The following is a 43,660-nucleotide window of genomic DNA, read 5'->3' on the forward strand; positions in this document are numbered from 1 at the left end:
TCTACAATCTTCCATTGCACGTCCGTCAAATCCGTAGGATAATGCGTGTCCATCGCTATGGCTCCGTCCTTGAAGTGAGATTCCAAGAGACGGAGTCATAGCGATTCTGCTCATTTCAGGCAATTGAAGACAGGCTCTAAATGCCGCACCAAGAAACATAAGCACCTTATTCATCTTTTTTAATTGTATAATATCATTTTCGGTGTACGAGACTTTGTGATTATCGGGATTCACGTAGATATTTAAATGAGCCCACTCTTTGACCTCATCATTGATGTAACTAGAATTGGACTTTCCACTGTATTTCATGCTACCAATTTCGTAATTATAGAGTAATGTATATTCCTTGTAATCATATTTATTGCATACGATATTGCAAATGCGTGCAGCAACAATTAAATATTTGGAAGGAATTTCATGATAACGACGATCCATGAATGCGATTGCGAATACAACCGCACCAAAGACAACAAAGCATCCAGATAGTGAAGTAACCCAATCAAATTGAATAGGCATATAGCTTCCGTGGGTCGGCTCATGATCCGACAATACATGCGGTACATAACGACCGAGGCTGAAACCCCGCGTGGTGATGGCGGAACTCGTTCCGCCCTACGCTACTTAATTCACGGCGACTAAAATTCGCCGCTACTGGTCCTACAGTATAAACCGGCTCAAATCCTCGTTCTGACTGATCTTTTCCAGCCGCTCGGTCACGTACGCCGCGTCGATGGTGATGCTGTCCCCCGACTTTTCCGGCGCGCTAAAGCTTAGTTCCTCTAGCAGCCGTTCCATGATCGTCGCCAGTCGCCGCGCGCCGATGTTCTGCGTCGTCTGGTTGACCCGATGGGCGTATTCGGCCAGGGCGTCGATCGCGTCGGGCGTAAAATCCAGCGTCACGTTCTCAGAGCCCAGAAGCGCGGTGTACTGCCAGGTGAGGGAGTTTTTTGGCTCGGTCAAAATGCGGATAAAGTCCCCCTTGGTCAGGTCGCTCAGTTCCACGCGAATGGGAAACCGTCCCTGCAGTTCCGGCATCAGGTCGCTGGGCTTGACCTTGTGAAAAGCCCCCGCCGCGACAAACAGCACATGGTCGGTTTTGATCGGGCCGTATTTAGTCTGGACGGTCGTCCCCTCGACAATCGGTAGCAAATCTCGTTGGACTCCCTGGCGCGAGACATCCGCCCCGCGACTGTCGCTTGCCACAATTTTGTCTAGCTCATCGACAAAAATCATGCCCAGGTTTTCGGCCAGGTCGATCGCGGCGGCGTGGACTTTTTCCTTGTTGACCAGGCTTTCGCATTCTTGTTCAAAGAGGACTTTGCGGGCGTCGGTGACGGTCATTTCGCGGCGGGAGGTGTTTTTGGGCAGAAATTTCTCCAACATCCCGTGCAGATCCATGTCGGTCTGTTCGACGCTGATGCTGCCGATCATCATGGGGGGCATTTTTTGCTCGACGGCAATTTCGACTTTTTGCTTTTCTAGTTCGCCTAAGGCCAGTTTTTTGCGCATTTTTTCGCGGGTGCGCTCGTGGCGTTTGATAGCGGCTTCTTCCTCTTCGGTGGGGGTGGCCTCCTCAGGCTCTGTTTCCGCTTCTGTAAAGAGATTCATCACTTGTTGAAAGTCGATTTCAGTCGGTTCGTCACCTTCCTGGGTTTCGCGGCGTCGGCGACGGCGGCCTTTGCGCCGGGAGGAATCGCTTTCTCCGTCAGCGGGGGAAAAAGGGCGGCCCTGCATTTGGATGGGGGGCGGTGCCAAAAGATCCAGCAAACGTTCCTCGACCCGCTGACTGGCTTCTTTTTCAATTTGCTGGCGTTCTTGTTTGGTTACCAGCGCGATGGCGTTTTCCAGCAGTTCTCGTACCATGCTTTCGACATCGCGGCCGTAATAGCCCACCTCGGTGTATTTGGTCGCCTCAACTTTGATAAACGGCGCGCCGGTCAGCTTGGCCAGGCGGCGGGCGATTTCGGTCTTGCCCACGCCGGTCGGCCCGATCATCAGGATGTTTTTTGGGGCGATTTCCGCCCGTTGTTCCGGGGCCAATTGTTGCCGCCGCCAGCGGTTACGCACGGCGATCGCCACCGCCCGCTTGGCTTCCCCCTGGCCGACGATATGCCGGTCCAGTTCGGCCACGATTTCCTTGGGTGTCAGGTCTTGCATGCCAATTCCTCAACCACAATGTGGGTGTTGGTGTAAATGTCGATCCCGGCGGCAATGGTTAGGGCCTCGCGCACGATTTGGCTGGCATCCAGCGTGGAATGCGCGATGAGCGCGCGGGCGGCGGCGACGGCAAAATTTCCGCCGGAACCGATCCCCAGGACGCCGTCGGTCGGTTGGATGACATCGCCATTGCCGGTGAGTAGCAGAGTATGCGTGGCATCCACCACCGCGACCAGCGCCTCGAGCCGCCGCAACGCCCGGTCGGTGCGCCATTCCTTGGCCAGTTCGATCGCCGCGCGGGGAATATTTGCCGGGTAATCCAATAGTTTGGCTTCAAACCGCTCCAGCAGGGCAAAGGCGTCAGCGCTGGCCCCGGCAAAACCGGTCAGCACCTTGCCATCCAACAGCGGGCGGATCTTCATCGCGTCCGCCTTCATAATGCTGGTACCGAGCGAGACCTGCCCGTCACCTCCCAGCGCGACTTTACCCTTGTGCCGCACGGACAATATCGTGGTCGAATGGGTGGGAGGAAGTCGGCTCATAGGTGGATCATGAATGTGTCTGTTAGCCCGCAACGTATGTCAGCCCGCCGCGAATGTCAGCCCGCAGCGTAAGCAAGGGAGTCATCTAGTCCGCAAGTCTGTTAGCCCGCAAGTCTGTCAGCCCGCAGCGTGAGCAAGGGATTGTTGCAGGTATGATATTTCCCTGGCTGACGCAGCGGGCTGCGGTTCCCTGGCTGACGCTGAATTAAATATGGCCGATTTGCCAGGTGATTCAAAGGGGGCGGGGCGAATGACGGTCGCACCTGCCAAACAGGCTTATTATATATCAGTTGAAATCAACGTGTTTCCAGACTATCCCCGCGCCAGTTCCCGTAATTCGTTGCGGATTGGCCCGGTGAGCTCCCTCTCTAAATCCGCCAGGGCCAAGGAGGCTGGCAGGCCATCCAGTACGCGATGATCGCAAATCAGCGTGACACAAGCGTTGCCTTGTTCATCCAGCGGTCCATAGGTCAGGCTGGTCGTCAACATTGTCGGATGAAAGCGATTTGTGCATCCCTGCGCGGCCAGCGTGGACAAGGTGAAAGTGCCAAACCGTTTGGCCCATTTTTCACCTGAAAAATTGAGCTGCCACCACCACAGCCATTGCCGCAACCAGCGCGGAAACCTGCCCAGCGTGACTTGCTTGCGATACACTTTTTCGACCGGTTCCGTTTGGTAAAGTTCGAGCTGTCGTTGTAATTCCCTTAAGGGCTGCATTTGGGGCTGGCGAAACGCCCCCCAACCGAGCAGTTCTCCGGCGGGCGTGGATCGATTTACAACCAGTTGGGCGGTGACATCCTCGGTTTCCAGTAAATGCGGCCAGGGCCAGCGCTGATAAACTTGCCGTAATTGCGGCGTGCGGGCGCAGACCGCGGCGTAGGCCTTGAGAAAGATCACCGCCCAAGAGATGCGGACGGCGGTGGGAGTGTTTTTTGCGTTGTCGCGGGCGGTGGCGACGCTGGCGAGGGGCATTTGGCGGTCAAGCGGGTAGTAATGCTGCCGCTGGGCCAGGTCCAAGCCATCCAAAACAAGCATGCGGGCGGGGGGAAGTGGACGGCGCATAGCGAGAAGAGAGACGGGAAGTGGAGGAGTAGGTCCCGTCCGCCGGACGGGACTGGAGATGGGAGAAGAGAGGATGGAGGTGGGGGTGTGAAATCGTAGCACGGACGTTGGTCCGTAGTTGGTATGTGTAGTGATTGTCTGGTTCTAGCAAGCCAAGTACTAGGGTTTTTGCCCCCAATTGGCTATCTTGAATCCAGTCAACTTAGATGAAAATCCCATTTTTGTCAGGACATCTTTAACAATGCGAAATCCCGAAGCCCTCGATTACCGGCAAGCCGCGGTGGTCGTGATCGATGCGCAGGCCAAGTTGGTCCCGTTGGTCATGGACAGTGGACCTATACTGGCGAATTTGCAAAAATTGATTCGTGGTGCGGCGATCTTGCAGGTGCCGGTCCTGGCGACGGAGCAATATCCCTCCGGATTGGGGCCCACGGTGCCGGAACTAGCCGCGGCCTTGATCCCCGCGACCTCGCAGTTGACGCCGCCGGGAATACCCAGCAAACTCAGTTTTAGCTGCTGTGGCTGCGAGACCTTTTTGCGGCAGTTGGCCGCCACGGGGCGCACCCAAGTCATTTTAGTCGGTATCGAAACGCATGTCTGCGTATTGCAGACCGCGCTGGACCTGCTGGGGGCGGGTTTGCGGGTGTATGTGGCGGTGGATGCCGTGAGTGCCCGGCACCGCCTGGATCACGAGTTTGCCCTGCGGCGAATGGAAACCAACGGCGTCACCCTTACCACGGTGGAAAGCACGCTGTTTGAATTGTGCGAAACCGCCGATCGGCCCGAGTTTAAACCACTGGCGGCATTAATTAAAAATTAAGAATGAAGAATTAAAAAATTAAGAATTAGTTTACATTATGCCCTGCACCCCCTGCACCTCCGCACCCCTACTCCTACGCTCCCCTGCACCCCAGCTCCCTAACTCCCCTGCTCCCTCCCGCTTCCCGTCTCACCCCTCTCCCCTCATCCCTAAGCATGTCTCCCCACCGCATCCTCATGGGTCCCGGACCCAGCGACACACATCCCCGCGTGTTGGCCGCGCTTGCGCAGCCGACAGTGGGGCATTTGGATCCGTACTACTTGCAACTGATGAATCAAATGCAAGAGCGGCTACGGCAGGTCTTGGAAACGACCAATGAATTGACATTGGCTGTCAGCGGGACGGGTTCCGCGGGAATGGAGGCGGCTGTTGTTAATCTGGTTGAGCCAGGGACCAAAATGCTTGTCTGTGTCAACGGTGTCTTTGGTGCCCGGATGGCCGATGTCGCCCAGCGCGTGGGAGCGACGGTTTTTCAACTAGAAAAGCCGTGGGGGGAAGTTTTTTCCCCAGAGGAAATTGAGGCGGCATTGCGGCAACACCAACCGGACGTGACCGGGATTATCCTGGCCGAAACCTCGACCGGGGCATGGCAACCCGTGGAAGAGATTGCCCGCAGGGTGCATGACCACGGGGGGGTAATCATCGTGGATGCGGTAACCGGGCTGGGGGGCGTGCCGGTCCGGACGGATGCTTGGGAATTGGATTGTGTTTATTCCGGCACTCAAAAGTGCCTGGGGTGCCCGCCGGGATTGGCCCCGATCACGTTTGGTCCCCGGGCGCGGCAGCGGATCGCCGCGCGGCGGACAAAAGTCCAAAGCTGGTACCTGGATATGACCATGATCGCGCAATATTGGGGACAGGACCGCGTGTATCACCATACGGCCCCCATCAACATGACTTATGCGCTCAACGAGTCATTGGCCGTGTTACTGGAAGAGGGACTCTCCGCCGCGCATACCCGCCACCTACGGCAACATCGGGCACTGGCGGCGGGACTAGCCGCGCTAGGCATCGATTATGTCGCCGCGGTGGAGCACCGGCTGCCGATGCTGAACGCGGTTCGTATCCCCCCTGGTGTGGATGACGCCACGGTCCGGCGTGAACTGCTGGCCCGCTTTGGCATTGAAATTGGCGGGGGGCTGGGACCGTTCAAGGGGAAAGTATGGCGCATTGGCCTGATGGGTTACGGAGCAGATAGCAAACATGTCCTGTTATTTCTGGCGGCGTTAGAACAAATTTTATTGGACCAGGGTTTAAAGTTTGCACCGGGCTCTTCCATTGCCGCGGCGAATGACGTGTATCGATTTGAAACTGAATGATTATCCGTGAAAAACGGTGCTGATCCGTGGCTCCGATTTGTATTTAAAACCACGGATTGGGCGAATTTTTAGCCACGGATATTCACCGATGAAACACGGATGAATTTGAGATTCTTAAATCTGAAATCTCAGATTTGAAATTTTGGATTAGAAGATTGAAATCTGAGATTTACATTTTCAAATTGAATAATCATCCGTGCTGATCCGTGGCTAAGATTTCTCCGTGGCTCAAATTTTACATACATCGCACAAATGCCCACCGACCGACTTACCTCCGCGATTGCCGCGATTGACCGCTTGCACGCCCAAGACCCGGCCACGATCCTGCTGGATGGCGTTTCCCAGCCCGCGGAGTTGGTCTATGCGAGGCGGATGACGGACTGGCTTTTGCGGCTGGAGCCAACAGCTAGCGAGGCTCTGCAACTGGCGGTGCGGGCCCAACACCTGCAACGCTGGCAAATTCCACGCGAGTCCTATCCGGCGGATAGGATTGGCTATTTGCAATGGCGCACCGACTTGAAAAATCGGCATGCCGCGCAGTTAGGCGAGGTGCTGGCGGCGGAGGGTTATGACGCGGCGATCGTCCGCCAAGCGCAGAGTGTGGTTAAAAAAGAACAATTAAAGCACAATCCCGACTCGCAATTGCTCGAGGACGCGGCTTGCCTGGTGTTTCTGGAATTTGAGTTCGCGGACTTTGCCGCCCGGCATGACCGGGAAAAAATCATTAATATTTTGCAAAAGACTTGGCAAAAAATGTCCCCCGCGGCGCAGGGGGCCGCGCTAGCGCTGCCATTATCCGATTATTGCCGGGAATTGGTCGGCGCGGCGCTGACCCGTCGCGAACCCCACTAATCCGCGACAAAATTTGCTGTTTAAGACGGCGAGAGTTTGCGGTAATTTAAGGGTGTTGCCTTGAGGACGGGCGTGGTTGGGATTTGTTGCCCCCATGATCGCCTGCGAGTTTTTTCCTCCCCAGATTTCCTGTTTTTTGCGATTTTTTCACGATGGAACTTCCCCGCAATCCCACCCGCGCGGTTAAAATTGGGACGGTCACGATCGGCGCTGGACAGCCGATTGCCGTGCAAAGCATGACCGCGACAGCGACGCAGGACATAACCGCGACAGTCGCCCAGGTGCGGGATTTGCAGTCCGCCGGCGCGGATGTGGTGCGGATCGCCGTGGATAGCCGTAAAGATGCCGACGCCTTGGCGGAGATTCGCCGCCAAACTACGGCTAATCTGGCTGTTGATTTGCAAGAAAACTATCGGTTGGCCGCGGTGGTGGCCCCCTCCGTTGATAAAATTCGCTACAATCCTGGCCACTTGTACCATCACGAGCCGGAAAAGCCGTGGCAGGATAAAGTTAAATATATCGCTGAAATCGCCGCCGCCAACGACTGCGCGATTCGGGTCGGCGTGAACTGCGGCAGCGTTGACCCGGCAAAAAAAGAAAAATACGATCCCCGCGATTCCCTTTCGCCCATGTTGGAAAGCGCGCTGGATCATTGTGAATTGCTGGATAGACTCGGTTTTACCCGCTACAACGTCTCGCTCAAGGATTCCGACCCGCTCCATGTCATCGAGGTCAACAAGCGCTTTGCCGCGGTTCGGCCCGATGTCCCATTGCACTTGGGCGTCACCGAAGCAGGCCTCCCCCCGGATGGGATCATTAAGACCCGGATCGCCTTTGAGCAGCTGATTAGTCGGGGCATTGGCGATACGATTCGCGTCTCATTGACTGTCCCCAACGCCCGCAAAGGGGAGGAAATCGCGGCGGGGCGGCAAATTTTGGCCGATATCGCCGCGGGAAGGGTGCGCAGCGTGGTCGATTTTGGCCGCAATACGCTTAATATCATTAGTTGCCCCAGTTGCTCGCGGGTAGAGAACGAGGCCTTTATCGAACTCGCCCAAGATGTCAAGGAAATGACCCGTTACGCCGCCGAACACGCGATCACGATTGCCGTGATGGGTTGCCGGGTGAATGGCCCGGGCGAGACGGACGACGCCGACCTGGGTTTGTGGTGCGGGCCAAATTTTGTGAACTTAAAAAAGGGGAGCCAGGAATTGGGAGCGTATCCGTACGACCAGATCCTGGGCAAGCTGCGGACGGAATTGGATGCGATTATTGCCGGTCGGAAGGGAAATAGATCATTGAAGAACGGTAGTTAATAAATACATTTGTAAGTCTACTCAGCCCTAGCACCGCCGCACCCCTAGCAACTCGCACCCCTGCTCTGTCACTCCAGTCCCGTCCGGCGGACGGGACCTACTACTCGCTTCCCGTCTCCCATCTACCTATGTGGCACACGATCGCGACCTTAGCCGAGTGTCCCCCTGGCACCAACTGCGAGCGCGTGGTGGCCGAGCGGATCATTGGGCTCTGTAATATCAACGGCGTGTTTTATGCCCTGGATGGCGTCTGCCCGCATCAGGGGGGACCGCTGGGCCAGGGGCGTGTTACCGATTGTTGGGTTACCTGCCCGTGGCATGGCTGGCAGTTTGATGTGCGGGATGGCCAGCACCGGTTGAATGCCAAGTTGCGGCAAACAACGTATCCTACTCGGGTGGTGGGGGAGGAAATTCAGGTGGAGATTGTGGGATAGTAGAGGTGTTTGAGGCATTGCACACGGGGTCGGGAGTCTGACGCGATGAAAGCATATTTCGCAAACAGGCTAGTTCGCGAAAGACTCCCGTCCCCCTGGTGCCTTACCCGCAAGGGGACGGGAGTCCTGGGCGAGTCAGGCTGCTTAGCCAAACGAGCCTACGCCGTCCACGACTCCCGACCCCTGGGGCCAGCAGTGCACGTCATGAATCGGACCGTTGTCCCTTCCCCTTGTATTGCACAATTAATTTAGGGCGACGCTGCGCTTGCCTAGGCTGGGAGAGGTCGGCCCCTTGACCCGCAGAGAATCAAATGCCTTTGGCCCGCAAAGAATTAAACGTCCTTGGCCCACAAATGCTGGGGCAGTGAATAATCTTCGCGCGTTACGAAGATTTGAAAGGTAAGTAGCACGGACTCCACTCCCCTGCGGAAAAACCACTGGTTGCTGGCAAGTCCGTGCCAGTATTTCTTCTAGCTCTCAACTAACACTTGTAAACCCCCAGTATCCACTTTTTGCTAGCACGCCCAGAATATAAATCGCCCTGCCGTAACTGGGCGGTTCAGGCTAAAATTGCCCCTCCTTTGACGATTGTGGATGAGCAATTTTCTGGCTTAAGTAGTGATGCAGTATCATCGCGTTATTTTGAATGCTTGGAGCTTTGGGCAAAAGCGAATTGCTGTGGGCTGGGATAGTTGCTTTCTTATACTTTTGCTAGTTAGCGCTGGTTGTGCCGGTTTGCCCCGCCCCGTGACACCAGGTCTGCCGCAGCATCAAATTCTATTAGATCAATTGGTGGTGCACACCGCGGAACCACTTGCCGCCGATCATCGGCTGCTCGTGGAATTAAAAGACTTGGGACGCGATATGAATTTGCGTTTGGGATTGGCTGCCACTTCCGAACCGATCCATGTTCATTTGTTTCAACATGAATCCGCCTATCAGGATTTTTTGCGGGCGTATTTTCCGGGATTTCCCTACCGGCGGGCCTTTTTTTTAGAGACCGACACCCGCTTGGCCGTGTATGCCTATTGGGGAGACAGGGTGGCGGAGGATTTGCGGCATGAGGTGGCGCATGGCTACCTGCATGCCGCGGTGCCAAATTTGCCATTGTGGCTGGATGAGGGCTTGGCGGAATATTTTGAAGTGGCCCGCAATCAAAGCGGGGTCAACGCGCCCCATGTCCGCGAACTGCGGGAAGCCCTGGTCACGGGCCGCTGGAAGCCGGACCTGGTCCGGATGGAGCAACTCACCAGTGCCAGCGAACTGTCGCAACGCGACTATGCGGAGGCCTGGCTGTGGGTGCACTGGATGTTGCATCATGCCGACAATGTCGCGGGTACCGCCGATCCACGCACTGCCGCAAAACGGACCGCCGACAATCAACCAGACAAGAAAATTCAAGTGCTCCAAAAGTATTTAGCTCGGTTAAAATCATCCACAGAGCCCGTTCCGCCCCTGTCGCAGATTTTGCCAGGTTCTGCAGGGGATTGGAATACGCAGGTTTTAAGGCACTTGCAGGGGATGATGGAGGAGTAAGCTGTTCTATCCCTCCTTGCGAAAGACCGATCCCTCGGCTGTTAGTTCAAATCCGTTTTTCTCATAAAAGCTGATTCCCACCGTGTTGCGTTCCATGGTTTGGGCCTCGAGATACCCAAAACCAGAATCTTGAAGATACTTAAAAATCTCATTCAATAGGTAGCTTCCCAACCCTTGGCGGTGTTGGGTCTCATCCACCCAAAACTCCACCAGCCCCGAGCCGCCGGTGGCGATTCCCGCGCTGGGGGGATCCAGATTGCGCAACGTGGCAATCGCCAGGGTGTTTCCCATTTGATTATCCAAAAGTTGAAACTGCCGGCGTTCAAATTCACCCTGGGTGTTCGCTTCCCACCAGGAACGTAGCGGGGGTTCCTCGACAATGGCCACTTGCGTCCGGCGGCGAACTTGCATCAACTTGCGGTCCATTAGCGGTCGTGCTCCGGCTAGCGCTTTGCGGTAAATCCGCACGTGATCCACCGCCCGGTAATGATGCGCACGGTAAAAATCCTGACACACCACGTGTGCGTCCAAGATCCCGGGCAACTCGCTCCCCCCGTACAATCCCAAATAAAATGGATTCAGCGGCGCCAAACTGCCTCCATACAGCACCTGGGCTCCTTTTTTCCGCAAATAGGACTCGCTACGGGTCAGCAATTCCCCGGCAACCGTTTGCCAGTCTTGTCGGGGATGTACCAACAGTAAGCAGGTCGCCCCCAGGTCGGTATCCAGCGAACTTTCGTCCGACGTCGGGCCAAATCCCGCATGCGCCAGACCCACCAGTCCCTGCTCGTCTTCCGCCAGAATTAGCCCCTGGGGATCAAAATAAGTCTTGTTGATTACATAAGTCTCTAGCAGGCCCGTGGTCATGGGCTGTAGCAGCCCAGGCTGTTGCGTGCATTCGCGCCATAGCTGGGCAATCAGGGGCGGATCGGGATTGCGATAAGAGCGAAATTCCATCTCACGCCATGCATTGACTGTACATGTCCCCCCACGAGCGGGGACCTGGCAGAGAATTTTTCCCGGGGAGGGAAAGATACAACGTACTTTAGCTTTCCTAGCGTACGCTAGATTGGCGCATTTATCCAGGGTTATTCACCAGAGCGGGGCCTGGCTGCGGGTTTTGACGGGCGATTTGCGGTACGAACGGATTTCTTGCGGGAGGGAGTTTTACCGGTGGATGCGCGAGTTACCGTAGCGCTGCGGCGATCTGGAACTGGCTTTGCCGCGGCTTTTTTCCGGCGGGATGTCGAATGACCGCGGGCGGTGGCAAGAATGGATTGGCCGGGTAACAGCGGCGCAAGGCTGTTTTGATAATCCGCCACAAACTGGCGTTTACCCCGCGTGACGATGGTGTGCCCCTCGGCGGCGAGCAACTGGGCTTGGCGTTCCAGCCCACCCGGAAACTTGGGATTTAGCTCGCCATACGTCTTGAGCGTGCGCCAATACGGCGTCACCCGCGTTTTTCCGGCTTCCCTCTCTTCCTGGGCGGCATGGGCTGCAATCCAGCTAAAAATGCCGGTTGTTAGCGGGCAGCCCACATCGGCGGCATGTTGGCGGGCCACGGCCGCGCGCAGCTCTTGGGTGGTGACCAATTGGCCCCGTTTGACGGTTTTCATCAGGGCGTCGATATCCCGCGGGGCGGGGATGGCCATCGTCAGTTGGGTGGCTTTTTTACCCCCCCACTGACGGGCGGCCGCGTCGGTCAGGGTCACAACCTTGGGCAGGTCCTTGGAATTGGCTAGTTTTTCTTGCCATGACTTGGCGGCCATTGGTACATTCCGCTAGCGTGATAACGGGGAAAGGCAGATCGTTTTTGGAAATAAAATGAGGCAAAAGCCGATTCCAGAGGACGATTTTCGCCGTAAATCAGCACTCCTCCGGAAGTGGATGCCTTTTGGAAGCTGATCTAAAGGATTATCATACAAACTTGTTGATCATTGTCACGAAATTTCCGCTGAAAGCTTCCCGTGCCCCTATTTTCCCTGCCAATTGTGACTTCTCCCGGCGATTGTGCCACCGAGGGGGGGTGCGCCGCCGATGGTTCCACCGCGACCAGCGCCCAAATCCGGGCCGCGGCGGCGGAAGATGCCTCCACCGCCAAGGGAACATACTCGTTTATCAGCCTGGGCTGCCCAAAAAATCTGGTCGATAGCGAACGGATGCTGGGCCGGTTGCAACTGGACGGCTATCGCCTGGTCCCCGAGCCCGCGGGTACGGACTTTGTCATTATCAATACATGCGGATTTATCGAGCGGGCGCGGGACGAGTCCTTTGCCACGATTGAGGAAATGTTAGAACTCAAACGCACGGGCCAAACGCGGGGCGTGATCGTCTCGGGCTGCCTGGCCGAGCGGGAAAAGGAACTGTTGCTGGAAAAATGTCCCCAAGTCGACCATTTGGTCGGGGTCTTTGGCCGGGAAGAAGTCACGCGCGTCGCGGATCGGCTGGTGGGGGGATTGCTAGAACAACAGACCGTGTTTCGGCCCGCGCCGGCGGTCGCGCTTTCCGATCGGGCGCGGTTGCGAATCACGCCCCGGCACTTTGCCTTTTTAAAAATCAGCGAGGGGTGCGACCGGCTGTGCACCTTTTGTGCTATTCCCAAAATGCGGGGCAAGCACGCCACCAAGCCAATGGAAGAAATCCTGGCCGAGGCCCGCGAGCTAGTCGAGGATGGCGTTCGCGAGCTTAACATTGTCGCCCAGGATACGACGTACTATGGCATTGACCTGTACGGACGGCCGCGTCTGCCAGAACTGTTGCGGGAACTGAATCAAATTGACGGACTGGATTGGATCCGGGTGATGTATCTGTACCCGATGTACTTTTCAGATGAATTGATCGAGGTGTTGGCCACCAGCGATAAAATTTTACCTTACCTGGATATGCCCCTGCAGCATATTAATGACACCATGCTGCGGCGGATGCAGCGCCGCGTCAATCGCCAGGGGACGGAACAACTGATTGGCAAATTACGGGCCGCCATTCCCGATTTAGTCCTGCGGACCACGTTTATTACGGGTTTTCCCGGCGAAACCGAGGAACAATTTGCCGAGTTGGCGGACTTTGTCCATGAGCAGCGGTTTGAACGTCTGGGCGTGTTCACGTATTCGTATGAAGCCGACACGCCAGCCGCAAAATTGCCGGATCATTTGCCCGACGAGGTCAAGGAAGAACGCCGCGCGCACATCATGGCAATCCAGCAGGAAATTGCGCTGGATTGGAACCAAGCCCAAGTAGGAAAACAAATGGATGTGCTGTTGGATACGCCGGTGCCGGAGGAGAAAAATGTCTGGATTGGCCGGGGATTTGCCGACGCCCCGGATGTGGATGGGGTGGTCATCGTGAATGGCAAAAAGCTGCGGGCGGGGCAGATAGTGCCGTGTGAAATTGTGCAGGTGCACGATTATGACCTGATCGGCGTGGCCGTGGGAAAGGGGAGGTAGGGGGCGGGGGCGAGGGGTCAGGGGAAAGGGGGCAGAGGCTGGCGGGGAACTAGCCTTGGCGAGAACCCCGTGGGTGAAGTAAGAATTAGGAACGAGGAAGGCGGAAGTGCTGGTATTCAATTCGTAATTTTTAATTCGTAATTTGTAATTGATCGCCGCCGTGTGGAATCTGCCTAATCAACTGACGATCGCCCGCCTCATCCTGGCGATTCTTTTATTTTGCTTGATTCCATGGGGGCATTATCTAGCCGCCAATGTGATTTTTTGCCTGGCCGCCGGAACCGATTGGCTCGATGGCTATCTCGCCCGCAAGTGGGGCCAAGTCACGGTGTTTGGCCGCATCCTGGATCCCTTTGTGGATAAAGTCCTGATCTGCGGCGCCTTTATCATGCTCGCCGCGATTGCCGGATCGGGAATCGCCTCTTGGATGGCGGTGCTGGTCACGGGGCGGGAACTGCTAGTCACCACGATTCGCAGTTTTTTAGAGGCTGCCGGCAAGGATTTTTCCGCCAAGTGGTCCGGCAAGATTAAAATGGGCCTGCAATGCGCCGCAGTGATTGCCAGTCTGGTGGCGTTGCAATATGGCGCGCAAACGCTCCCTCCCTGGTTGGCGCTCTCGCTGCCGGTGCTGGTCTGGGGGGCGGTGCTATCGACGGTCTATTCGGGCGTCATCTATATTTTTGCCGCGGGGCGGCTGGTCTAGTCCCCATCCCCACTCCTGTCCGCTCGACGCTGTTTCAGTGCTTTTCCCATGCCCGACATTCCCCAGCAGTATTGGTTCATCGCGGGCTTGGTGGCGTTTACCTGTCTGGTCAGTCTGCCATTGGGGATTGCCCTGTTGTGGAACATGCCAAGGGCCTGGCCTTACCAAGCGGAATATGATTCGCTGCCGCGACAGAGAAATTTGGCGAGTCTCCGCGCGTTGGGTTGGTGCCTCTTGGCCGCGGTCGTATGGCAATTCCTGCTAGACATGCTGACGGTGAGGTATCTTTTGCCGCGCGACATGGGGGCGGATTGGCTAGCGAAAGCCACTGTTGAACAGGCCACCATTTTGATCCGGGGCATGGTTGTGGAAAAGGTGATTTGGCTTGCCGGTGTCGGGGCCATGCTTTTGGTTTGGCTGGTCGCGGCGGAAGACGCTGCTTTCGTGCCGCTTTACCGTTTGGTGGGATTGGGTGTTCCCCGTTTTTACGAAGTAATCTGGGGCATCTTGTTTTGGTTGATTCTTTGTCCGCCGCTATTGCTGTTGCAAAGTTTACTGATTCAATTTTTTCCCCAGTTGCATCCGTTGATGGAATTACTGAAGCGGCTGAAAACAACCGCGGCGCCGGGGGCGTTTTTGGGATTATTCACCTGGATTAGCCTGTCGGTGGTGATCATGGCTCCCTTGACAGAGGAACTGCTGTTTCGCGGCCTACTGCAAAATTGGCTGCGGCGGCGGTTGGCTGTTTGGTCTCCGCCCTCCCCGGCAATCGACCCCAACATGGAACAGACAGAACAGGCCCCCCGGCAATTTTTTGGCTGGGAACGACGACTCAACCAGGCGGCTCCCGCCATTGTGCTCACCAGTTTGGTCTTTGCACTCATGCACCTGGGCCAAGGCCCCGCTCCGATTCCTATCTTTTTTTTGTCGCTGGGCCTGGGTTTATTATTTGAATTAACGGGCCGATTATGGCCGGGCATCGTGGTGCATCTTATGTTAAATTTGACGTCCACGATTCTGCTTTGGCTCGAGCTACAATCACTTAAGTAAGGTTGTTGCGGATTTTCCCCGGCTAATTTATGTTTCAGGCTAAGCTTGTTAATGACCGCCTGATTCAGGGGATCATTAGCAAACAATCCGCGCGGCCTTGATAACACCCAATTCACAGACTTTACATCATTACCCTAGAAAAAATCATGCCCACCGGATTTGGCGTTATTGGTTGCGGGGTCATCGCCCGGTTTCATGCGCGGGCGATTGCGGATACGGCGGGAGCGCGGCTGATTGGCTGTTGGGACCATAAATTTGCCAACGCTCAAAAGTTTGCCGCCGAATCCAATTGCGCCGCCTACGAGGGTTTGGACCAACTTTTGGCCGACCCGCGAATTTCCGTGGTGGTAGTGGGCACGCCCAGCGGGGCCCATGCCGAGCCGGCGGTCGCGGCCGCGCGGACGGGCAAACACGTCTTGGTCGAAAAGCCGCTGGAGATCACGCTCAAACGCTGCGATGCCATCATCCGGGCGTGTGCCGATAACGCCGTAAAGCTGGCCACGATATTTCCCTCGCGTTTTCATGCAGTAGCCCGGGAACTGCGGCGGGCCGTACTGGCCAAGCGTTTTGGCCGGATCACCCTGGCCGATGCCTACGTCAAATGGTTTCGCAGCCAAGAGTATTATGATAGCGGCCGCTGGCGAGGGACGTGGGAGCTGGACGGCGGCGGCGCGCTCATGAACCAGGGGATTCATAGCGTGGATCTGCTCTTGTGGGTGATGGGGGATGTGGCGTCCGTCACCGCGCAGTGGGGGATGCTGGCCCACCAGCGGATTGCTGTCGAAGATACCGTGGTCGCCACACTACGGTTTACCAACGGCTCCTTGGGCGTGATCGAGGCGGGAACCGCCGTTTATCCCGGTTTTGTCAAGCGGATCGACATTTGCGGCAGCCAAGGGACCGCCGTCATGGAAGAGGAATCCCTGCGGGTGTGGGAGTTTGCGAAGGCGCATAAGGAGGACGCCGCAATCCGAGAGAAATTTGCCCTACAGACAAGTGGCGGCGGGGCCAGCGATCCCAAGGCAATTGGCCATCACGCACATGCGTTGCAGTTTGCGGATTTTTTAGCGGCGATCAAGCGTGATCGTCCGCCGAAAGCGGGGGGAGCGGAAGGTCGGCGAGCGGTGGAGGTGATTTTAGCAATTTACCAGGCGGCGGAGTCGGGCAAAGTAGTCAAGCTGCCGTTAACCACTGATCCGCGATTGCGGGCGCGGAGGGGGAGCGTGAAATGATTATTTCCCTTCTCCCCCCGGGAGAAGGTGGCGAGGAACGAGCCGGATGCGGGGCGATTGGGAAAGGCAGAATTATGAATGCAGAATGCAGAATAAAAGGGGTTTTAACTCCACTCCTCCACTCCTCCAAACTCCACTCCTCCAAACTCCACTCCTCCAGCGTCCAGCAGCCCTCACCCCGGCCCTCTCCCAGAATCAGGTTGGAATAGAATAGAAGATCGCTACTGGGAGAGGGAGAAAAATACCCCTTCTCCCCCCGGGAGAAGGTGGCGAGGAACGAGCCGGATGAGGGGATTGGGAAAGGCAGAATTATGAATGCAGAATGCAGAATGAATGGGGTTTTTTCTAGCTCCTCTCCTCAAGCAGCCCTCACCCCGGCCCTCTCCCAGAATCAGGTTGAAATAGAATAGAGGATCGCTACTGGGAGAGGGAGAAAGTCAAAAACCAAATACCACTCCTCCACCCCTCCATTACTCCATTACTCCATTACTCCATTACTCCATTACTCCATTACTCCATTACTCCATTACTCCACTCCTCCAGTCTCCAACCTCCCCCACCCATGCACGCCGAAATTATTTCCATTGGCGATGAACTGACCAGCGGCCAGCGACTTGATACCAACTCCCAATGGCTTGCGTTGCAATTGGGGGATTTGGGCGTGCGGACGCTGTACCATACGACCGTGGCGGACGATATGGACGCCAACGTGCGGGTCTTTCAGACAGCGCTTGCGCGGGCGGAAATTATTGTCGCGACGGGAGGATTAGGCCCCACCGCCGACGACCTGACGCGGCAATCACTGGCCGCCGCCACTGGTCGCGAATTGAAGCTCGATCACGCGGCCTTGGCCGATATCGAGGCTCTTTTTACCAAGCGTGGGCGGGAAATGCCCCAACGCAACCGCGTGCAGGCCGAATTTCCCGCTGGTAGCCGCGTCATCCCCAATCCCCACGGTACCGCTCCCGGGATTGACCTGTTGCACACACGCGCTGATGGCACGCACAGTCGCATCTTTTGCCTGCCAGGGGTACCGGCCGAGATGCGCGAGATGTGGGCCGCGACAGTCGTCCCCTCGATCCGGGAATTTACTGGCGAAAATGGTGTGATTCAGCACCGGGTCATTAGGTGCTTTGGCGTGGGAGAAAGCGACCTTGAGGCGATGCTGCCCGATCTGATTCGCCGGGGACGTGATCCGCAGGTCGGAATCACCGTCAGCAAAGCCACGATCAGCCTCCGGATCACCGCCAAGGGTGCCGACGCGCTGGCGTGCGACCAGCTTATTGCCCCCACGACGCAAATTGTGCGCGACTGCCTGGGAGAGTTGATTTTTGGCCAGGGGGATGAAGAGTTGGAGCACGCCGTGCTCAAACTGTTGGGAACGCACAGCGCTAGCCTGGCAACCGCCGAATGGGGGAGTGAAGGTCAGATCGCCCGTTGGCTGCGCGCGGTGCCAGGAAACGAAATCAGTTATGCGGGGGGAGCGGTACTGGGGGGCCTGCATTCTGTCGGTCAATTTTTGGCAATGAAGGGGAGCGCCGCGGAATTGACCAAAGAGGAATTGACGCGTCGATTAGCCGAGCGTTGCCGGGAATTGTGGCATACCGATTATGGGCTGGCCGTTGGCCCCGCGCCGGCCAGTTCCACCAATCTAACCCAGGGGACCGCAGATACCGCGCAGCCTCCTAAGATATGGCTCTCCTTGGCAGGACCGGAAAAGACCATCAGTCTGTCGCAGCTTTTTGCGGGGCATCCCGACTTGCTCATCATCCGCGCGGCCAAGCAAGCGTTGAATATGTTAAGGCTGGCTTTGGTAAAGCGGGCCAATCGCGAAGGCAATGCGGAATAACCCGCATAACGATTTTATTTTTTAACGGTTCCTTTTCCCGCACCATTGACGTGAAAGCCACGCCGCCGTTCCAGGCTATATCGCTGCAGGGCTTCTTCGATGGTGGGATGGGCGGCGGTGGCGGGCTGCATTTGGTCGACTTCCACGGCCTTCCCCTCTAGTTGCTTATAATCCTGAAAAAACCGCCGCAGCATGGTTAGTTTGTGCACCGGCAGTTCGCTGGCGTCGCGCACGCCGCTATATTCGGGGTCATTCAGCGCCACGGCCAAAATTTTGTGGTCCCGCTTGCCGCTATCAATCATCGTCATTAACCCAATCGCCCGCGCTTGGACCATGGTCAGGGGGGCGACCGCCTCCTGGCATAATACCAGCACGTCCAGCGGGTCGTCATCCTCGGCAAAGGTTTGCGGGATGAACCCGTAATTCGCGGGGTAATACACCGCCGAATACAGCACCCGGTCCATCCGCAACAGGCCGGTTTCCTTGTCAAGTTCGTACTTGACGCTCGAACCCATGGGAATCTCGATGATCGCCGTAAATTCCATAGGCAGGTTCTCGCCAGGAGTTACATCGTGCCAAGCATGGGTCATGGAAATACCAGGAAATAGGTGGCAAATCAGAAAGGCCAGTGTAATAAAGCCTTAATTTGCGCACTCAGGCGTTAATCCGCAAGTGACAATCACGTGCGGGGCAAAAATTGCCCAAAAAACCCGAAAAATTCGCCATTTTACACCAGGATGTCACCGAGGCTAAAGAGTTTTAGCTCAAGACGACCGAAGTAGTCGAAAATTAGGCTAGAACTAAACTATGGAATTGAGTTTTAGAAAAGATGCGTCTAAGATTGTTCAGACGACAGTTGTTTGAACATTCAATAAGTCCGTTCTTAACAATGAATCCCAACGATAACCTCCACCTCGCTGTCCAATTCTTTTTGCAATTGGCAATTATTCTGGTTTTTTGCCAAATTGTGGGCGCGATTGCGGCAAAACTGGGCCAGCCCCAGGTTGTAGCCGAAATGATCGCCGGCGTGCTGCTAGGCCCATCACTGTTTGGATTATTCTGGCCGGAACTACAACAGTCGTTGTTCCCGTGGGATAAATCACAGACCATACGCGACACCCAGAGTTATCTTTTTCCCGCGTCGCAGTTGGGATTGGCGTTGTATATGTTCATCGTGGGTTTGGAATTTCGGGTGGACATTATTAAAAATCAATGGCGCAGTTCGCTGGCGGTATCGCTGGCCGGGATGATCGCGCCGTTTGCGCTGGGGGCGTTATTAGCGTGGTATTTTTATCATTATACCAATCTCTTTCCCCCGCGGACCAATCTGACAGAGGCGATGCTGTTTTTGGGGGCGTCAATGTGCATCACCGCGTTTCCCATGTTAGCGCGGATTATTGTGTACAAGGGGTTAAATGGCACCACCATGGGGACCGTGGCGATCGGGGCGGGAGCTATTGACGATGCCACGGCCTGGTGCCTCTTGGCGTTGGTATTGGCTAGCTTTGATGATAACTATCAACATGCCATCAATAGCATCGGCGGTGGCATGGCGTTTGTCCTGTTGGCCACGCTGGTGCTAAGGCCACTCTTTAAGTGGATCGAGCCGTGGCTAGTTAGAAAAGACCGCCTGACGGAAGCGGGCCTGGTGTTATGCCTGGCGGCCATGTGCCTGGGAGCCTGGTATACCGATATGTTGCATCTGCACGCGGTGTTTGGCGCGTTTATTGTCGGCTCGATCTTGCCACGGGGGCCGGTTACCCGCGATATAATCGCCCGCGTGCAGCCGCTAACGGTGGCCTTGCTGTTACCGCTGTTTTTTACGTATTCCGGCTTAAATACCCAGATCGGACTGCTCAATTCCGCTTATTTGTGGTGGATGTGCCTCTTGGTGCTAATTGTGGCCAATCTGGGGAAGGGGGTCGCCTGTTGGCTGGCGGCGCTGGCCACGGGACTTCCCAACCGCGAGGCGATGGGGATCGGCACGCTGATGAACGCGCGGGGCTTGATGGAGCTGATTATTATCAATATCGGGTTATCACGCGGAGTTATCAGCGCGGAACTGTTTGCCATTTTGGTGATTATGGCCGTCATGACCACGCTGATCGCGTCTCCCCTTTTTGAATGGCTGGTCGGCAGCGATGTCAAACCCGACCCCGATCAATCCGCGGCTACGGCGTTTGAGTGATCTGTCACTGGAACACTCGTTCCACAAAGCCGCCGATGGCATCGGCGGTTAGAGCGCATCATTCTTACCGATTTCAATTCGTAATTGATTTACTCCGTCGCCGCGGTGGTTCCCCTTTCCAGCGATTATGCAGCCACCAGTATTGCGATGGCTCCACGCGGATCATGGATTCTAATTCGCTGGTGAACCACTGCGTCAGTTCCTGCGTGGAAAGTTCCGCAGTCGCGGGATCATACGTCGCTAACAGCGACATCTCGTAATGCAGCGGTGGGCCTATCCGCCTACCGCAACTAACGCCCAAGGGGGCCTGATTAGCCAAAACAAACAGCGCGATCGCCTTGTGCGTGCTGGCGGGCTTGCCAAAAAAGTCCACCCAACATCCCTTGGGTCCGGCGTTTTGATCCGCCAAGAGCAGCAGCGTCGCCCGTCGTTCCAGCAGTTGGGCAATTTCGGGCGCGCTTCCATCCTTGGGGAGTAAATGCTGCCCCTTGGCCGAGCGGAATGAATTGAGATATTCATGCAAATAAGGGTTATCCAGTTTGCGGGCCACCGCGTAGGTTTCAAAGCCAAACAGCCCAAAGGTGTACGCCGCTAGCTCAAAATTGCCATAATGGGCGGAAATGAGCACCTTGGGCCGATCCTGCCACAACAGCCGCATCAGGCCCGCCATATCGGCAAAATCCAGATAATCCCGCCAGTTCGTCAGGTGAATTTTACGCCGCGCGTGGGCGATTTCAGCCAGCATCAGTATCAAATGCGCCCACATCCGCCGCGCGCAAATCGCCCGTTGTTCGTCGGACCAGTGGGGAAAGGCGGTCCGGAGATTTTCCACTAAAACGCGCCTGCGAATGTGAAAAAGATCATGGCAGAGCCACGCCAACCAATTCGCAAGATCCACGCAAGCGGCCAGCGACCACGATTGCAGCACGCACACGATCAAACGCACCGCCAGATAAACAGCGTAATCCCGCGCGCGGGTTGGCCAAGAGGAGATGGACTTTAGTATCATGGGCCTTTATCGACCAAAGGACCAGCATATCTCAGCAGTGCTCTTTGGAATAGTGACAAGCGCAGCGTCGTCTAAAAGGGGATGAAAATTGAATCAATAAGTCCAACGCCCTGATTGATTATCCAAGACCAATATAAGTTTAGCCGCAGATGCAAAGCGCGTGACAGTGGCTCTGATTTACAGACAGAATTCCCAAGTACATTATCTTAAGCGGGAAATGGCATTTTTGACAATGCAATCCTTTAATTCGCCGTCACTCCAGAGTTGTAAATACACTACCGCTAAAGGTCATTGTACTGAAACATAATCCCGCGATTCAAAGACCGGCCGTGTGGGGACGGGATGATACCTCGGCCAAGGGGGTTGGACACCGTGGGGTGTAAATTCGGGGGGCGGCGGGGGTACGGCGTTCAGGGGGGCATTATTTGCGGATGTGTATCCCGGCGGATGTTGCGCGCAGTCCGCGCAACGAGCTTTTCGGTTTCGTATTTGACAGTCGCCCGTCATGCGGTTGGGTTCGCCGGGCGCATCGGCCAACCCTGCCTGACTGTCGGGGAGTGGACCAACCGGCGGAGCTTGCCGCCAACTGCGCCACCACGGGACGGGACTGATCGGCCCGCGCGGCAGTTCGCAACCGCAAATCCACAGACTTGCGCCGCATAAACAGAGCGATAGTATTTGGCGAATCCCGCGCGGCATGTTGCTAGCAAGGGGAATTGCAAATAAGAGGGGTTGCTAGTGGCTATATCGGCATTTATTGCCGTCAAAGTTCACCTAACCGGCAAAGTTACGCCAATGCGGGGCGTTAGTTGCCGCTAGCGTGGTGGATAGGCGTCGGTTAGATGGGCTTATCGCTTGGGCTCGGTATGGGATGGATCCGCCGGCCGCATGATATATTTGCCCCCTAACTGAATTAACAAAAAGACCACCGCGGGTATTAGCAACGCCCAGACCCAAATATTGTCCGGCCACCAGCGGGGAGGTTGCCATCCCGCGGTATGTAATAGTCGCAACACGACCGCGACGAATAACAAATAAAACGGAATTAATAGCAAAAACAGGCAGCCGACCGAGGCCATGATCCCCTTAAAATTTTCCTCCTCGGCGGCCTCCTCCACGCGGACCTCGATACGGCGGCCGCGCTTGAGACTCCGTTCAAGTGTCTCGGTAAGTTCAATCGCCCGCGAGGCGTCATTCCATCGGGGGACGGGGGCGTCATGGCGGGAAAGTAGACGCAAGACTTGCTCATAAGCCGCACCGCCGACACTCCACGTGACAGGGGGTAACGTAGACACCGCTGGGGGAGCTTGACCGCCGTATTGGGCCACGTTTAAGCCCCGCGGCACGGGTGGAGGATTGAACCGCAGCAAGCATTCACCGGGCGGGTCCCAATCTGGCAGGGTCCATTCCGCGGTTCCCAAATTCCCGCGCAAAAGTAGTCGCACGCCGCGGGGGCCCAAGCCGGGGCTAACCGTCCAGCGAACCCCCGTCCCCCCCACGCAGTCAAGTTGCACGCTCAGATTCCCTAGATCCATTTCTCGCGCATCACCAGGATTGGTATTGGACGCCAGACTGGGTGGGGATGTTTGACTCTTATTCGCGGGTAAATTAACCAGGTTGGGTTTGCCGCCGTGCCCCCCCGCCAATCCCTGAACCGCGCTCACCTCGCCGCATAGCGCGCGGATCAGATCCAGATCGCGGCTAAACTGCCGCAACACGTCATCCGCGGCGCCGGGGGGTAGCTCGCGGTGAAGTTCCACAGCGGTAATCGGGCCAAGGGGCGAGTCCGCCGGAACGCCCAGCCATTGGGCCATTTCGCTGATATGGGGATGCGTCCGCCAGGGTAAAAAGGGCCATAAGGCGCTAGCACCGTTGCGCTGCTGCAATTCCAATTCATACGCCAGTAAGAGAGAATTGCACGCCGGGTGAGCGACAACCAACGGCACTTGCAGCATCAACAACTGCCGCAAGCGGGCCTCGGCCTCGTCCTGGGTGGGGGATATGCCAAGAATGATCGCATCCATCGCGGTCGCATAGCGGCCATCTTCCACGATATCCCGCCAGTCCAAAAGAATTTGGCAATCGGGCTGCTCCGCCAACAATGGGGCGTGATCGGGGGTGGCATTGGCCAACAGGCGCAGCTCGGCCCGATCTTCGTCCAGCAAATACTGGACAAAATTGCAAATGTCCGTGTCATGACCAATCAAACCCAGACGTAGTTTTTGCAAAGGGGATGTTCCGGTAGGCGACGACGGTAACCTTAAAATACACGTATGACGAGGTACTATTTTTCTATCTTAGCAAATTATGATAAATCGCGTAGTGGAGCGACAAATTGTGGGTGATAATGTTTGCTGGCAATTCCAACTAACTTTTTTGGGGTTAAATTATGCTTGAAGGGGGTCAAGAGCCGGTTACTGAAAGTGTGGAAAAATATTCCACTCGCAAGCTTATTATAAAATTCTGCGCCGGGATATTTTTGGGTTTGGTTGGTCTGGTCTTTGCGGTATTGACCATTGCGATCTTGATTGCTTGCTTGGCCCAGCCGCTAAAGATTAAACAAGAGGGTTTATTTTTATTAGCGGTTATGGGTTTATTGGCAATCATATGCCTGCAGTTTTGTTATGGTTTTTTGTTCAATCGTAAGTCAGCGGATGGAAATTATCTTTCGCCCTGGACGATAGGGGTTTTTGGAATCTTGCTTTTTTCGGTACAGCTGGCGATGACGCTAAATGATCAAGACTGGAAATCTTTTATAAGGACAGTGCCGATTAGCTTGTTAATGATTATAAGCTGGTTGGTGCCACTGATAAGAAAATTAACGCAACAGCCAGTAGATCCGCCAGCATCCCAGTAACGGGGCTGTTGAATTAATGTGGGCAAATGCTTTTTTGCCTGCGACCAATATTAGACGTTACTCAGTATGCCGCGCGGCGCGTCGCGGCGCGGCTAAACATGGTAAACATTTTGACCCCCGGCCAAAACGACAAATTCGCCATCTGCTATGGTGGGACTGCGCCGGTATTGTCTTTGTAAAATTACCAAACCGCTAGCGGCTTGTCGCCACCCTACGGCACTAAACAGAATCTCCCGTCTCCCGCCTCCCGCCTCCGATACCATGGGCGGCTTTGTGGCTCTATCCAGTTCTATCCCATATCGCTAGTCCCGTCCGGCGGACGGGACCTACCCTTTTCCCCCGACCTCCGCCTCCCACCGCCGATACCATCGGCGGCTTTGTGGCTCTATCCTCTATCCCCTAATTCATCCGCACACGGAGTGTGCGGACGACACTCTCCGCCGTCGCCATACCAGCCACGTCATACCAGCGATGCCTACCATAATGGTTCCCGGCTCAGGGATGCTGGCCACGGCCAGGGCCACCGCCGCGCCGGCGTCGATCCGTCCATGGCCAAAGAATTGGTCCCGGCCCGGGGCACCCAGATCGACCGCGCTGTCGCGGAGGATTTGCTCGACTTGATCGGGGGTTAGGTTGGGGTTGACCGACCAGATCAGGCCCGCCACGCCCGCGGCCAGCGGTGTGGAAAAACTGGTTCCCCCGCTGAGCAGGGCGTAGCCGTTGGGGGCCAGGGGCGGGTCCGCCGCCACGATGTTTTGGGCCGGGGCGACAAAGTCCACAAAGTTGCCAAAGGAACTGCCATTATTAGTTGATTGCACCCAACGTTCGTCGTTGGGGTTGGTTCCACCAATAAAGATTAGCGAGGGATAATCGGCGATTGTTTCTAAGCGGTTGCTGTTTCCCGCTCCCACAAAGACCAAACTTCCCTTGGAACGGGCGTAATCGGCGGCGTCCGCCACGATGCCGGGATCCCCCAACGTGTAAGACACGTTAATGATTTTGCACCCCTGGTCGGCCGCCAGGCGGATGCCATTGGCGATGGATTGCGCGTTCGTTTGGGCCGTATCATTGGTAATGCGGATCGGTTGGATCAAAAAGTTTCCCACTCCCGCGCCGCCGATGTTGTTGTTAATTTGCATGGCCAGAACGCTAGCCACGTACGTTCCGTGGCGAATGGAGGTGTTCCCCGCTGCCAACTGCGCATCGGTAAATGGTGGAAAGATGGTGGGACTGCCCAGTCCCGCCACCGCCGTGCTGAGCGCCGGCAACACGCGACTGGTCAGATCGGGCGTGGTGCTTATGACTCCGGTGTCCAGGATCGCCACTTTGAGCGTGGGATCCCCCAGAGTCACGCTCCAGGCGTCCTCCAAGTGCATCTTGGTTGAATACCACTGCAAATTTTGCGGCGCGCGGTAGTAAAAGTCGTTGGGCAAAAAAGGAACCGCCCACGCCTGACTGAGGATTCCGCCAAAGAAAGCGCAACACACGAATAAACTGCGAACGGGCAAAGGCATCACAAATGTCTCTTCAAGGGTGTATGGGTTGAGCGTGCAAAGCGGGCAATTGTGCAAAAATTGCCTATTGATACCAGCGAGCATGCCGCCGCGTCGCAATAAGGGCGTCGCGCGAACAGTGGACCGCCGGGCTAGCGAATCAAAGGATAGAAAGCGTTCGTTAGCGTGCTCTGCTGAAAAGAATGTTCCTCACACACCTGTATTGTAACTTCCAGGAACGGTTATCGCGAGAGTTTGGCGGGTCCAGCACCAAAAAAGTGCTTGACTTTTGTCGCTGTATAGTGTATATGTATACACTTATCGGGGCGGGGGAGCGGTGTTTTGTCGATTTTAACAATAAAACCGCGATTCCCCAGCAAGAACCGTAGGTAGAGGCAAAACGCAGATAAATCAGAAAGGCCCGGGCATGTCCACCGAAATCCAAACTGACGAACTGGCCGCGGTGTTGGACCGGATCGCGGGGGAAATTTTGCGGCAGGCGGGGGTGATCGGCCCGCCGGTGAATGTGTTGCAGTTGGCAATTCGTCTGGGCTTTCAGATCGCTTGGGACGAACGGCAGACCGCCCGTGCGCGCTTGGCTCGTCCGCCCCGACCGGGGAATGGGTCGGCGGGGGGCGGATTGATTTTATTGCGCCACGAACCACGGCCCGAGCGTCGCCAATGGGCGGTGGCGCATGAACTGGGGGAGGCATGGTCCTGGCGGGTGTTTGAGATGTTGGATCAAGATCCCCGTACCACGCGGCCCGCCCTGCGCGAGCAAATTGCCAATTGGCTGGCGGGACGCATTTTGGTTCCGGGGGCTTGGTTGACAGCGTCGGGGGAGGAATGGGACTGGGATTTATTGCGGCTAAAACAGCGATTTAGCACCGCCAGCCATGAATTGATCGCGCGGCGGATGCTGGATTGCGAACCGCCGGTCGTCATTACCGTTTTTGACCAGGGAAGCATCGTGTTGAGACAAGGGAATTTACGGCAACGCCCGCCGCGCTGGTCGGAAAGGGAAGAAGCGTGCCGCCAAACCGCCATTGTCGAGGCCCGGCCCGAGGAAGTAACCGGCAATCCCCGCATTCGCTGTTGGCCATTGACCGAGCCGGGCTGGCTGCGGGAAATTATCCGCACCGAATATTCCGCTAAGATGGTGGAATGGGACTAGGGGGACACAAAAGGATCCCGTGGCGGTAATTAACCAGCATCATCCCGTCGCGGCTATGAACCTGCATCACATTTTGCCACGTTTTCAGTGCGGAATGTTGTGTTTTGGCATCATACTTCTTCAACTGAAAACTCCCCGGCGGTAATTTCTAAGTAATTGCTATTTATGGCTTTAGGGTGGTTTTTGTGGGTTTTGCAGGGGGCTGGCATTAGCCTTGCAATTGAGGTGTCGCAGGACGTTGCCCACCAGGGTGGCGTGACACGACCTTGTGCCTGCTCGGGAATTCAGCCCGCAGCGTCAGCAAGGGACTTTTTGCCTTTGCTATTCACGGAATTCTGGCGAATTCCGCTACTGAGAAAGCCTGCCCATGCCAGCCGTCGCTTGTACCCCCGCCAACTTACCCGCCAAGGCCGCGCGATATCAGTCCCTGGATATGTGGCGCGGGATCGCGTGTCTGCTCATGGTGGTGTTTCATACCACCATGCAGGTCACCCTCCCCACCGAGCAGGCCGCGCCCGCCAGTGATTGGCTAGGCCGCCTGGGCCAAACCTTAATCTTGGCCACCGCCCGGATGTGGGTGGGGGTGCCGGTTTTCTTTGTGATTAGCGGTTATTGCATCATGGCCACGCTGGATTCGCGGCGACGCGGTAAAGGCGGATTGGGGGATTATATTTTGCGGCGCGTGCGGCGAATTTATCCCCCGTACTGGATAGCGCTGGCCGTGGCGGTGATTGGCATCTGGGCGGTGGAGGCCGCTGGTTGGCACGGTCTATTTAGCGAGGGACGGTTTACCATTCCCCTGCCGTGGGAGATGACCGCCGCGCAGTGGATTGGCAATTTGACATTAACCGAGACCTGGCGGCCGCTTATCACGACCGATCCCATGTCGCACTTGCTGCCAAACACCTGGACCCTGTGCTATGAGGAGCAGTTTTATCTGGTGGCGGGTGTGTTGTTATGGATGGCCCCGCGCAAGATTTTTACCGCTGCGGCGATCTTTACCGCGCTCAGTTTTGTGGTCAAGGTGGTCGCGCATAAACTGAATGTGCCGCTGTTTGGCACGTTTTTGGATGGGCGGTGGCTGCTCATCGCGGCGGGGATCATGGTGTACTACCGGATCAATTATGCCACCTTATGGCAAGGCCGCGCGATCGAGGCGCTATTGCTGATCGGCGTGCTGACCAGCGATTTAGGCCCGGCCAGCTTGTTTGATGTGGAACCGACGAACGACCTAGAGCGGCTGGCGGGTTTTGGCTTTGCCTTGTTGATTTCGCTGCTCTACAAGTTTGACGCGCGGATCATGGGAACGGCGGTGGCGCAGACGTTTGCCCGCGTGGGGACGATGAGCTACAGCGTGTACTTGATCCATCCGCTGGTTGCCAAGGGGATCAGTTATGGCCTGTATCGCAACGGTTTTACAGCACCCTGGTTCACGCTGCTGGTGGTGATTCCCGCGTGTTTGGCCGCTTCACTGATGTGCGGCTGGGTCTTTTATCAATTGGTCGAGCGTTGGTTTTTGAATCAACCGCTGGCTGCCCGGCAGTCGAACGTCGCGGAAAAAATGACGGCGGAAGCAAGCGGGAATATCGTCCAGCCCGTCGAATTGTCAACCGCTTTGACCGCCTCCGTGACCGGCCCGGCATTTCAAACAACTCTTGGTCCGATTTGGCCGGATATTGACCAGCGGTTGGCAGCCTCAACAACTGTCACAGGGACATCGTCAACAACGACCACTTCGATCACTTGATTTCCTTCCTCTGGGCAAGCAGGCTAAAGATTTGCAATTGTCAGTTACACACAACCAGGAACGACAACCATGCGACAAATGTGGATCAATATAAAATCAACTTGTTTCCCGAGCTGCTTGCGGGCAATGCTGGTTTGGGCCGCGGTGCTCATGGTACAGTTTGACACACACGCCGCCCCGCCAGCCCCGCTCCCCTGTTTTCATCCCGGTGCCTATCACCTCCGGGCGTTGCCGGGTCCCGCGCCGCAAATTATTTTGTCCCAGCAAGTCACTTACTCCGACGTGCCGCCGCCAGTTTGGCAACTTTCGCCCCAACAGCGGGATTATGAAATCGCCCGTGTGCGGGGAATCCTGGCCCAACGGCTCGATCGCGACCGGACGCAGCTTCTCTTGGAAAGCCAAATCCGCATCGCCCGTGGCGAGGTCGAGGCTTTTCGTCGCTTGCAGCAAGAGTATGCGGGCTTTAACCGCTTTGTCGGTGGGGGAAATCCGTTCCCCGTTTCAGAAGAGCAAATGCGTTTGAATTTAACCGCCGCCCAGGAAAAACTGCGAATTTTAGAATGGGAACAAGGCCGCTTTGATCAATTTGGTCAGTTGCAGGGTTATTTGCGGGATTTGGAAGCAGCGCAAATTCCAGCAGCGCAAATTCCCCTGCCGAACGACTTGCAGCTCAAGGAGGAGAAACCGTTGCGGTAAAATAAGGGATATGGGTATATTGATGGTCGGCATTTCTTTTCGCATCTAGGGAACGACTTATCATGGACCCGTTTGGCATGCAATCACGCTCGGCCCCGCAGGGGCGGCGCTCTGTTCCGTTTGTCGCCCGCCTTTTGCCAATCATGATTGGGCTGGGGGGGGTGATGGTTTTTTTGGCGACCAATTGCAAGCCCGGGCCATTTGGGCGCAATCAGGTGCTGGCTTTGTCGCTGGATGACGAGAAAAACCTGGGGAAGCAAGCCTTTGTCCAGGCGCTAAGCAGCGAAAAGGTCCTTGACGAACGCGTCCAGCGTATTAGCCAGGTAGAAAAGGACTTGGTGACGCGGGTCGAATACATTACCGCCCGCTTGATCGCCGCCGCGCGCGATCCCAATGTGCTCAAGCTAGCCAAAGTGCCCGAGGACACGTTTGAATGGGAAGTCCGCGTGGTGGAAAATGACACACCCAACGCGTATTGCCTGCCCGGGGGGAAAATGGTCGTGTACACGGGAATTATTCCGGTGGCGTATAATGACGCCGCGCTCGCGGCGGTGATCGGCCATGAGATCTCGCATGCGTTGTTTCGGCATGGGAATGAGCGAATGTCCACCGAGAAAGCCCAGCAAATGGCGGCGATGGCCGCTGCGGGGGCGTTTAGCGACGATGTCCGCCAGCAGCAGTTTGTGATGGCGGCGTTTGGCATCGGGACCAAGGTGGGCATCACGCTCCCCTTTAACCGCAGCCACGAGCTAGAGGCCGATCGTATGGGCGTGGTGCTGATGGCGGCCGCGGGCTATCCGCCAGAGGAATCGATTCGCTTTTGGGAGCGTATGGGCAAACTGGCCGGGGGGGCCAAACCGCCGGAATACCTTTCGACACATCCGTCGGACTCCACCCGCATGAGTGAATTAACCGAGTGGATGCCCACCGCGCAGCCCTACTATGATTCATCACAAAAGCAGCGGGTGCAGGTCTTGCCGGGATTGCGGGCGGAACGCCAATAGCGCATGTCCAGCCTCGCTTGTGGGATATAATTCCCTAAAATGGCAAGGTACGCCCAGGGGGCCGTGGTTGGCGGGATAGGCCCCAAAGCGGCAAGATCGTTATAAAAACTAGACTTTTCTGGATATTTCCGGCGTTGAGGATTGATTTGGGGACTTGACCCGTCCCCGTCTTGGCCGAAAAATATTCAGTGGTCGGACGCTTGCCCCTCTCTTTACCTATTCCCCTCCGCCATGAGTCACTAATGTCACAATTGGCGCGACTTGCGATTGGCCGTTTGCAATGCGACGCGGATTTACGTCCGCTGTTGTGGGGGATGTGGGATGCCATTGACCGCGAAGGCTTGCGCCTGCAAACCTTTCAAAGTCGCGCCAGTTATGAGCCGGTCGACGCCGCGACATCCATCACGGGGCTTTGCCCGCGGCATTTGGATAGCTGGCTGATGGATCCCGCGCGGGTACGGCAGCTCTTTGCCCGCGCCGCCAAACAGAGCGACTTGTCAATTTTGTGGGGCGATTTATTTGCTCCCGGCGTCGAATGTCCCGTGGCCGGCTCGCGGGATGCCCTTGGCCCGGGCAAGCCAGGCTGCCTTGCCAATTATTCCGCGCCCGAACGGAGCCGCTGCAGCGATTTGGCAAATTGGCTGCAAATGCCAACCTTGGGCGTGGTGCATGTCGCCCGCTTGCAGAACTGCCGCTGGCCCGCGCGGCCGGCCAATATCAGCGGACTGATCCTGGATGGACTGGCCGATGACCGCGATTTTTACTATTGGAAAACACAATTCGAAGCCTTATGGAATGTGCCGGTGTTGGGGGGGATGGCTTTGTGCCCCCCACTGCGGGAACAAGTGATCCGCTTGCAACCGGGCGAAGAACCCCCCCGTGAACTTTGCCGCCTTCTGGGACATGAATTACTGCGGCATACTTCGGCACAATTGCTCATCAGCCTGGGACAACAAGCCCTGTCGTGGGTGCTCGATGACGCGGGCGCTGCCGTTGTGCAAATCGAGCCCCCCGCGTCGGGCTATGGCCTGCGCCCGCGCATCGCCGTGGCCTATGATGACGCGTTTCATTGCTACTTTCCCGATGTCCTGGAAGAGTGTGAATTAGCCGGGGCGGAGGTTGTCGATTTTTCGCCGCTGCGGGATGAATCCCTGCCCGCCGATACGGATTTGGTCTATATCGGCTGCGGGCATCCTTACCGATTTGCCAGCCAGCTTGGCTCCAACACCTGTTTGCAATCCGCGTTAAAAGAGCATGTTTGCCAGGGAAAGCGAATCTACGCCGAAGGAGGGGGACTGGCGTATTTGGCGCGAGAACTGGTTTTGCCCGATCAGACGCGTTTGCCCATGCTGGGCATTCTACCGGCGATTGTGGAGTTAGGTCCCAGTTTGCAGCGAGCGCGCGGATTTGAGCAAGCCCTGGAGGCCAAATCCTGGTTGGGAGAAGCGGGGCAGTTTTTGCGCGGGTATCACAATTGCAATTGGTCGATTCGCCCGCTGGATCGGGTGCAAATGCTCCTCAAATCCCCCGCCGGCGAGCCACTCATGATTGCCCGGCACCACGCCATTGGCAGCACGGTGCATTTGCACTTTGCGGCGGCGGGGCAGTTAATCCAAAATCTGTTGCGCCCCTGCCCCGCGTCGTTGGATTGGGCGGGACGGTGATCCCCCCTGGCTGGGCGTGTTACACGTCCACCGTCGGCAAGCCGACATATAGCTGCAAAATTTGGCTTTGCACCTTGATCGCGCGCAGCAGCACCCAGATCTGTTCGGGCGAGAATTTATCCGGGTCCGTGCTAGCCAAACGTTCCAGGTCTTCGGCCATGGCGGCATGCTGGTCGGTCGCTTGTTGCAACCGCAAACCCATTTCTTGCCAGGCCTGGGCCAGCAAGGATTCGTCACGCAGTTCGTCTAATTCTTCCACCTGATTGGTCAATAACAGGCACAGGCGGGCCACATCCCGCGGGGGAGCCTGGGGCTCCAGGCGTTCAATCAATAAGGCCAAGTCGTGGCATCGCATACGCGCACCTAAAAAGTGGAAAAAGTGACTGGCATTGCGTGGCTGACAGCCTGGCAATACCCCTGCAAATCTTGGCCGCGCCGGATAAGTAAAGCGCGGTCCCACCCGGGAAAAGGGGCGGGGCAGGTTTTAACAAAAGTCGCCAGGCCAGGACTGAGGCCCCGTCGTCAATGGCCCAGGCGGGCACTTCCTTTTGAAACCTGACAAATCGTAGCTTGCAAAAGAACGCAAATCTGGGAAATTAGGGAGAGAAAATTCAATCTTTTTGCCAAAAATGCCACCGGAATTTACCCCCGCGGCGCACTTGGCAACGGTTTTTCCGATCGTAACGGCATTTTTTACCAATGGAACTTTAAATGGCGGAATTGGGTGTAAATATCGATCATGTCGCCACACTGCGGCAAGCCCGCCGCACCTACGAGCCGGACCCCGTGTGGGCGGCGGTGTTGGCGGAATTGGGGGGGGCGGATGGCATCACCATTCACCTGCGCGAAGATCGCCGCCATATCCAAGACCGCGATCTAGAGGTCTTGCGGCGAACCGTGACGGTCAAGCTCAATTTAGAACTGGCGTGCAGCCGCGAAATTGTCGATGTGGCGTGTCGGGTGCACTGTGATCAAGCGACCCTCGTCCCTGAAAAACGGGAGGAAATCACGACCGAGGGGGGGCTGGATGTCATTGGGCATCGGTCCGCAGTCGCCCAGGCCGTGGCGCAACTGCGGGAAAATGGCATTATTGTCAGTTTATTTATCGACCCCGACGAAGAGCAAATTCGCGCCAGTCGCGATCTGGGAGTGGAGGCGGTGGAGTTGCATACCGGCTCTTACGCCCACGCGCGGGTTGGTTCGGCCCGGGAATTGGAGTTGTGCAAATTGGCCAATGCCGGCCGTTTGGTAAGGGAATTGGGCCTGACCCTGCACGCGGGGCATGGTTTGAATTATCATAATGTGCGGCCAGTGGCGCAAATCCCCGGCATGTCCGAGTTAAACATCGGCCATGCCATCATGGCCCGGGCCATGTATGTGGGGATGACCGCCGCCGTGCGAGAAATGAAGTCGCTCATATCCCCGGTTTAGGCTGAAACGCCGCGAACGACGGTGCGCATCAATTTATGCCCCTCCACGCCGCCAGCCTATTTTGTGATGCCTAGCTTTTCATTTGGCAAGTAGCCAAAGTTGTAGCGGGCCTTGAGTTTTCTTTTACCCCCCTCCCCCGTGCCGTTATGACTCCATCCCGCCATGTGCTAATCACTGGCCTGGGAATTGTCTGCCCTTGGGGAATTGGCAAAGAGGCCCTGTGGAGTCAATGGCAAGCGGGCCGCGGCGGCATCCGGCGAATCACTCAATTCGACCCCACGGGATTGCCCGTGGAATACGGCGGCGAAGTCCCGGACTTTGAGCCTAAGGAACATGTTCGCCCCCGCAAAAGCCTGAAAGTAATGTCGCGGGAAATCCAGTTTGCCTTTACCGCGGCGGACCTGGCTATGCGCGATGCCCGGTTGCGCGTGGGGACATTTCCACCAGAGCGGCTGGGGGTGGTCTTTGGCGCGGATATGATTTATTGCGATGCCTGGGAATTGATCGAACCGATTCAGGCCTGCATGCCTACTGGAAAATTTGAGTTTAACCGCTGGGCAACAGAAGGTTTACCGCGGATCATGCCGCTCTGGCTGCTAAAATACTTGCCCAATATGCCCGCCAGCCATGTGGCCATTGCCAACGACGCGCGGGGGCCCTGCAACAGCATTATTTTGAACGATGTCAGCGGGTTGACCGCCCTGGCGGAAGGGGTGCGCCTGATAGAGCGGAATTTAGTGGATCTGGTGATTGTGGGCGGAGTAGGGGCGCGGCTGCATCCCACGACGATTACCTTTCGCGTCGAGCAGTATTTAGCCCGTGGGACGGATGATCCCGCGACAGTCTGTCGGCCTTTTGGATTGCAGCGGGCGGGACAGGCCCTCGGGGAAGGGGCTGGCGCGCTGATTTTGGAATCCGCTGAACATGCCGCCGCCCGGCAAGCAACCAGCTACGGTCGGGTGGCCGGTTACGCCCTACGGCACGAGCCCCGCCGCGCTGGCCAGCCCCCCCGCGGCATCGCCGTGGCCGCCGCGCTGCGGGCCTGTCTGGAGGCGGCGCGAATCGATCCCGCGGAACTTAGCCATGTAAATTGCCAGGGGTTGGGGACGGAGCCGCATGATCAAGCGGAAGCCGACGTCCTGGCCCGAACGGTGGGGCGGGTGCCGGTATGCGCGCTCAAAGGGGCGTGGGGCAACATCGGGGCGGGAAGCGGACCTTTAGAGTTGGCCGCGTCCCTGTTGGCCCAGCAAACGGGTGTATTACCTCCCAATATCAACACGCGTCCACGCGATCCAGCCTGTCCGGTCTGGTCCGATGCCGCTGAACCTATACCCTTGGAACGGCGGGCCTTTGTCAAGTATAACTTTTCGATGACGGGACAAGCGGCGGCGGTCTGCGTCCAGACAGAGGGGTAGTGCTACGTCACCATGGCTGATTTGAGTTGGACGGATCAGCCATGGAACGCTAATTCAGCTTTGCAGCGGAAAATCCTTTGGGCTAGCGCCCACCGGCTGTTCCCAAACTAAAAATTGACACAGCAACTTATTCGTTAATCAATGATACGACACCTTGCCTGGGGGGTCGTTAAAGTATCTACATTGTGGTTACTGGCTTAATAATTGTTCGCAAGGCGCCAGCGAGCATCGGCAGAGCAAACGGCTGTGCCAGGACCGCGGCCAGCCCGGCAAGCAACAACTGTCGGCGTTCGTAATCGCGGGGAAAGTCCACGAGCGCGATGCCGGGGACGCCGGGATATGTCTGTTGATAATTAACCCAAGCGGACAAAATTGAATCCAGCGCGCCTGCTCCGCAGAGTACAACGGCCGCCGGTGTGGTCATCATAGGAGGTGTGGCATTTCCATGCGTCTGGTGGTCACTAGTGAATTGGCGCGCTTGATAACCCAGCGTGGAGATAGCTTGGCAAACACTATCGCGCAGGGAAGCCGCTCTCCCCCATACTTCGATCACTTCCAAAGGTCGATGTGAGGGCAACAAGCCCCCACTGGCCGCGGATTGTTCCCCTGAAGTGAATTCGGCGGTCAGCAAAATTTGCTCAGCGAGGCTTTGCGTTGGAAAGGGGTGCGGAAGCCGCGTCGCCCCGTTCAGTTGGTGTTTTTCGGGGGAAAAGCTCCGTTGCCGCCACCACAGCGGAAACTCGGCGCAGGGGATGCGCTGCGCTAGCGGCCAAGGGATGCCGCTACGGTTTTCGCCTTCGTGCCAGGCTGTTGTGAGATGACACCACGGGACAAGCGGCCACGCCGCGGCGATAATCCCCTGGTCCGCCCGATTTAACTCTCCGGGATAATTCTCAAACAGTAATATCGCCGCTGGCGGTGGCAACTGGCGTCCCACCCATAACCACAGCGTGGCCAAGTCTGGGCAACAACGGACGCGGGCGGAATTGCTTATATGCGAAAGGGCGGTTTGTGCCTCGGACGCGGCGGTGGATCCCACCCAAATCAATTCCGGCGGGTGAAAATCATTGTGGTCAAAATAAGAGTTGAGGGGAATCACGATGCGTCCGCCAGAAAAGTGGTTTCAGCGTCGCGGATGATAGCGAGGACGTTTTGCGGTGAATCCGCGGCGCGCAGGCCTTCCAACACGTTTGGTGCCACGATTAAGCGGCTGATGCGTGCCAGGATTTGCAGGTGGGATTTATCCTCCAGCATGCAAATCAAAAAAAACAGATCCGTGGGAATATTGCGGCTATTGCCAAAGGGGATGCCGCTAGGCAATCGCCCCAAGGCCACAAAGGCATCCCCCAAGATATGTGTTTGCGGGCGCCGCGCGTGCAACAGCGCGACCCCCTGCTCGAGCGCGGTGCTTTGCAGTTCTTCGCGGGCCTTAAGCGCGGCGGCCAATTTATCGTTATCCCACACTAGCCCGGTGCGGGCGGCCACCGCCACAATTGCCGGAAAAACCGCGGGACGGGTGCGGGCGTCCAAATTCAGTTCAATCGCCGCTGGCAGCAGCAACTCCGATAGCGTTAATTGAGCGCCGGCAGTCTGGCTTTGCGGCCCGCGTAAGACGGTTTCCATATCAGCCAGGTCTTCGGGATTTGAGCCGCCGATTCGCTGTTCGAGCCACTGATGAATTTCTTGTTCGGAAAAACGCCATTCGCCCCGCAGTCGGCGCGCCGGAATTTGACCCCGCTCGGCGAGGCGCAGCAGTTTATCCGGCGATAAATGCAGATAATCGGCCAAACGCGACAGGTCAAATTCGGTGCCGGACATCATCGACCCGGGGGCAAAAGGGAAAAACACCACCATTTCCTACTGTAACGCCTGCGGGCTTTTTAAGCTAGCAAAGCTGGTCTTTTGCTAGCATGGCGCGGTCGGCGGCGTTTTATAAAAATGCCCAAAACCAGTCTTGACCCAATTGGTGAAATCTTGAAAATCCCTCCCTCAGTGGACAGATCAGCAAACCCAGTTGATCGGTCTGTTCCCACCAGGCCTGTCCGTCGGGCAAGGAGGTCCCGCATGGCACGCTCGCATAAAAAATCCCACCCAGAGATATCGCTGCGGACGTTGTTTCCGCGGGCGGGTTGGCAGCATTGCCAGGATATCGTCTGCCGCCGCGCGGTTCGTCGCCCGGCGGAGATTCGTTCCGGTGACCTGTATGCCGTCTTTGAAACCGAAGATGTCGATAGCCTGGCCGGCGCGGTGCAGGCCCGGCAGTTTGGCGCGACAGCGCTGTTGGTGGAGCAGCTTTTGCCCCTTGATGTGCCGCAGTGCATTGTGCCCAATGTTCCCGCCGCCTATGCCCGTGTGAGGCAGGCGTTGGCCGGTGATCCGGCGGAAGTTCTCTCCCCGATCGCGGTGGTCGGTTCCCTGGGTAAGACCGTCGCCTCTTGGTTGATTTCCGGTGTCTTGGGTGAATCCGCCGTGTGTGGATTTCGCGGTACGTTGGGGTGCTCAGATGGAACCGAGTTTGTTCCGGGCGCGGGGGATGGCGACTGGCCCGCGGATACCGCCCTGTGGCTGGCCGCCTGTGTCAAGGCCAAGGCGACGCATGCGGTCATGGAGGTTCCTTTTGCGGCACTTGCCCGTCAAGAGTTGGCGGGGTTGGGTTTTTCCGCGATTTGCTTGACGAATCTGTTTCGTCACGCCGGGGAAGACCATGCCGCCTGGGCGCGCTCGCGCGAAAATTTTACCGCTATCATGAATTTTTTGCGGGCCGGCGGGACTTGTGTCGCCAATATTGATGATCCCTTCTGTCGTGAATTGTCCCAGACTCGCGGCGTGCCAGTGTTGACGGTCGCCTTGGGGCGCACCGCGGATGTCACCGCCAGGTTGTTAGAGCGTAGTCTGGCCGAGCAAACGTTTTTGTTGACCGCCGGAGCGGAAACCGTCCCCGTGCGCACCCGGTTGACGGGGGACGCCCACCTAGAGGCCTGTCTGCTGGCCGCGGGGGTGGGGTTGTTGCGGGGGTTAAGTTTAGTGGAGATCGCGCGCGGCCTGGAAACGGTGGAGCAGATACCCGGCCGCTGGGAGCGAATCGAGGCGGGACAGCCGTTTGGCGTGTTTGTGGATGCGGCAAATAACGCCGAGTCGCTTAACTCCACGCTGGAATCGCTGCGCGGCGTGACGGCGGGACGTCTGATTACGGTCTTTGGCACCAATGGCGGGGTTCCACTCCGGCAACGCGCCCGGATTGGCCAAACCCTGGAGGCGATGTCGGATCTGGTGGTCATGACCGATGGTTGGCACCCCACGGACGACAGCGCGGCTTTGGTGCTGGATTTGTTAAAAGGGTGCGAAAGTCTGGAGCAAGTGGTGCGCAAGCCCGATCGGGCCCATGCGATCCGCTGGGCTTTGGCCGAGGCTCGACCGGGGGATGTTGTGCTGGTCGCGGGTCCCGATAACGGGCCTTTTCCCGGTGTGGAAGGGGGTGACTTATCCCGCGATGACCGAGAGGTAATTCACAGTTGGTTGGCCGAATATAACCGACATTTTCCCCTGGTCGCAACCAATCGGCAGTCCGCCGCCAAAAATCGTTAGCGGTAAATGGCAAACGCCTGACGTACATAGGGATATTTGAGTGGAAAGCTGGGTGACCATCGGCGATTTGGAGTTGGCTGTGGGTGGCCGGATGCGCTGGGGGGATTTGCCTCCGCTCCGGGGTGAGCATACGCCCTTGGGAATGATTCGCGGCAAATTGTCAGAAGTCCTGCCCGGTGATGTTTATTGGCCCTGCGAGTCCTTGGGCGAACGCCCAAATTTACTCGCGGAAGAGGCCTACACCCAGGGTGCCCTGGGGGTGGTTATTGCCGGGCGGCGGGTTGTACCCTGGGCTGGTTGCTGGTCCTTGGAGGTGGACTGCGCGGCGCGGGCGTGGCGGGATTGGCAAGGTTGGCTGGTCCGGCATGCGGCTGCAAACCTAGGAAAAGCCAACAACGCATCCACCCTATATCGATTGGATGCCGGTCACCGGGCGGAAACTTCGTTTTTTGAAGGGGAGACCGCGCGGCGCGTGGTCTGGAGCCTGGCGCGTCAGGTTGAAGAACTCAAAGAGGCTTGGGATTGAAATTTGGCCGACATGAATGCTAGCCGCCGGATGGAAATGAGGGCGGGACATTAAAAAATATATTTCGACCATGTGTGTGGATTCCGTTGCTAGCGCCAAAAGTTTGCGGGAACTTGCGGTGCTCCCCTCCCTCCTGGGTGGAAGTGCACACTGCCGTGCCAGGGTTACTGGGTCAATCCTGTCACGGCGGACTTCGCAGCGGAATCCAAGACTGAGGCCGGAAAGGCTTGCCTTTCCGGCCTCAGGGGACCACGGTGTCGGGGTGCGGCGGGCTGCGCCGCACCCCACAGCCGATATCTCTTCATCAGCTTGCGGGTATTTGGACAGAGGGATCTGCGGTCTGAATTACCCGGCCGCCAAGCCGGAAAACAACCCGCCAATCCCCCTGCGGGAGACCGATCCCTGGACGGCACTGGCCAAAATGTTCAAAATTGGTCATAACTGGGGATTACTGTTCCTCGGTTTTAGGTGTCCAACGTTCCCACATTACGCAACCACTTTTGCCGTTATTTCGCATGCCGTTGCTTACCGGTTTTGAAAAAATCGTCCGCCAGCAAGAACTGCTCGCCCCGCATACGTGGTTTGGGTTAGGCGGAAATGCGGAATTTTTCGCCGAACCAAATTCACTCGAGGAATTAGCCGCACTGGTGCGCCGTGCCCAGGATGAGCAACTTCCGGTCCGAATTCTGGGGGGCGGGTCAAACATTCTTGTCCGTGATGAAGGGGTAAAGGGAGTCGTGGTGCGGCTTTCGGCCCCCGCTTTTTTACAATTGCGCGCATTCAAACATGGCGTTTCGGCGGGTGGGGGGGTAAAGCTGGGGCAACTCATCTCACTGGCGGTGCGCGAGGGCTTTGGCGGATTGGAATCGCTGGTGGGAATACCCGGCACGGTGGGAGGGGCTTTGCATGGCAATGCGGGGGGGCAATCGGGCGATATTGGCCAATTTACCCAACGCGCCACGGTTTTGACCCGCCGGGGGGAGATTTTAGTTCGTGAACGAAAGGACTTGGTGTTTGCCTCGCGCCAAAGCAGCCTCGACGAACTGGTGATCCTGGATGCTGAATTTGTCATGGAGCGAGAAAATCCCGAAGAACTTACCAAGCGGATGCAAAAACAGTGGATCATGAAAAAAGCGGTCCAACCGATGGGCCATCAAAACACCGGTCAGATCTTTAAGAATCCCCGCGGGGTGGATGCCGGGCAATTGATCGAACAAGCCGGCTTAAAGGGAGCCCGCGTGGGAAATGTCGAGGTCAATGACCGCCACGCCAATTTTTTTGTCGCGGAGCCAGCGGCCACCACGGCCGAGGTATTGCGTTTAATCGATTTTGTGCGGGATAAGGTGCTGGAAAGAGTGGGGGTCGAGTTGGAATTGGAAATTGAAATTTGGTAACGGCGGACACTGGCAACTTTTGGGCGGCGCAAGGAGGCGGGCCTTGGCAAAAGCAAAAATAACAAATTCAGATCCACCGCCCGCTGGCCCAGGTATCCTTTCCCGCGCGAAAGGTTGGTTGTCCGCCAGTGGCGGAACGCTGTTGGTGTTTCTGTTGGCGGGTGGTGCGGTTTGGGCCTTGTGGCAAAATGTGCGGCACTCTGTGCTGGCCAGGCAAGATTACTTGCTAGAACCGCGGGAAGTGCGGATTACCCCCCTGCCCCCCTGGATTCGGACCGATATCAAGTCCGAGGCGCTGCGCGCGGCGAGTTTGGACCCCCCGCTGTCCCTCTTGGACGAAAAATTGCCGCAACGACTCGAACGGGCGTTGGCGTTACATCCTTGGGTGGAACGGGTGAATCGGGTGCAGTTGCGTTATCCAGCGGCGGTGGAAATTGAGCTGATCTACCGCCAACCCGTGGCCATGCTGGAGGTGTCAGAGGGCTTGTTGCCTGTGGATAAAAATTGCGTTATTTTGCCCACCGCCGATTTTACGCCGCTGGACACCAAAAATTATCTGCGGTTAGCCGGATTACCCTTTACCCAAACGGTGACCGCCGGCAGTGTCTGGAACGAGCCGTTGGCCAAAAGCGCGGTGCAACTAGCCGTCCGCTTGCAAGATGTGCGAATACCCGCCAAACTAAGCAAAATATCCTGGGTGCCGGCCCCCCATGCGGCGCGCGATTGGGAGCGGCAGTTCGTTCTGGAGACCCAAACGGGCAAACAACTTATTTGGGGCGAGCCAATCGGCCGCGAGCAACCAGGTGAACCGGATGCCACGGCTAAACTGGCGGCACTGCAAAAAATCCTCTCCGCTCCGGCGGGATTAGAGGGACTGCTGGAGCTAATGAATTTGGACCTGAGCCAACCCCAAAACTGGCCCGCGGAGCTGCGCCTGTCCACTAATTCCCGTCGCCTGCCTTAATTATTCATAAATAATGATGCGCTAAACATAAATTCATGGCCCCCGATGTCCGTAGATACCTCTCCACGCAATCCCACCCCCCAATACCAGCCGATCCTGCATGTCGCGCTGTACCATCCCGAGATCCCCTACAACACGGGTAATATCGGCCGGAGTTGCGTGGCCGTGGGGGCCAAGCTGTGGTTGATCGAACCGCTGGGATTTCAGATCAATGACTATTACTTGCGCCGCGCGGGATTGGATTATTGGGAACTGCTAGAGTGGGAAATCGTCCCCTCGTGGGAGGCCTTGGTCCAAAAACTGCCTGCCGCTCGATATTGGCTGCTAACCAAATATGGCACGCGGCATTATACAGAAGTTAGCTACCAGCCGGGGGACGTGCTAGTCTTTGGTAGCGAATCCAGTGGTTTGCCCCCGGAACTGGTGCGGGAACGCGCGGACAGCGCCTTGCGTATTCCCATGCGGCCAGAGATGCGCAGCCTGAACCTTAGCAACACCGCCGCCATATTGATGTACGAAGCGCTCCGCCAGTGGTCGGTGGAGGATACGGACAGCCTGCCGCGAATGGGGATTCGCTGAGCAAGCGGCGCGTTGGTTTTAATTCTTCGCTGGCTGAATGAGCAGATCAATCTTGCCCGGCTGGCAAAGCTTGTTCATTTCCACGGTAAGTGACTGGCATTTTTCCCGCATTTCCGACAGGGAAAGTCCCGCGGCAATTCCCGGACGCTGATGACCCACTTCGCTGAGCCAAGCCAGTTTTTGCAACTCGCTAGATTGCCTACAGATCTTCAAAAGTTCGCGCGCGGTTTGTTGGCGCGGCGTGTCTAAATAAGTGTCCAGATTAATCCCCGCGGCCAGTTCCTCATGGGTGACCATGGATAAGATTTGCTCGTTCCAGCAGAGATTGTACTTGCCAGGTTCCAGTCCGGTGATCTTTATGATCTGCGCATTCCAGCGGGCGGCGCGAGCGACGGGTACTAACTCTTTGGACCAGGTAGTCTCCTGGGGAAAAGGAGGGTGGGCGGTATAAAGGATCCGCAGCGCCGGGCCGGTGTGCTGAATGTCCAGATCGGCGGGCATGGTGGCGCGGGGCGCATTGTCAGGTTGGGCAACTTCCCGCCGCGAGGCGTCGTATTCCACCCGCGTTGTGAGCGGCACGATCCGTAATGTCTCCAGCACGTTTTCCGCCACCAGCCAATGACCAGCGGAATCAAAGTGTATGCCATCCCCCGCCAGATTCACGGTGGCTTTCTTTTGCCGCGCTTCCCGCCAGGCACGGGTCAGGCTTTGATGCAGATCCACCACCGGCAAGTCCGGTCGTGCCCGGTTTTGCAGCCACGTGGAATAACCTTGCAAGACCTGGTCGTAATCCCGATACGGCGTCTTGTAGCCGTAATCGGCGGCCCCCGCCGGTAGCGCGCTGGGAAGTTCCTGGCCGGTAAAAGGGGGTGGTGTCATTAAAATGAGCTTGGCTCCGCTTTGCTGCACGACATGAATCAACTGTTCCATTCCTTGCTCGTACGCTCGTTGCCGATCCTTCCCAGGAGGCCAATAAATCCCGTCATTCATTCCATAACATGCAAAGACCACGTCCGGCTTGATTTTTTGCAGCGCGCGTTCCAACCGTTCATGCACATTAGGACGTGGAAATGGATGATCCCGCTCGGTCAGGCCGGTTACCCCCTCGCTGGGGAGACCATGATTGATAAATTGCCAGGTGTTATCCGGATGACGAATTTTCAGACACGTTTGCAACATCGCCACGTAATCCCCGGAAAACGTATTGCTATCTCCTAAAAATAAGAGGATGGCTCCCGGTTTGAGGTCCGGTTCCGCGGCGACGGCTTTAATAGCCGGACTCCACACGGCCCCGATGATGCTAATCATCAAAGCTAGACATGCCGAAAGAATGCGACTGCGAACGGCGAACGGCAGGGGGGTTGGCTGGTGCATCATGGCTGCTTGAGTGGCGGAAAGGGGGGTGGTGGGAGTACCGGAGCTTTATCATAAACGATTGCCAGTCATAAGTTTACAGATTTTCCACTCCTTTTGTGGCGAGAAAGGATTAAGATACATATGAACGAGGCATGTTCAGCAGATTTTTCCTGGAAAAACTTATGAAAACTGTTGTCACGGGGGGAACGGGTTTTGTCGGGCCGCGGTTATTGCGATTGTTGGAGCAGCCAACAGTTTTAACC

General features: G+C 56.7%; 40 protein-coding genes. 25 read left to right on the forward strand and 15 right to left on the reverse strand.

The genetic code is table 11. The features are described from left to right. The 4 genes from SFX18_14970 to SFX18_14985 form a co-directional block, all read right to left on the reverse strand. Nucleotides 1-516, reverse strand: a 516-nt coding sequence (locus SFX18_14970) for a hypothetical protein (GenBank protein ID MDX1964452.1), incomplete at its 3' end; no start/stop codon positions are given. A gap of 141 nt (nucleotides 517-657) precedes the next feature. Then, nucleotides 658-2,157 (reverse strand): ATP-dependent protease ATPase subunit HslU, encoded by a 1,500-nt coding sequence (gene hslU / locus SFX18_14975; GenBank protein ID MDX1964453.1) that lies wholly within the window; start codon nucleotides 2,155-2,157, stop codon nucleotides 658-660. Beyond that, nucleotides 2,145-2,699, reverse strand: coding sequence for an ATP-dependent protease subunit HslV (hslV, locus tag SFX18_14980; protein ID MDX1964454.1), 555 nt, complete (start codon nucleotides 2,697-2,699; stop codon nucleotides 2,145-2,147). Before hslV ends, hslU begins: the two co-directional genes overlap by 13 nt. Before the next feature lie 312 nt (nucleotides 2,700-3,011). Further along, nucleotides 3,012-3,734 carry a hypothetical protein gene (locus SFX18_14985; GenBank protein MDX1964455.1) on the reverse strand — a complete coding sequence of 241 codons (723 nt, stop codon included), beginning with the start codon at nucleotides 3,732-3,734 and terminating at the stop codon, nucleotides 3,012-3,014. Nucleotides 3,735-4,002: 268 nt separating this feature from the next. Here SFX18_14985 and SFX18_14990 point away from each other — a divergent pair, with 268 nt between their 5' ends. The 6 genes from SFX18_14990 to SFX18_15015 all read left to right on the forward strand — a co-directional run bounded on the left by SFX18_14990 (nucleotide 4,003) and on the right by SFX18_15015 (nucleotide 10,038). After that, nucleotides 4,003-4,581 carry a hydrolase gene (locus SFX18_14990; GenBank protein ID MDX1964456.1) on the forward strand — a complete coding sequence of 193 codons (579 nt, stop codon included), beginning with the start codon at nucleotides 4,003-4,005 and terminating at the stop codon, nucleotides 4,579-4,581. Between the two features lie 155 nt (nucleotides 4,582-4,736). After that, nucleotides 4,737-5,900, forward strand: coding sequence for an alanine--glyoxylate aminotransferase family protein (locus SFX18_14995; protein ID MDX1964457.1), 1,164 nt, complete (start codon nucleotides 4,737-4,739; stop codon nucleotides 5,898-5,900). A 252-nt stretch (nucleotides 5,901-6,152) separates the two neighbouring features. Continuing rightward, nucleotides 6,153-6,752 (forward strand): DUF4202 domain-containing protein, encoded by a 600-nt coding sequence (locus tag SFX18_15000; protein MDX1964458.1) that lies wholly within the window; start codon nucleotides 6,153-6,155, stop codon nucleotides 6,750-6,752. 152 nt (nucleotides 6,753-6,904) lie between these two features. Then, nucleotides 6,905-8,068 carry a (E)-4-hydroxy-3-methylbut-2-enyl-diphosphate synthase gene (gene ispG, locus SFX18_15005; GenBank protein ID MDX1964459.1) on the forward strand — a complete coding sequence of 388 codons (1,164 nt, stop codon included), beginning with the start codon at nucleotides 6,905-6,907 and terminating at the stop codon, nucleotides 8,066-8,068. 128 nt (nucleotides 8,069-8,196) lie between these two features. Then, the gene (locus SFX18_15010; GenBank protein MDX1964460.1) at nucleotides 8,197-8,502 is read left to right on the forward strand and encodes a Rieske (2Fe-2S) protein; all 306 of its coding nucleotides are present in this window, start codon (nucleotides 8,197-8,199) and stop codon (nucleotides 8,500-8,502) included. A gap of 735 nt (nucleotides 8,503-9,237) precedes the next feature. Continuing rightward, complete coding sequence (locus SFX18_15015; protein ID MDX1964461.1) at nucleotides 9,238-10,038, forward strand: DUF1570 domain-containing protein; 801 nt, start codon at nucleotides 9,238-9,240, stop codon at nucleotides 10,036-10,038. A gap of 6 nt (nucleotides 10,039-10,044) precedes the next feature. On the opposite strand, the gene SFX18_15020 is transcribed toward SFX18_15015, so the two are convergent. Beyond that, on the reverse strand, nucleotides 10,045-10,995 hold the full coding sequence (locus SFX18_15020) for a GNAT family N-acetyltransferase (GenBank protein ID MDX1964462.1): 951 nt from the start codon (nucleotides 10,993-10,995) through the stop codon (nucleotides 10,045-10,047). Between the two features lie 131 nt (nucleotides 10,996-11,126). Continuing rightward, complete coding sequence (locus SFX18_15025) at nucleotides 11,127-11,807, reverse strand: MGMT family protein (protein ID MDX1964463.1); 681 nt, start codon at nucleotides 11,805-11,807, stop codon at nucleotides 11,127-11,129. Between the two features lie 198 nt (nucleotides 11,808-12,005). Here SFX18_15025 and rimO point away from each other — a divergent pair, with 198 nt between their 5' ends. From rimO to SFX18_15050, 5 genes are all read left to right on the forward strand, one after another. Continuing rightward, nucleotides 12,006-13,481, forward strand: coding sequence for a 30S ribosomal protein S12 methylthiotransferase RimO (rimO, locus tag SFX18_15030; protein ID MDX1964464.1), 1,476 nt, complete (start codon nucleotides 12,006-12,008; stop codon nucleotides 13,479-13,481). A 148-nt stretch (nucleotides 13,482-13,629) separates the two neighbouring features. Beyond that, nucleotides 13,630-14,184 (forward strand): CDP-diacylglycerol--glycerol-3-phosphate 3-phosphatidyltransferase, encoded by a 555-nt coding sequence (gene pgsA, locus SFX18_15035; protein ID MDX1964465.1) that lies wholly within the window; start codon nucleotides 13,630-13,632, stop codon nucleotides 14,182-14,184. A 48-nt stretch (nucleotides 14,185-14,232) separates the two neighbouring features. Next, entirely contained in the window at nucleotides 14,233-15,234 is a 1,002-nt protein-coding gene (locus SFX18_15040) for a CPBP family intramembrane glutamic endopeptidase (GenBank protein ID MDX1964466.1), read from the forward strand. 146 nt (nucleotides 15,235-15,380) lie between these two features. Beyond that, the gene (locus SFX18_15045) at nucleotides 15,381-16,466 is read left to right on the forward strand and encodes a Gfo/Idh/MocA family oxidoreductase (GenBank protein MDX1964467.1); all 1,086 of its coding nucleotides are present in this window, start codon (nucleotides 15,381-15,383) and stop codon (nucleotides 16,464-16,466) included. 562 nt (nucleotides 16,467-17,028) lie between these two features. Beyond that, complete coding sequence (locus SFX18_15050; protein ID MDX1964468.1) at nucleotides 17,029-18,315, forward strand: CinA family nicotinamide mononucleotide deamidase-related protein; 1,287 nt, start codon at nucleotides 17,029-17,031, stop codon at nucleotides 18,313-18,315. A 14-nt stretch (nucleotides 18,316-18,329) separates the two neighbouring features. Here SFX18_15050 and SFX18_15055 read toward each other — a convergent pair whose 3' ends face one another. After that, a complete protein-coding gene (locus SFX18_15055) occupies nucleotides 18,330-18,905 on the reverse strand; it encodes an inorganic diphosphatase (protein MDX1964469.1) in 576 nt (191 codons plus the stop codon). Nucleotides 18,906-19,204: 299 nt separating this feature from the next. Between SFX18_15055 and SFX18_15060 the strand changes: the two genes are divergently transcribed. Further along, on the forward strand, nucleotides 19,205-20,503 hold the full coding sequence (locus tag SFX18_15060) for a cation:proton antiporter (protein MDX1964470.1): 1,299 nt from the start codon (nucleotides 19,205-19,207) through the stop codon (nucleotides 20,501-20,503). Nucleotides 20,504-20,576: 73 nt separating this feature from the next. On the opposite strand, the gene SFX18_15065 is transcribed toward SFX18_15060, so the two are convergent. The 3 genes from SFX18_15065 to SFX18_15075 form a co-directional block, all read right to left on the reverse strand. Next, on the reverse strand, nucleotides 20,577-21,512 hold the full coding sequence (locus tag SFX18_15065; GenBank protein ID MDX1964471.1) for a lysophospholipid acyltransferase family protein: 936 nt from the start codon (nucleotides 21,510-21,512) through the stop codon (nucleotides 20,577-20,579). 288 nt (nucleotides 21,513-21,800) lie between these two features. After that, nucleotides 21,801-22,211 carry a hypothetical protein gene (locus SFX18_15070; protein MDX1964472.1) on the reverse strand — a complete coding sequence of 137 codons (411 nt, stop codon included), beginning with the start codon at nucleotides 22,209-22,211 and terminating at the stop codon, nucleotides 21,801-21,803. 149 nt (nucleotides 22,212-22,360) lie between these two features. After that, nucleotides 22,361-23,740 carry a hypothetical protein gene (locus tag SFX18_15075; protein ID MDX1964473.1) on the reverse strand — a complete coding sequence of 460 codons (1,380 nt, stop codon included), beginning with the start codon at nucleotides 23,738-23,740 and terminating at the stop codon, nucleotides 22,361-22,363. Between the two features lie 161 nt (nucleotides 23,741-23,901). Between SFX18_15075 and SFX18_15080 the strand changes: the two genes are divergently transcribed. Beyond that, nucleotides 23,902-24,369, forward strand: coding sequence for a hypothetical protein (locus tag SFX18_15080; GenBank protein ID MDX1964474.1), 468 nt, complete (start codon nucleotides 23,902-23,904; stop codon nucleotides 24,367-24,369). 404 nt (nucleotides 24,370-24,773) lie between these two features. Here SFX18_15080 and SFX18_15085 read toward each other — a convergent pair whose 3' ends face one another. Next, complete coding sequence (locus SFX18_15085; GenBank protein MDX1964475.1) at nucleotides 24,774-25,883, reverse strand: S8 family serine peptidase; 1,110 nt, start codon at nucleotides 25,881-25,883, stop codon at nucleotides 24,774-24,776. Nucleotides 25,884-26,289: 406 nt separating this feature from the next. Between SFX18_15085 and SFX18_15090 the strand changes: the two genes are divergently transcribed. From SFX18_15090 to SFX18_15110, 5 genes are all read left to right on the forward strand, one after another. Next, nucleotides 26,290-27,036 (forward strand): ImmA/IrrE family metallo-endopeptidase, encoded by a 747-nt coding sequence (locus SFX18_15090; GenBank protein MDX1964476.1) that lies wholly within the window; start codon nucleotides 26,290-26,292, stop codon nucleotides 27,034-27,036. Nucleotides 27,037-27,403: 367 nt separating this feature from the next. Next, nucleotides 27,404-28,783 (forward strand): acyltransferase, encoded by a 1,380-nt coding sequence (locus SFX18_15095; protein MDX1964477.1) that lies wholly within the window; start codon nucleotides 27,404-27,406, stop codon nucleotides 28,781-28,783. 69 nt (nucleotides 28,784-28,852) lie between these two features. Next, nucleotides 28,853-29,479 (forward strand): hypothetical protein, encoded by a 627-nt coding sequence (locus SFX18_15100; protein MDX1964478.1) that lies wholly within the window; start codon nucleotides 28,853-28,855, stop codon nucleotides 29,477-29,479. 77 nt (nucleotides 29,480-29,556) lie between these two features. Then, nucleotides 29,557-30,483, forward strand: a complete 927-nt coding sequence (locus tag SFX18_15105; protein ID MDX1964479.1) for a M48 family metallopeptidase — start codon at nucleotides 29,557-29,559, stop codon at nucleotides 30,481-30,483. 242 nt (nucleotides 30,484-30,725) lie between these two features. Beyond that, nucleotides 30,726-32,147 carry a hypothetical protein gene (locus SFX18_15110; GenBank protein MDX1964480.1) on the forward strand — a complete coding sequence of 474 codons (1,422 nt, stop codon included), beginning with the start codon at nucleotides 30,726-30,728 and terminating at the stop codon, nucleotides 32,145-32,147. Nucleotides 32,148-32,166: 19 nt separating this feature from the next. Here the strand turns inward: SFX18_15110 and SFX18_15115 are convergent, their stop codons facing one another. Beyond that, nucleotides 32,167-32,502: a hypothetical protein gene (locus SFX18_15115; GenBank protein MDX1964481.1), complete on the reverse strand. Its 336-nt coding sequence runs from the start codon at nucleotides 32,500-32,502 to the stop codon at nucleotides 32,167-32,169. A gap of 356 nt (nucleotides 32,503-32,858) precedes the next feature. On the opposite strand from SFX18_15115, the gene SFX18_15120 reads away from it, so the two are divergent. Continuing rightward, nucleotides 32,859-33,578, forward strand: coding sequence for a pyridoxine 5'-phosphate synthase (locus SFX18_15120; GenBank protein ID MDX1964482.1), 720 nt, complete (start codon nucleotides 32,859-32,861; stop codon nucleotides 33,576-33,578). Nucleotides 33,579-33,724: 146 nt separating this feature from the next. Continuing rightward, complete coding sequence (locus SFX18_15125) at nucleotides 33,725-34,993, forward strand: beta-ketoacyl-[acyl-carrier-protein] synthase family protein (GenBank protein MDX1964483.1); 1,269 nt, start codon at nucleotides 33,725-33,727, stop codon at nucleotides 34,991-34,993. A 178-nt stretch (nucleotides 34,994-35,171) separates the two neighbouring features. On the opposite strand, the gene SFX18_15130 is transcribed toward SFX18_15125, so the two are convergent. Together SFX18_15130 and SFX18_15135 are read right to left on the reverse strand one after the other, a co-directional pair. Then, on the reverse strand, nucleotides 35,172-36,092 hold the full coding sequence (locus tag SFX18_15130) for a hypothetical protein (protein MDX1964484.1): 921 nt from the start codon (nucleotides 36,090-36,092) through the stop codon (nucleotides 35,172-35,174). Continuing rightward, the gene (locus SFX18_15135; GenBank protein ID MDX1964485.1) at nucleotides 36,089-36,811 is read right to left on the reverse strand and encodes a PTS sugar transporter subunit IIA; all 723 of its coding nucleotides are present in this window, start codon (nucleotides 36,809-36,811) and stop codon (nucleotides 36,089-36,091) included. Before SFX18_15135 ends, SFX18_15130 begins: the two co-directional genes overlap by 4 nt. 246 nt (nucleotides 36,812-37,057) lie before the next feature. Here SFX18_15135 and SFX18_15140 point away from each other — a divergent pair, with 246 nt between their 5' ends. The 5 genes from SFX18_15140 (at nucleotide 37,058) to SFX18_15160 (ending at nucleotide 42,041) form a co-directional block, all read left to right on the forward strand. Beyond that, nucleotides 37,058-38,578, forward strand: a complete 1,521-nt coding sequence (locus tag SFX18_15140) for a Mur ligase family protein (GenBank protein ID MDX1964486.1) — start codon at nucleotides 37,058-37,060, stop codon at nucleotides 38,576-38,578. Nucleotides 38,579-38,618: 40 nt separating this feature from the next. Further along, entirely contained in the window at nucleotides 38,619-39,104 is a 486-nt protein-coding gene (locus tag SFX18_15145; GenBank protein ID MDX1964487.1) for a hypothetical protein, read from the forward strand. 515 nt (nucleotides 39,105-39,619) lie between these two features. After that, on the forward strand, nucleotides 39,620-40,498 hold the full coding sequence (murB, locus tag SFX18_15150) for a UDP-N-acetylmuramate dehydrogenase (protein MDX1964488.1): 879 nt from the start codon (nucleotides 39,620-39,622) through the stop codon (nucleotides 40,496-40,498). Nucleotides 40,499-40,541: 43 nt separating this feature from the next. Further along, a complete protein-coding gene (locus SFX18_15155) occupies nucleotides 40,542-41,462 on the forward strand; it encodes a hypothetical protein (GenBank protein MDX1964489.1) in 921 nt (306 codons plus the stop codon). Nucleotides 41,463-41,507: 45 nt separating this feature from the next. After that, the gene (locus tag SFX18_15160) at nucleotides 41,508-42,041 is read left to right on the forward strand and encodes a tRNA (cytidine(34)-2'-O)-methyltransferase (protein MDX1964490.1); all 534 of its coding nucleotides are present in this window, start codon (nucleotides 41,508-41,510) and stop codon (nucleotides 42,039-42,041) included. Nucleotides 42,042-42,059: 18 nt separating this feature from the next. On the opposite strand, the gene SFX18_15165 is transcribed toward SFX18_15160, so the two are convergent. Next, the gene (locus SFX18_15165) at nucleotides 42,060-43,418 is read right to left on the reverse strand and encodes an SGNH/GDSL hydrolase family protein (GenBank protein ID MDX1964491.1); all 1,359 of its coding nucleotides are present in this window, start codon (nucleotides 43,416-43,418) and stop codon (nucleotides 42,060-42,062) included. Nucleotides 43,419-43,660: the final 242 nt, after the last annotated feature.

This window comes from Pirellulales bacterium, assembly GCA_033762255.1.
Classification (GTDB): Bacteria; Planctomycetota; Planctomycetia; order Pirellulales; family JALHPA01; genus JANRLT01.

Coding starts and splice junctions, on each gene's coding strand:
- SFX18_15120 (MDX1964482.1), top strand. CDS start 32,859: ATGGCGGAATTGGGTGTAAATATCGATCATGTCGCCACACTGCGGCAA.
- SFX18_15065 (MDX1964471.1), bottom strand. CDS start 21,512: ATGATACTAAAGTCCATCTCCTCTTGGCCAACCCGCGCGCGGGATTAC.
- SFX18_15140 (MDX1964486.1), top strand. CDS start 37,058: ATGGCACGCTCGCATAAAAAATCCCACCCAGAGATATCGCTGCGGACG.
- murB (MDX1964488.1), top strand. CDS start 39,620: ATGCCGTTGCTTACCGGTTTTGAAAAAATCGTCCGCCAGCAAGAACTG.
- SFX18_15160 (MDX1964490.1), top strand. CDS start 41,508: ATGTCCGTAGATACCTCTCCACGCAATCCCACCCCCCAATACCAGCCG.
- SFX18_15020 (MDX1964462.1), bottom strand. CDS start 10,995: ATGGAATTTCGCTCTTATCGCAATCCCGATCCGCCCCTGATTGCCCAG.
- SFX18_15095 (MDX1964477.1), top strand. CDS start 27,404: ATGCCAGCCGTCGCTTGTACCCCCGCCAACTTACCCGCCAAGGCCGCG.
- SFX18_15135 (MDX1964485.1), bottom strand. CDS start 36,811: ATGTCCGGCACCGAATTTGACCTGTCGCGTTTGGCCGATTATCTGCAT.
- SFX18_15105 (MDX1964479.1), top strand. CDS start 29,557: ATGCAATCACGCTCGGCCCCGCAGGGGCGGCGCTCTGTTCCGTTTGTC.
- SFX18_15100 (MDX1964478.1), top strand. CDS start 28,853: ATGCGACAAATGTGGATCAATATAAAATCAACTTGTTTCCCGAGCTGC.
- hslV (MDX1964454.1), bottom strand. CDS start 2,699: ATGAGCCGACTTCCTCCCACCCATTCGACCACGATATTGTCCGTGCGG.
- ispG (MDX1964459.1), top strand. CDS start 6,905: ATGGAACTTCCCCGCAATCCCACCCGCGCGGTTAAAATTGGGACGGTC.
- SFX18_15010 (MDX1964460.1), top strand. CDS start 8,197: ATGTGGCACACGATCGCGACCTTAGCCGAGTGTCCCCCTGGCACCAAC.
- SFX18_15025 (MDX1964463.1), bottom strand. CDS start 11,807: ATGGCCGCCAAGTCATGGCAAGAAAAACTAGCCAATTCCAAGGACCTG.
- SFX18_14990 (MDX1964456.1), top strand. CDS start 4,003: ATGCGAAATCCCGAAGCCCTCGATTACCGGCAAGCCGCGGTGGTCGTG.
- SFX18_15055 (MDX1964469.1), bottom strand. CDS start 18,905: ATGACCCATGCTTGGCACGATGTAACTCCTGGCGAGAACCTGCCTATG.
- SFX18_14985 (MDX1964455.1), bottom strand. CDS start 3,734: ATGCTTGTTTTGGATGGCTTGGACCTGGCCCAGCGGCAGCATTACTAC.
- SFX18_15060 (MDX1964470.1), top strand. CDS start 19,205: ATGAATCCCAACGATAACCTCCACCTCGCTGTCCAATTCTTTTTGCAA.
- SFX18_15110 (MDX1964480.1), top strand. CDS start 30,726: ATGTCACAATTGGCGCGACTTGCGATTGGCCGTTTGCAATGCGACGCG.
- SFX18_15125 (MDX1964483.1), top strand. CDS start 33,725: ATGACTCCATCCCGCCATGTGCTAATCACTGGCCTGGGAATTGTCTGC.
- SFX18_15090 (MDX1964476.1), top strand. CDS start 26,290: ATGTCCACCGAAATCCAAACTGACGAACTGGCCGCGGTGTTGGACCGG.
- SFX18_15050 (MDX1964468.1), top strand. CDS start 17,029: ATGCACGCCGAAATTATTTCCATTGGCGATGAACTGACCAGCGGCCAG.
- SFX18_14995 (MDX1964457.1), top strand. CDS start 4,737: ATGTCTCCCCACCGCATCCTCATGGGTCCCGGACCCAGCGACACACAT.
- SFX18_15115 (MDX1964481.1), bottom strand. CDS start 32,502: ATGCGATGCCACGACTTGGCCTTATTGATTGAACGCCTGGAGCCCCAG.
- SFX18_15040 (MDX1964466.1), top strand. CDS start 14,233: ATGCCCGACATTCCCCAGCAGTATTGGTTCATCGCGGGCTTGGTGGCG.
- hslU (MDX1964453.1), bottom strand. CDS start 2,157: ATGCAAGACCTGACACCCAAGGAAATCGTGGCCGAACTGGACCGGCAT.
- SFX18_15080 (MDX1964474.1), top strand. CDS start 23,902: ATGCTTGAAGGGGGTCAAGAGCCGGTTACTGAAAGTGTGGAAAAATAT.
- SFX18_15000 (MDX1964458.1), top strand. CDS start 6,153: ATGCCCACCGACCGACTTACCTCCGCGATTGCCGCGATTGACCGCTTG.
- SFX18_15085 (MDX1964475.1), bottom strand. CDS start 25,883: ATGCCTTTGCCCGTTCGCAGTTTATTCGTGTGTTGCGCTTTCTTTGGC.
- SFX18_15165 (MDX1964491.1), bottom strand. CDS start 43,418: ATGATGCACCAGCCAACCCCCCTGCCGTTCGCCGTTCGCAGTCGCATT.
- SFX18_15045 (MDX1964467.1), top strand. CDS start 15,381: ATGCCCACCGGATTTGGCGTTATTGGTTGCGGGGTCATCGCCCGGTTT.
- SFX18_15070 (MDX1964472.1), bottom strand. CDS start 22,211: ATGCCGCGCGGGATTCGCCAAATACTATCGCTCTGTTTATGCGGCGCA.